This is a genomic window from Pseudomonas sp. HMSC08G10, assembly GCF_001808425.1.
GTDB lineage: Bacteria > Pseudomonadota > Gammaproteobacteria > Pseudomonadales > Pseudomonadaceae > Aquipseudomonas > Aquipseudomonas guariconensis.
In genome coordinates, this window is record NZ_KV793335.1 from 52654 (window position 1) to 109342 (window position 56689).

Consider the following 56689-nt stretch of genomic DNA (forward strand, 5'->3'; position numbering starts at 1 on the left):
TTGGCGTAGTCGGCGCCGAACAGCTGCTTGGCACGGTCAATGGCCAGTTGCTCGACGACGTCGACGTACTCGCAGCCACCGTAGTAGCGCTTGCCTGGATAGCCTTCGGCGTACTTGTTGGTCAGTACCGAGCCCTGGGCTTCCATGACGGCGGGGCTTGTGTAGTTTTCCGAAGCGATCAGCTCGATGTGCTCTTCCTGGCGCAGAGCTTCTTGCTGCATGGCTTCGAAGAGCTCGGCGTCGTACTTGGCAATGGTCAAATCACGGCTGAACATGGCGGTCCTCAAGGATCGGGCTGAATTGGGTGGGCATTCTAACCGATTGATTCGCCACTGGCATATGAAGTGGTGTCACGTAGCAGACCAATGGGGTTCATGTTGCAACCCGCGCCCTGACTGGGCTGCGCACCTGTGCAGGTTGACTCGAAAGTCCGGTTTTGCCTGCGGCTGGCCTGGGGCGGTCAAGCGACGCTTTTGCGGGTAAACCTGCGAACCGCCTCGCTCACTGGAACACGAACAACGTCTCGTGGCTGAACTGCGCCTCGAACTGGTGGGCTGGCATGGGGCGGCCGAACAGGTAGCCCTGCACTTCGTCGCAGTCGTGCTCACGCAGGAACTCCAACTGCTCGTGAGTCTCGACCCCCTCGGCGATGACCGCCAGGTTCAGGCTGTGGGCCATGGCGATGATCGCCCGGGCGATCTGGGCGTCCTGCTCGCCTTCCGGCAGGCCATCGACGAAGGTGCGGTCGATCTTCAGCACGTCGATGGGGAACTGCTTCAGGTAGTTGAGCGACGAATAGCCGGTGCCGAAGTCGTCGACCGCGATACTCAGGCCGAGGTTCTTCAGACTGTCCAGGATCTGCATCGCCTCGTTGACCTCGCGCATCAGGATACTTTCGGTCAGTTCCAGCTCCAGGCATGCCGGGGGCAGTCCGGTTTCCTCGAGGATGGTGGCGATGCGCGTACCCAACTGGCCATCGGAGAACTGCCGCGCCGAGATGTTCACCGACACCTTCGGCACCCGCAGCTTGGCTTTGTGCCAGGCTTTGAGCTGGCGGCTGGCTTCTCGCAGCACCCAGTCGCCGACGTCCACCACCAGGCCCAGCTCCTCGATGACCGGAATGAAGTCGCCCGGTGGAACCAAGCCTCGGCGTGGGTGACGCCAGCGCAGCAAGGCCTCGGCTCCGGTCAGGCGTTTTCCGTCTCCGCTGAACTGCGGCTGGTAGTAGAGGATGAACTCGTTCTGCTCCAGGGCATGGCGCAGATCGCTTTCCAGCTCCAGGCGCTCCAGGGCGCTGGCGTTCATGTCGGCCTGGTAGAACTGGAAATTGTTCTTGCCGCGCTCCTTGGCGTGGTACATCGCGGTGTCGGCGTTCTTCATCAACTGGCTCAACTCACCGCCATCCTGCGGGCTGAGGGCGATGCCGATACTGGCAGTGACGAAGAACTCGCGGTTTTCCAGGACGAACGGGCGCACCAGGCTGCCGAGGATGTTCTCGGCCACGTGAATAGCGCGGTTCAGGGCCATCTCGCGGCTGGCCTTGGGTTGCAGCAGCAGCGTGAACTCATCGCCGCCCATGCGCGCAACGGTATCGTCATCGTCGACGCAAGCCAGCAGGCGCTGGGCCATGTCCTTGAGCATGCGATCGCCCGCGGCGTGGCCGAGGGAGTCGTTGATCGGCTTGAAACGGTCCAGGTCCAGGAACATCAACACCACCCAGGACTTGTGGCGCTCGGCCTGTTGCAACGCGGTGAACAGGCGATCCTGGAACAGGGTCCGGTTGGGCAGGTGGGTCAGGGCATCGTAGTAGGCCAGGCGGTGGATGCGCTGTTCACTGGCCTTGCGCTCGCTGATGTCGGTGAAGAAGCACACATAGCTGGCCAGGTCGCCCTCGTCGTCGAGCACGGCGGTAATGCCGACCCAGGCCGGGTAGTGCTCGCCGTTGCGACGCTTGAGCCAGACTTCGCCTTCCCAGCTACCGCGCTGATGCAGTTGCTTGACCACATAGCGCAGGTGCGCCTCTTGCTGGGCGTCGACCGTGAGCATGCCGGGCAGTTGATCAAGCACCTCGCTGACCGCATAGCCGCTGACTCGGCTGAATGCTTCGTTGGCTTGCACGATGTAGCCGGCCGGGTCGGTGATGAGGATGGCCGAGGTGGAATGCTCGAATACCGTCGCGGCCATGCGCAGGTCTTTTTCGGCGCGGCGCTGCTGGCTGATGTCACGCCCGACGCCGAGCACGCCTTCGAAGTGTTCGTGTTCGTCCCAGACCAGCACCAGGCGCAGCTCGATAGGAATCTTGCGGCCATCGGCGCGCAGACAGTCGAACAGGAACAACTGGGTGGGCAGCTGGCTGCGCAGTTGGGCGAGCTGCTTGCTGTCGTGCAATGCCTTGCTGACCCGCTCGAGCAGGGTGTAGACGCCCGTGAGTTGGGACGGGTTGGCGACGATCGATTGCCAGCCGTGCTCGAAGATCCAGTCGGCCTGATAGCCCAGCACCGCCTGCACCGACGGGCTGACATAGTTCAGTTGCAACTGGCTGTCGGTGGAGAAGATCACATCGCTGATGCTTTCTGCCAGCATGCGGTAGCGCTGCTCGCTGTCGCGCAGCGATTCACTGGCTTCGATCTGCACCGTGACGTCCTTGCCCACCCCGATGATGCGTGTCACCTGGCCATTGGCCTCGCGGGTCAGGACCTGCTCGCGGATTTCGTAGCAGCGCCAGCCGCCATCGCGGTGGCGGAAGCGCAGTTGGCAATGCAGGGTCTGGCCGTGACCGGTCTCACGCTGCTGCTGGCGTAGCGTTTCGTAGTGTTCGGCATCCTCCGGATGCAGCAGCAGTTCCCAGAAGCGGTCCCCCATCTGCGCAAGCTCGGCGCGGTCGTAGCCCAGGGTCTGGCCGAGGTGGCGATTGCTGAAGATGATCCGTTGGCTATGCACATCCTGCACGTACAACTGGTCGGGAACGGTGCGCACCACGTCCGACCAAAAGCTCTCGCGTTCGAGCAGTGACAGCTCGACCTGTTTGCGGCGGGTGATGTCGCTGATGCTCAGGATCACCGCCTGGTAGTCCCGGCGCTGCTGGGGCAGGCGGGCCATCAGCCAAAGGTGCAGCTCGCCGCTGGTGGGCGTGGGCAGGCGCACTTCCAGTTCCAGCAGGCTGCGTTGTTCGATCAGCGCATCGATCAGTTGCATGCCGACGCTTTCACGGCCATCGCCGCTACCGTCGATCAGGCGCTGCCAGGCCCCCTCGTGGCAATGCACGTTGAGCAGCTGGCGTGCGACTTCGTTGATTTCGGTGATCTTCAGCTCTTGCAGCAGCGAGCGGCGCAAATTGGCATCCAGGGCCAGGCTCTGCTTGAGGGCGGCATGGTTGCGCAGGTGGTAACGGTCGAGCTGACCAGGCAGGCTGGACAGATCGAGCACGCACAATGCCACGCCAGTGCCTTCGAAGATTTCCTGGTAGCGACGGCGGTCCTCTTGCAGCGCCCGATGGCGGCGACGCATGTTGATCAGGGCCAGCACCGGCAGCAGGGCGCAGAACAGCACCAGCAAGCACTTTCCGATCAGGGGAGGGAGCAGATCGGCACGTGCCTGCTCGGCGTCGAACAGACCGCGCAGTTGCCAAGCACTATTGTCGATGAAGGCCAGCATCACGCTTTGTAGCGGCTCGCTAGGCGGCGGCACTGCTCCGTGCCGCTCCAGAACCGTGCCGCTGCGGCTGTTTTCCAGCAGCCACAGGAGGTGGCTCGTGCCGTTTAGGTGTTCGGACAGTTGCTGGTAGTAGCGAGGGGCGAGCCGCAACAACCAGTAGCCGCGGTCGTCTGGCTGGCGCAGCAGCAGGTAGATCTGGTTATTGTCTGCAGTGTTGCTGAAGAAGTACGGGCGGCCTTGACTCAATTGCAGCAGCTCGTCAATCGATTGACGGTCCGGGCTGCCGACCAGACTGTCGGCCACCACCCTGCCGCTGTCGTCCAGCCAGGCCAGCTGTTGCAGGTTGGGAAGCCGGTCACGAACCGCGTGCAGCACCGAAGGCAATGCCGAAAGTGTCGGGGCGTTGACGTAAGGTTGCAGAATGTTCCCGGCCTGTTCGGCCTTCAGGGCCATGTTCAGGCTCAAGTGATCGGCCAGCTGGGCGCTCGCTGCCAAGCTCTGGCGGTGCAGGTCGTTTTGGGTATGGCGGTATTGCGAGAACAGTTGCCACAGGAGCAACGCGAGCAGGACCAGGGCCAACAAGGCCAGGGCGCCTTTGAGCGAGCCACGCAGATTGCCAGCCGAGGCAGCTTCAGCAGGGCGCAGGGAGGGCGGTTGAGTGAGATTGGTCAAGCGTTGATCCTGCGATTGGGCTGGCGATGGCAGGGGCTGAACATGCATGGGGCGTGCCTGGGCATATCGCCGGGCGCACTATTATAGAGTGGCGCATCAAGCCGGCTAGCATGCCTTGAATTATGGCAAAGTGCCACTCTTCTGTCCCCTGCCGATGGTCGACATCCTGTTCGGCAAGACCCTTCAAGCTGTGCGAGAATGCGCGCCGCTTCATAGTCAACGCTTCTGGAGATGTACGGTTTTGGTTACTCACTATTCCACCAATGGCCTCGATTCCGCCTGTGGGCGCAGCAGTCAGACCCTGGTCAGCACTGCCGTGACCGACGACGTATCCTGCAAGTCCTGCCAGCGTTCGCTGGCAAAGCCAGATGCTGCCAACGCGGCGGTGCGCAAGAGCCCTTCGCTGGCTGAGCTGCGCAAGTCGGCCAAGGCGACCGTCGAGTCGGTTGCCGTGGCTGTGCCTTCGGCAGGACCTGCCGCCAAACCAGGTGCCCAGCCAGCCGCCAAGCAAGGTGCGAGCAAGCCGGCACGCACCGGTGGTTTCAGCGTCAAGGCCGCCTGGGCTGCGCGCCTGGCCGAGCAGAACGACCGTTGCCGTCTGCCACGCGGCAAGGTCAAACAAGCTCACGTCTAAGCTTGCCTGGCCGCAGGCTGCGCCCTCGGTCGCGGCTTCAAGGCCGCTCCCTCCGGCACAGCCCGTGTGCGGATGGGAACGGCCTCGCCAGAGCACTGGCCCTTCAATGCACCCATTCGACGCCCCGCCATCTGTGAAACGCCACGACTTGGCGTAGAATGGCCCACTTTGTTCAACGACACCCCGTAAACACATCCCCCTGGCCCATGCCGGGGTCGTTGTCTTTACCTTTCTGATAGAGGGCTTGGTTTTGGCTCAATACGTCTACACCATGCATCGGCTGAGCAAGGTCGTGCCGCCGAAGCGGGAAATCCTGAAGAACATTTCCCTGTCGTTCTTCCCCGGCGCGAAGATCGGTGTGCTCGGCCTCAACGGCGCGGGCAAGTCGACCCTGCTGCGCATCATGGCCGGCGTCGACAAGGAGTTCGACGGCGAAGCCCGTCCGATGCCGGACATCAATGTCGGCTACCTGCCCCAGGAGCCGCAGCTGGACGCGAGCAAGACCGTCCGCGAGGTCGTCGAGGAAGCGGTGAGCGTGATCAAGGATGCCCAGGCACGCCTGGACGAGGTCTACGCCGCCTACGCCGAGCCGGATGCCGACTTCGACAAGCTGGCTGCCGAGCAGGCCAAGCTCGAAGCGATCCTGCAGGCCTCCGACGGCCACAACCTGGAGCGCCAGCTGGAAGTCGCCGCCGACGCCCTGCGTCTGCCGCCATGGGACGCCAAGATCGAGCACCTCTCCGGTGGTGAGAAGCGCCGTGTGGCCCTGTGCCGCCTGCTGCTGTCGGCCCCCGACATGCTGCTGCTGGACGAACCGACCAACCACCTGGATGCCGACTCGGTGGCTTGGCTGGAGCACTTCCTGCACGACTTCCCCGGGACCGTGGTGGCGATCACTCACGACCGTTACTTCCTGGACAACGTTGCAGGCTGGATTCTCGAACTGGACCGTGGCGCCGGTATTCCGTACGAAGGCAACTACTCGGGCTGGCTGGAAGCCAAGTCGGCGCGCCTGGAGCAGGAATCCAAGCAGCAGAGCGCCCACGAACGCGCCATGAAGGAAGAACTGGAGTGGGTGCGCAAAGGCGCCAAGGCCCGCCAGTCCAAGTCCAAGGCTCGTCTGGCACGCTTCGAGGAGATGCAGTCCCAAGAGTTCCAGAAGCGCAGCGAGACCAACGAGATCTACATCCCGGCCGGTCCGCGCCTGGGCGACAAAGTCATCGAGTTCAAGAACGTCACCAAGGGCTACGGCGATCGCGTACTGATCGACAACCTGTCGTTCTCCATGCCCAAGGGCGCCATCGTCGGTGTGATCGGTGGTAACGGTGCCGGTAAGTCGACCCTGTTCCGCATGCTGATGGGCAAGGAGCAGCCGGACTCGGGCAGCATCGAGATCGGTGAGACCGTGCAACTGGCCTGCGTCGACCAGAGCCGCGAGGACCTGGACGGCAGCAAGACCGTGTTCCAGCAGATTTCCGACGGCTCGGACGTGATCCGTATCGGCAACTACGAAATCCCGTCGCGTACCTACGTTGGCCGTTTCAACTTCAAAGGCGGCGACCAGCAGAAGTTCGTGAAGGACCTGTCCGGCGGTGAGCGTGGCCGTCTGCACCTGGCCCTGACCTTGAAGGAGGGTGGCAACGTCCTGCTGCTCGACGAACCGTCCAACGACCTCGACGTCGAAACCCTGCGTTCGTTGGAGGAAGCCTTGCTGGACTTCCCGGGCGCCGCGATCGTGATCTCCCACGACCGTTGGTTCCTGGACCGTGTGGCCACTCATATCCTGGCCTATGAGGACGACTCGAACGTGGTGTTCTTCGAGGGCAACTACACCGAGTACGAAGCCGACCGCAAGAAACGCCTGGGCGATGCTGCTGCCCAACCGCACCGGGTACGGCACAAGAAGCTGGCCCAGTAAGCCGGCAAACGCTGCACAAGAATGGGGCCCTCAGGGGCCCCATTTTTGTGCCTGGCGCGTAAGGGCGCTGCGCATGAGCGCGGCAGTTGAAGAGGGCCTTGTATTGAGGTTGGGCGCGATGGCAAACCGATCTTGAACCCACCGATTGGCAACGTGTTGTTTGTATACAGTTATAGAAATTGCACCAGAAAATTTCAAAAAAACGACATTTCGCCCTGTTCCGGTGCGATTGGTTCTTGGTAAAGTCTCGAAAAAAACCAATAAGTCCAATCCTCTTGGTGAGATGTCTACCATGATCGAATCCGTCGACGATTTCCTGGCCCGCCTGAAACAGCGCGACCCGGCCCAGCCTGAATTCCACCAGGCCGTGGAAGAAGTTTTGCGCAGCCTGTGGCCTTTCCTCGAAGCCAACCCCCGCTACCTCAAGGCCGGTATTCTCGAGCGGATGGTCGAGCCCGAGCGTGCAGTACTGTTCCGCGTTTCGTGGGTCGACGACCAAGGCAAGGTGCAAGTCAATCGCGGCTACCGCATCCAGATGAGTAGCGCCATCGGCCCTTACAAAGGCGGCCTGCGTTTCCACCCATCGGTCAACTTGGGGGTGCTCAAGTTCCTGGCCTTCGAGCAGGTGTTCAAGAATTCACTGACCTCGCTGCCCATGGGCGGCGGCAAGGGGGGCTCGGACTTCGATCCGAAAGGCAAGAGCGATGCCGAAGTCATGCGCTTCTGCCAGGCCTTCATGAGCGAGCTGTATCGTCACATCGGCGCCGACCTGGACGTGCCAGCCGGTGACATCGGGGTCGGCGCCCGTGAGATCGGCTACATGTTCGGCCAGTACAAGCGCCTGGCCAACCAGTTCACCTCGGTACTGACCGGCAAGGGCATGACCTACGGTGGCAGCCTGATCCGCCCAGAAGCCACCGGTTACGGGTGTGTGTACTTCGCCGAAGAAATGCTCAAGCGCCGCGATCTGCGTATCGATGGCCGCCGTGTGGCGATCTCCGGTTCGGGCAACGTGGCCCAGTACGCCGCGCGCAAGGTCATGGACCTGGGCGGCAAGGTCATTTCGCTGTCGGACTCCGAAGGCACCTTGTTCTGCGAAGCCGGCCTGACCGACGAGCAGTGGGATGCGCTGATGGAACTCAAGAACGTCAAGCGCGGCCGCATCAGCGAGATGGCCAGCCAGTACGGCCTGGAGTTCCGCAAAGGCCAGACGCCATGGAGCCTGCCATGCGACATCGCGCTGCCATGCGCCACCCAGAACGAACTCAACGCCGAAGATGCCCGCACCCTGCTGCAAAACGGCTGCATCTGCGTGGCCGAGGGCGCCAACATGCCGACCACCCTCGAGGCGGTGGATATCTTCCTGGAAGCGGGCATCCTGTATGCGCCGGGCAAAGCCTCCAACGCAGGTGGCGTGGCGGTTTCGGGCCTGGAAATGTCGCAGAACGCCATGCGCCTGCTATGGACTGCCGGTGAGGTGGACAGCAAGCTGCACAACATCATGCAGTCGATCCATCACGCTTGCGTGCACTACGGCGAAGAGGCCGATGGCACCATCAACTACGTCAAGGGCGCCAACATCGCCGGCTTCGTCAAGGTCGCCGATGCCATGCTGGCCCAGGGTGTGGTTTAAAAGCCATCACCGACCCTTTCGCGGGTACACCTGCTCCGACAAGGATTCAGCTTGTAGGAGCGGGTCGCCCGAGGAAAGGGCGTACGCTGTTTCAGGGCTCGCCTTCGATGCTGACGACCTCGATCGACTGATCCCCCGCCGGTCGTCGCCACAGCACTTCATCCCCGGGCCCCGCACCCAGCAGCGCCCGGCCCAACGGTGAGCCCCAGTTGACCAGGCCACGCGTAGCGTCGGCCTGGTCTTCCCCCACCAGTTGCACGGTGTGTTGCTGGTCATTTTCGTCGACGAAGGTCACCCGGCTGCCAATCTGCACTTTTTCGGTGGAATGGGCAGCGGGCACGACTTGGGCGCTTTGCACCCGCGCAGAGAAATACCGTAAATCCCGTTCGCTGTCGGCCAGGCGCTGCTTGTCGGCGCGCTCGCCCTGGGCCATGAGCTCGTTGCGCAGTGCGTTGAGCTCGGCCACGCGCTGCTGCAGCTGGGCGAGCCCGCTGGCGGTGACGTAGTTGGGCTGGTCGCTGACCCGTCGCTCCACCGGTTGGCTGGCCTGGTCAGCGGCCTGATCCTCGTTGACAAATGCTCGACTCATGAAAGCCTCCTTGTGCAGGAGACCATGGTGGCAGCGTGCGGGTTTCAACGGTTGTCCGTTTGCGACTCATTGGCGGCGATAGGCGCGCGCGGCGTCGCGGTCTTTTTCCTGCTGCCATTGCCGGTCGCGCTCATCCCAATAGCGTTCGCGATACTGGCGTAGATCTTCGTTGGACTGCATTGCATTGCACTGGCGAAAACCGTCGTCCCAACCGGTTTCGTACTGGCGCTCGTGCAGATACCGCGCCACGTTCTTGCGAAAGCCCCCGACCATCAGCCCGGCTGCCTGGCGACCGCTGCTGCAGCCGTCCTCGAAACCATCGGCATAGGCGGGCGGATAGCCCTGGTCGATCATGTGCTGGTGGGCTGACTGGCAGCCGGTGAGCGACAACGTTATCCACAACCCGACCCCACACCAACGCATGACCACATACCCTCTGACCGATACGGGAAAGTCTAGGCGGCGATTTGTCGGTGGGGCGTCAAAACCGTGTCAATGAGTCGCACAGTGTTCCTGTTTGCTGATTTGTTAGCGGGTAAACCCGCTAACACGGACAGGGGCGACTCAGTAGTGGTACCACTTCAACTCCAGCATCACCTCGTTCTGCGCCGTCGCCAGGTGGCTGAACTCGCGGCTGGCGCTTAACCGCAACCCAAGGTTCTGGCTGATTTCCCACTGCTGGTTGAGGCTCAGGGTGCGGCGTACCTCGCCATTGGTGAAGTAGTCGCCTTTGGCCTCCAGGGTCAGGTTGCCCAGGCCGTTGCGCCACAACAGCCCGCCGTTGAAACCTGCCGCCGGGGCGATGAACTGGGCAAAGTCGTTGTGGTGCTCGATACGCGCGGTGCCCAGGGCGAAGCCCAAGAGGCCGTCGGCCAGCTGCCAGGTGGCACCGGCGCCACCGTTGACATGACTGACCAGGACCTCGTCGTCATGCTTGCCCGGCACCCGCTCGAGCCCTCCCGCTACCTGCCAGGACCAGGGCTGGAGCAGTTCGTTGCGTGGTGTCAGGGAACGGATGGTCGCAAGGTCCAGGCGTTGCACTTGCCAGTCGTTGTTTTCGTACTGGCGCAGCTTGAGCTGCAGGATCTCGATCTGCGCGCCCAGCGGGAAACCGTAGGCATTGTCGTTGAGGTCATGGTAGGCCATGCGCAGGCCGTATTCGGCGTAGGCGCGGTCGTCGCGGGTGCCGACGCCCAGTTGCCAGGTGCGTGACTGATGACCGTCCTCCGGCAGGCCCGGCCGCTCGATTGCCAGTGGCGGTGGCGGGTTGCGGTTGATCGCCTGCAACAGTTCGAAGCTGCGCCGGGCCTGGGCCGGGTCACGGACCTGGCCATTGGCGCGGTAACGCTCCAGTCGGTAGGCGGCGTCCTGCACGAGGGCCTGGCGTTCGCGGGGCAGGGCGGTGAAGGCGGGGGCCTTTAGTTCTGCGGTATCGGCACTGACGGCCAGCACCTGCTGCTTTTCGTCGTGATCCAGTGATTCGGCGCGGGCCAGCAGTTCACGCTCGCGGGAGGGGCGGTAATGGACGCTGGCGACCAGGCCGGACTGCTTGACCGCCTTGACCGTGTCGGTGGGGATGGCGGTCAGCGGGAACTGCGAGGTGAGGTCCAGGCTGGGGCGGGCCACCTGCAACAACTCCAGCAGGCGGTAGGAGCAGTTCTCATCGAAGAAGAAGTAATCGAACTGGATCTGCTTGAGTTCCCACACATGCTCGACCATACGCCCGGTCTCTTCGGGGGTCAGGTCCAACTGGTATTCCCACAGGTCGCGGTTTTCCAGGCTGCGGTACTCGGAGAGTTTTTCCTGATAGGGCATCAGGGCGAACAGGCCAGGATAACCGCCCATCAGCCCCTTCCAGGCATAGAGAATGCTGTTGTCGCTGCCTTCGATATAAGCACCGAAGTTGATCGCGTAGCTCAGCAGCGTGGTGTCGTCGCTGCGGGTATTGGACTGGTCGATGCGCAGCAAGGTATGGCCGAACATCGACGAAGGGCTGTTCAGGTAGGCCGCCGGAAACACCAGCACGGCGCTGTGCGGGTCGATGGATTTGTACCAGGTGGCGAATTCCTGGCAGTTCGGTTGAGGCAAGTCCGTGAGCTGCAGTTGCTCACGCAGCCAGCGGGTGCGCGCAGGGAAGACGCATTGGGCATGTTTGTCACCCAGGCTGGCCGGGGCATACAGCGCTTGGACCGTGGCCTCGAGCTCCTGATCGGGATGATGGGCGCCATCGGGGGCCAGGAAGAACGCGTCATCGTCCACATAGCTGCGCCAGCCACCGAGCTTGGCCGTCTCGTAGTGGCCCAGGGCAATCCAGTAAGGGGTCGAGGCCAGTTGTTGGACTCGCGCCTGATCGAGCTGTGGCGCGGCATGAAGTGGAGCACTGGCGACCAGCGCCAGGGAAGCGAGGCGTTTGAGCATATCGGGCAACTACGTCTGGATGATGCCGAAGGTGAAAGTGACCGAACCCGCCCCGAAACCGGGGCGGGAAAGGGCAGGCCTCAAGCCTCGGTGGCGTATTTGGCCAGGCGTGGATCGCTCTTGAGAACAGCGAGCGTGTTGCTGTGCACGGTCTCGGCAGTGACGTCGGCGCTGCTGAAGATTTCACTGAAGTGCTGGTGGGTGACAGCGGCGAAGTGCGCGCGGTCTTCAGGTGCCACACCAAGAACCACGGCATAGGTGGTCAGGGCTTCGCCCTGGCCCTGGGCCATGTCCTCGGAGAGCTCGTTCATCATGCCGTTCATGGCGAACCAGGACTTGCCGCCATAGGTGAGCGCTGCCTTGGTCGAGCAGCCGTTGGTACCAGAGGTCATGCCGAAGGTCGCGTTGCCGGAAGTGCCGTTGGTGGTGGAAGCCAGGAAGTGGGCCGGTGTACCGCGCTGGCCCTCGAACAGCAAGTTGCCCCAGCCGCAGTTCGGGCCGCCCGGCGCTTCCGCCATGGCATTGATCGAAACAGCGGCGAACAGAGTACCCAGAAGAATCCGTTTCATAGCTTTGTTCTCTTTTTCGGTTTCAGTAGACGTACCAATGGTCAGGGTTCTGGCAACGCGGTTGCCAGGTCGGGAAAGCAAATACGCCCACCCGCGCAGGTTGGAGTTTAGGCACGATCCAAAGGTTGCGTTATTTATTGCGAAAAATTGCTTGCGCATTCGCATTGGCTGGGCTGCGACATAAAGTCCCGCCAAGCCTTGCAAGCAGCGCGCGGGCAGCGCCAGAATGCCTTTCATCCGCCCCGCCGAAGTAAGGAAACCCCATGCCCGATTCTGTCGCCTCGCGCCTGCGTCTCGCGCCCGAAGCCCTGACCCGGCGTTTCTCCGCTGAGCAGTTTGCCTTTTCCACCACCGACGATCTGGAGCCGTTTCGAGGGGTCCTGGGCCAAGAGCGTGCCGTAGAGGCCCTGCAGTTCGGCGTGGCCATGCCGCGCCCAGGCTACAACGTGTATGTCATGGGCGAGCCGGGCACCGGCCGCTTCTCGTTCGTCAAGCGTTACCTCAAGGCTGAGGGCAAACGCCAGCAGACGCCGTCTGACTGGGTCTACGTCAACAACTTCGACGACACCCGCGAGCCACGGGCACTGGAGCTGCCGGCTGGCAGCGCCAACGAATTCATCACCGACATGAACGGCCTGATCGACAACCTGCTGGCCACGTTCCCGGCAGTGTTCGAGCATCCGTCCTACCAACAGAAGAAAGGCGCGATCGACCGGGCCTTTAACCAGCGCTATGACCGCGCCCTGGACGTGATCGAGCGGGCGTCTTTGGAAAAGGACGTGGCCCTGTACCGCGACGCCAGCAACGTCGCCTTCACGCCCATGGCCGATGGCAAGGCCCTGGACGAGGCCGAGTTCGCTCAACTGCCCGAGGAGGTGCGCGAGCAGTTCCACGAGGACATCGCCGCACTTGAGGAGCGCCTCAATGAGGAGCTGGCCAGCCTGCCTCAGTGGAAGCGCGAATCGAACAACCAGCTGCGTCAGCTCAACGAAGAAACCATCACCCTGGCCCTTCAGCCGCTGCTGGCGCCGCTGTCTGAAAAATACGCAGAGAATGCGGCCGTCTGCGCTTACCTGCAGTCCATGCAATTGAACCTGCTGCGTACCGTGGTGGAGCAACTGGTCGACGACAGCAAGACCGACGCCGTGGCGCGCAAGATGCTCGAGGAGCAATACGCCCCGAGCCTGGTGGTCGGTCATCATGTCAGCGGCGGAGCACCGATGGTGTTCGAGCCGCACCCGACCTACGACAACCTGTTCGGCCGTATCGAGTACAGCACCGACCAGGGCGCGCTCTATACCTCCTATCGCCAGCTGCGCCCTGGTGCGCTGCACCGGGCCAATGGCGGCTTCCTGATCCTCGAAGCGGAGAAGATGCTCGGCGAGCCGTTCGTCTGGGACGCCCTCAAGCGCGCCCTGCAATCGCGCAAGCTGAAGATGGAGTCGCCGCTGGGCGAACTGGGACGGGTCGCCAGCGTGACCCTCGCGCCGCAGATGATCCCGCTCACCATCAAATTGGTCATCATCGGTTCTCGCCAGCTGTACTACGCGCTGCAGGACCACGACTCGGACTTCCAGGAGATGTTCCGGGTGCTGGTGGACTTCGACGAAGACATGCCGATGGTCGACGAGAACCTCGAGCAGTTCGCCCAGTTGCTGCGCACCCGCACCAATGAGGAAGGCATGGCCCCGCTGACCAGCGATGCCGTGGCAAGGCTGGCCACCTACAGCGCCCGTCTTGCGGAGAACCAGTCGCGCCTGTCGGCGCGTATCGGTGACCTGTTCCAGTTGGTCAGCGAGGCGGACTTCATCCGTCAGCTGGCCAGCGAGGACATGACCGACGCCGGGCACATCGAACGCGCCCTCAAGGCCAAGGCCACGCGCACCGGGCGGGTGTCGCAGCGAGTGCTCGACGACATGCTCGCCGGCATCATCCTGATCGACACCGAGGGCGCGGCCATCGGCAAGTGCAACGGCCTGACCGTGCTCGAGGTCGGGGATTCGGCGTTCGGCATGCCGGCGCGGATCTCCGCCACCGTCTACCCGGGCGGCAGCGGCATTGTCGACATCGAGCGCGAAGTCAACCTGGGCCAGCCGATTCACTCCAAGGGCGTGATGATCCTCACCGGTTACCTGGGTAGCCGCTATGCCCAGGAGTTCCCGCTGGCGATTTCGGCGAGCATCGCGCTGGAGCAGTCCTATGGATATGTCGACGGGGACAGCGCATCGCTCGGCGAAGTCTGCACCTTGATCTCGGCCTTGTCCCGCACTCCGCTCAAGCAGTGCTTCGCCATCACCGGCTCGATCAACCAGTTCGGTGAAGTGCAGGCGGTGGGAGGTGTCAACGAGAAGATCGAAGGCTTCTTCCGGCTCTGTGAAGCACGCGGCCTGACGGGCGAGCAAGGCGTGATCATCCCGCGTGCCAACGTCGCCACGCTGATGCTTGATGAGCGGGTGGTCCAGGCGGTCGAGGCCGGACGGTTCCACGTCTATGCCGTCAGCCAGGCCGACGAGGCCCTGAGCCTGCTGGTGGGCGAGGAGGCTGGAGCACCTGACGAGAAGGGCCAGTTCCCTGAAGGCAGCGTCAATGCGCGGGTGGTCGAGCGCTTGCGGGTGATTGCCGAGATGATCAGCGAGGAAGACATCAAGGAAGCCGAGAAAGAGCGCATGGAGGAGGTCGTGGCCCAAGCGAATCCTGCTTGAGTCAATAAACCGGCGCTGGAGGCAAATGGCTACCGTTCAGCGCCGGTTTTCCATCTTTTTGTGTGGGTCTTCTATGCTGGAACTTAGGACGGCATCAGCGTTCAGGATGGAAACAGCCCGAAGTCTTCGGGCTGAACAAGGCTTCACAGAGGGGACGCCGCCATGCGCAACCTCAGCCTCACCCGCCAGTGCCTGGGCCTGGTGACGCGTATCGAATGCAGTATCCGTCCGCTGGCCGGCGACACCGGGATGTGGACCTTGCTCTTCGCTGCCGGGATGGAGGGAGAGCAACCTTCGGCCATCAAGGCTCAAGGACCATTCCATGGTCCACTGGTCGCCGAGTCGGTGCTCAATGCCATCGTCGACAGCCTGACCTTGCATGGTTATCAGGTCGCTGACGACCCGCAGATTTGGTGCCTGCACCTGCAAGCGCAGTTGCGGCGGATCAATGGCGAGCGCTGTCGCAACCTGGGGGATTACCAGTTCCATCCCGAGACCTGATTGCTCGGCAGTCGTTGCGTTCGGCCGCCTGGAGCATGGGGCGTCGCCTCCACCGGTGGAGGCGGTTAACCCGCGACGCTCTGGGCTCCAGGCTTTTGCTGTCCCGGAGGGGTAGCTATACTCGCGCTCGCTTTTTCGCCATCTGACGAGTCTCTATCTCCCCATGGAACGTATCCTTGAAAATGCGATGTATGCCTCGCGCTGGCTGCTCGCTCCGATCTATTTCGGCCTGTCCCTGGGCCTGCTGGCCCTGGCGCTGAAATTCTTCCAGGAAGTCATCCACGTCCTGCCCAATGTCTTCGCGCTGAGCGAAGCCGACCTGATTCTGGTGATCCTGTCGCTGATCGACATGTCGCTGGTCGGCGGCCTGCTGGTGATGGTGATGATCTCTGGCTACGAAAACTTCGTCTCGCAGTTGGACATCGACGACAACAAAGAGAAGCTCAACTGGCTGGGCAAGATGGATTCTTCTTCGCTGAAGATGAAAGTCGCGGCCTCCATCGTGGCGATCTCCTCGATCCATCTGCTGCGGGTATTCATGGATGCCCAGAACATCTCCACCGACTACCTGATGTGGTATGTGATCATCCACATGACCTTCGTGGTCTCGGCGTTCGTCATGGGTTACCTGGACAAGCTCACCAAGCACTGATCGACGCTGTTGCCGAGCATCTAGCCGCCGCCCGTCCGTTGCCAAACGGACGGGCGGTTGCGCTCATGGCTTGTGATTTTTCAACGAGTGTACAAAAAATGAGCAGTCATGCGTGGTTCCCACTTGTGAGGTGCTCTCATGAACCTGCATCAGCTCAATGTCGAAGCCAGGGCTGGCCATGTCGAGGAACTCAATCTGATCGCCATCGAAGGCGGTGATTATCTGCTCGAGGCCCGGATCCAGGGCCATGCCCACCCACTGGCAGATGGTCGTGGCGAACGGTTGCGGGTGCATTCGGTGGAGGATGCGCGGCAACTGCTCAACGCTCTGCCGATGTTGTCGATGAACCTGGTGCACTGGTCGGTCCAGGACGAAATGTGCGGAATGGGCTCGCATCCGGAAGAGGACTTGAAGGTGCCGATCTCCCAGCGTTCGGCTTGGTAGCCCTGATAGCTGAATCACTGCGCCGCTGTGTGCTAGGCTTCTCGCCCTTTTTCATGCAGGGCGGATTTCCTTCGCCCTCAAGCGGAGAGTGAAATGTCCGAACTGAACCTGAGCACCGACGAAACGCGCGTCAGCTATGGCATTGGCCGTCAGCTGGGCGGTCAACTGCGTGACAACCCGCCACCAGGCGTCAGCCTGGACGCCATCCTGGCCGGCCTGACCGACGCGTTCAACGGTGCCGAGAGCCGTGTCAGCGAAGCCGACCTGTCGGCCAGCTTCAAGGTCATCCGTGAGGTGATGCAAGCCGAAGCGGCTGCCAAGGCCGAAGCTGCTGCTGCCGCTGGCAAGCAGTTCCTGGTCGATAACGCCAAGCGTGACGGCATCGTCACCCTGGCGTCGGGCCTGCAGTACGAAGTCCTGACCGCAGGCGAAGGCGCCAAGCCGACTCGCGAAGACAACGTGCGTACCCACTATCACGGCACCCTGATCGACGGCACTGTGTTCGACAGCTCCTACGATCGTGGCCAGCCGGCCGAATTCCCGGTCGGTGGTGTCATCGCGGGCTGGACCGAGGCGCTGCAACTGATGAATGCCGGCAGCAAATGGCGTCTGTACGTGCCGAGCGAGCTGGCCTATGGCGCCCAGGGCGTCGGCAGCATCCCGCCGCACAGCGTACTGGTGTTCGACGTCGAGCTGCTCGACGTTCTGTAATGCCGTCGGGCCGCATTGCGGCCCAGTCGCGGGCAAGCCCGCTCCCGCAGGTGCCGTGCATTCAGCGCGTGCGGGAGTTGGCCAAGCCTGTGGCATCAGTTCCACTCTGTTCCCCCGGGGCGCAATGCCCGTGCATAACAATACAGAAACAGATTTCGCACCAACTCCTTGAGCACTCCCGGCTCGCTTGAATTCAGGCCATTGAGGTCCAGGTCACCCTGGTCGCGCAGCTCATCGAGCGCGTCTTGCTCGAGCACGGCACAGACTTCGCCTGTTTCGCGATGCAGAATGCGCAGGTAGGGGTGAGGCCGGTCGAGCCAGGCATCGATCAGATAGGTCATGGCTGTTCTCCTTGGAACGGGTTCCAATGAGAATAATTCTTATTATTAGAATAGCAAGGCCCTATTGGAAGTTTTCTTCCGAGCGGGGTAGGGACTTGTCGCAGACCTGAGGGGCCGCCCGGGTGGCGGCCCCGGTGCGGGGTCAGACCTTGCGTACGAACTCGGACTTCAGCTTCATGGCGCCGATGCCGTCGATCTTGCAGTCGATATCGTGGTCGCCATCGCACAGGCGGATATTCTTGACCTTGGTGCCGACCTTCACCACCAGGGAAGATCCTTTGACCTTGAGGTCCTTGATGACCGTGACGGTGTCGCCGTCCTGCAGGACATTGCCGACCGAATCCTTTTTCACCACGTCGTCGCTGGCGGCTTCGGCTTCGCCATTGGCCGACCATTCGTGGGCGCATTCGGGGCAGATCAGCTGAGTGCCATCCTCATAGGTGTATTCGGAGTTGCATTTGGGGCAAGGTGGCAAAGTGCTCACAGGGGTTCCTCAAGACAAGCGGGATTAAGGCCCACATTGTATAAGGTTTTGATCGGGTAGTGTGTTTTGCCTGTGCAAACGCATTCGCGGGTAACCCCGCTCCCACAGACGCGGCACAATCTGTGGGGCGGAGTTACCCGCGAATGAGGGCGATGCGATCTTAGTGGGTACGGGCTACGGCAAACTCGCTCAGTTCGATCAGTGCGTCACGGTATTCGCTGGCTGGCAGCACTTCCAGGCATTCGATGGCGCGCTTGACGTAGTCACGGGCGAGCTGGGCGGTATAGTCCAAGGCGCCGGAGGCTTCCACGGCGATGCGGATCTGCTCCAAGTCCTCGATACCGCCTTTCTGAATCGCCTGGCGTACCAGGGCGGCCTGTTCGGCGGTGCCTTCGCGCATGGTGTAGATCAGCGGCAGGGTTGGCTTGCCCTCGGCCAGGTCGTCGCCGACGTTCTTGCCCAGGGTCTGCGAGTCGCCTTTGTAGTCCAGCAGGTCGTCGACCAGCTGGAAGGCCACGCCCAGATGGTCACCGAAGGTGCGCAGGGCTTCGCGCTGCTCGTCGCTGGCGCCGGCCAGTGCAGCGGCGCTGTGGGTGGAGGCCTCGAACAGCATCGCGGTCTTGCCGCGGATGACATCCATGTAGACCTCTTCGGTGGTGCTGGCATCGCGAACTCGCGACAGTTGCAGCACCTCGCCCTCGGCGATCACCCGGGTGGCCTTGGAGAGGATCTGCATGACCGGCATCGAGCCCAGCTCGACCATCATCTCGAACGAGCGCGAATAGAGGAAGTCGCCGACCAGCACGCTCGGGGCGTTGCCCCACAGGGCGTTGGCGGTGGAGCGGCCACGGCGCATACCGGACATGTCGACCACGTCATCGTGCAGCAAGGTGGCGGTGTGCAGGAACTCGATGGTCGCCGCGAGCAAGCGCAGGTCGTCGCCTTCACGACCCAGGGCCTTGCCGCACAGCAGCACCAGCAATGGGCGCAGGCGCTTGCCGCCAGCGGACGTGATATAGTCGCCGATCTTCGATACCAGCGGCACGCGCGAGGTCAGCTGCTTCTTGATGATCTCGTCGACGGCGCTGAAATCGTCAGCTACCGCGCGGTAGAAGGTTTGGGGTTGCATCGGCTGCTCCATTGAGGTTGCGCGGCATGCTAGGTCGCGGGTCCCGGTGTGTCAAGGCGCGGTGCCCGTGGCCCCTGGCCGCCACTTGCAAGCATTTATTGGGTTGCGTACAATCGCGCACCCTAACTTCCTGGGCAGCACCTGCCTTACGCAATTGCACCGGGCCGTTCCAGCCCAGTGCAGCCATGCCAGCCAATACTCATCATATAAAGCGCTGGGTGAGCAGGATTATCGGAGAAATACCCAATGTCTTACGCAGTAATCGTTACCGGCGGCAAGCAGTACAAAGTCGCTGAAGGTGAATTCCTCAAGATCGAGAAGCTGGAAGTCGCTACTGGCGAATCCGTGACCTTCGATCGCGTTCTGCTGGTCGCCAACGGCGAAGAAGTCACCATCGGCGCTCCAGTCGTCGCAGGTGCCAAGGTTGTGGCCGAAGTCGTTTCGCAAGGCCGTCACGACAAGGTTCGCATCATCAAGTTCCGTCGTCGTAAGCACCACATGAAGCGCATGGGCCACCGCCAGTGGTTCACCGAAATCAAAATCACCGGTATCCAGGCTTAATCGCCCCGATCCCCTGAATTTATTGGAGAATTGAACCATGGCACACAAAAAGGCTGGTGGTAGTACTCGTAACGGTCGCGACTCAGAATCGAAACGCCTTGGCGTGAAGATGTATGGTGGCCAGGTTATCAAGCCAGGCAACATCATCGTCCGCCAGCGCGGCACCGAATTCCACGCCGGCTACGGCGTTGGTATGGGCAAGGATCACACCCTGTTCGCCAAGATCGAAGGCGTGATCAAGTTCGAGAAGAAAGGCGAGTTCGGTCGTCGTTACGTAAGCGTCGTCGCGGCCTAATCGCGCTGTCGCTGGAGAAGCCCCGTCATGCGACGGGGCTTTTTCGTTTGTGGTGAGCCTCTTGCAAAGCTGTTTGTATGGGCTGCCGGCGTGGGTTTCTACGGTCGTACGGGGCCGCCGCGCTCATTTTTGCAAGAGCCTCATGTAATTGAGTCATTCAGCTCGTCGGAAGACGAGAGGCGGTTTTTATGAAGTTTGTTGACGAAGTATCGATCCGGGTCAAGGCCGGTGACGGCGGCAATGGTTGCATGAGCTTCCGCCGCGAGAAGTTCATCGAGAACGGTGGCCCCAACGGTGGTGATGGTGGCGACGGCGGCTCGGTGTACATGGTTGCCGATGAGAACCTCAACACTCTGGTCGACTACCGCTACACCCGCCACCACGAAGCCCAGCGTGGTCAGAACGGTGGCAGCACCGACTGCACCGGCAAGAAAGGTGAAGACCTGTTCCTGCGTGTGCCGGTCGGCACCACCGTGATCGACGCCTCGACCCAGGAGGTGATCGGTGATCTGGTCACGCCGGGGCAGAAGCTGATGGTCGCCCAGGGCGGCTGGCACGGCCTTGGCAACACCCGTTTCAAGTCCAGCACCAACCGCGCGCCGCGTCAGACCACGCCAGGCAAACCGGGTGAGCAGCGCGACCTGAAGATGGAGCTGAAGGTCCTGGCCGACGTCGGTCTGCTGGGCTTGCCGAATGCGGGCAAGAGCACCTTCATCCGTGCGGTTTCCGCAGCCAAGCCGAAGGTTGCCGACTACCCGTTCACCACCCTGGTGCCGAACCTGGGTGTGGTCAGCGTCGACCGCTGGAAGAGTTTCGTCATCGCCGACATCCCGGGCCTGATCGAAGGTGCTTCCGATGGCGCCGGCCTGGGTATCCGCTTCCTCAAGCACCTGGCGCGCACCCGTGTGCTGTTGCACCTGGTCGACCTGGCGCCACTGGACGGCAGCAGCCCGGCCGATGCCGCTGAAATCATCCTCAACGAGCTGGCGCAGTTCAGCCCGGCTTTGGTCGATCGTGAGCGTTGGCTGGTGCTGAACAAGGCCGACATGATCATGGACGATGAGCGCGAAGAGCGCGTCAAGGAAGTCGTCGAGCGCTTGAACTGGGATGGTCCGGTCTATGTGATTTCGGCCATTGCCAAGCAGGGCACCGAGCAGCTCAGCCACGACCTGATGCGTTACCTGGAAGACCGCGCCGACCGCCTGGCCAACGACCCGGCCTACGCCGAAGAGCTGGCCGAGCTCGATCAGCGTATCGAAGATGAAGCCCGTGCCCAGCTGCAGGCGCTGGATGACGCGCGTACTCTGCGCCGCACCGGCGTCAAGAGCGTGCACGACATCGGCGACGACGATGACTGGGATGATTTCGAGGACGACGAAGACGGTCCGGAAATCATTTACGTGCGCGACTGATCGGTTGCAGTACACTAAACGCCGCTCAAACGAGCGGCGTTTTTGTATCTACGGTATCTACAGATTCGACATAGGTTGGAAGAGAAGATGCGAAGCAAGGTGACAGGCGCCAAGCGCTGGGTCGTGAAGATCGGCAGCGCCCTGCTGACGGCGGATGGCAAAGGCCTCGACCGCGGCGCCATGGCTGTCTGGGTCGAGCAGATGGTCGCACTGCGGGAAGCAGGTGTGGAATTGGTGCTGGTCTCCTCCGGGGCCGTGGCAGCGGGCATGAGCCAGCTGGGCTGGACCTCGCGACCGAGCGCGATGAACGAGCTGCAAGCCGCCGCTTCCATTGGCCAGATGCGCCTGGTGCAGGCATGGGAGTCGAGCTTCGGCGAGCACGGCAAGCACACCGCGCAGATTCTTCTGACCCATGATGACCTTTCCGACCGCAAGCGTTACCTCAATGCGCGCAGCACCCTGCGTACTCTCGTCGACCTGGGTGTGGTCCCGGTGATCAACGAGAACGACACCGTGGTCACCGACGAGATCCGTTTCGGTGACAACGACACCCTGGCCGCCTTGGTGGCCAACCTGGTGGAAGCCGACCTGCTGGTGATCCTCACCGACCGCGACGGCATGTTCGACGCCGACCCACGCAACAATCCGCAGGCGCAGCTGATCTATGAGGCTCGCGCCGATGATCCGTCGCTCGATGCCGTTGCCGGCGGTACCGGTGGTGCCCTTGGCCGTGGCGGCATGCAGACCAAACTGCGTGCCGCACGCCTGGCTGCCCGTTCTGGTGCCCATACCATCATCATCGGTGGCCGCATCGAGCGTGTCCTGGACCGCCTGAAGGCCGGCGAGCGCCTGGGGACTCTGCTGTCGCCCGAGCGCGGCATGCTCGCCGCGCGCAAGCAGTGGCTGGCCGGCCATCTACAGACCCGCGGGACCCTGGTGCTGGACGACGGCGCCGTGAAGGCCTTGCGCGAATCGAACAAGAGCCTGCTGCCGGTTGGCGTGAAGACCGTGCAGGGCAGCTTCCGTCGTGGCGAAATGGTGGTCTGCGTAGGGCCTGATGGCCGTGAAGTGGCCCGTGGCCTGGCCAATTACAGCGCCCTGGAGGCGCAGAAGATCATCGGCCAGCCTTCCGATGCCATCGAGAGCCTGCTGGGCTACAGCGCCGAACCGGAGCTGGTGCACCGCGACAACCTGGTGCTGGTTTGAGGAGGCGGGGCATGCTGAAAAAGATGATTGCCCTGGCAGCTTTGGCGCTGCCGGTGCTGGCCCCAGCCGATGAAATCGGCCAGGTATCCACTGTGTTCAAGTTCCTCGGGCCGAACGACCGTATTGTGGTCGAGGCGTTCGACGATCCGAAGGTCGAGGGTGTCACTTGCTACCTGTCGCGGGCCAAGACGGGCGGTGTGAAAGGTGGGCTGGGTCTGGCCGAAGACCGCGCAGAGGCGTCGATCGCCTGCCGTCAGGTCGGTCCGATCAACTTCAAGGGTGAGCTCAAGGACGGCGAGGAAGTATTCAAGGAGCGCACCTCGCTGGTGTTCAAGACCATGCAGGTGGTGCGCTTTCTGGACAAGAAGCGCAACACGCTGGTGTACCTGGTGTACAGCGACCGGATGATCGAAGGCAGCCCGCAGAATGCGGTAACGGCAATTCCCATCCTGCCGTGGGCGCAGTGATACCTGGTTGACCGTCGGGAGGGGGCTTTGGCCCCATCCTACGCTGCAAGGGAGTCACGCCAGGCTCAAAGCATCCAGGCGCTGGCGCTAGCCTGCGAAGGGCCGCATAAGCGGCCCCAGCTCACCGACTCAGGCCAGTTCCTCGGCCACATCCTCACGCACGATCGCCTTCACTTCATCGATACGGCTGATGAACTTCCAGTCCGCTTCGTCGATGTAGATGCCGTTCGGTCCACTACCCCCTTCAAGGTCAATCGCGACCCGCGCCGACACCTGCGGCTTCACGCTCGCCAGAATCGGCACGAAGCCTAGCTGCTGGCTGGTTTCCAGCAGCGCTGCCTGGTTGCGTTCGTCGATATCCGCCGCCTCGTCGAGGTAGTAGGGCAGGCGGATGCGTCCGGCCAGATCGCGATCCATCAAGTGCAGCAACAGGTACATGTTGGTCAGCGCCTTGATGGTCATGGTGGTGCCGTTGGACGCGGCGCCATCGATGTCGGCGTGGATCACTGGCTGGCTGTTGATCTTGGTGATCTCGAAGGCCAGCTCGAACAGGTCCTTCAGGCCCAGCTGGTTGTGGTTGGCCGCCACCAGCCGCGCCAGGTACTCCTTGGCCTCTTCGTTCTTGTGATCCTGCTCGGCGCTCTGGGTCAGGTCGAACACCGACAGGGTCTCGCCTTCTTCGTACTGGCCGGCGCTGTGGATGATCTGGTCGATGTGCTTGAGCGCTTCCTTGTTCGGTGCCAGGACCACGCGGAAGCTCTCCAGGTTGGACACCTGGCGCCGGTTGATCTCGCGGTTGAACAGCGCCAGTTGGTGCTCGAGGCTGTCGTAGTCACTGCGAATGTTGCGCAGGGTTCGGGCGATGTCGGTGACCGCCGCGCGACGGGCCTTGGCCAGGGTCAGGGCCTCTTCGGTGCGGTGCGAGTAGGCATTGATCAGCAGCTGCAGGCGGCGTTCCATGTCGTCTTCGCTGTCGAACTTGGCCACGCCCTTGAGGCGCACCTGGGCATATAGCGCCTCGATTTGGTTGTCCACCCGCTGCAGCGCCTGCCAGCTGTCCTGGTAGTCGTTGAGCAGTGGCAGCAGGTTGTCCATGGAGTCGTCGACCGCTTCCATGAACGGCGTGCCGAACGGCAGGTCGGCCGGTAGCAGCTGGCGGCGGCGCAGGGCGTCGTCGAGGGTGCGTTGTTTGGCTTCGAGGTCGGCGATCTGCCGGCCGACCAGTTGCAGCTTGGCCGACAATTGCTGGACGCGTTCGGTAAAGGCGTCGCTGGAGCGCTTGAGCTCGTCCTGGGCGGCTTCCAGTTGCGCCAGTTGCTCCATCTTCTCGGGCTCTTCGGCGCTCAGGGTTTCGCTGCGGCGGAAGTCTTCCAGGGCCTTCTGGGCGTCGAGCACCTGTTGGTACAGGGCCTCGGTCTGGGCCTTGCTCGCGTTGCGGTCGGCGGCGACTGCCTGCTGGGTCTTGAGCTGCTTGAGTTCTTTTTCCAGGCGCTCCTTCTGGTCGCGCAAGGCGGCGCGGTCGGCCAGGGCCTGCAGGGCCGGCGGGTCGATGTGCGAAAGGTCGATGGACAGGCCAGGCGCCTCGAAGCGCTCGCCCTTGAAGCTGTCGAGCACTGCTTCGAGGGTCTTGACCCAGACATCGCTGTCGTCCAGCTCGATGCCGCGATCGCCCAGCGGCAGGCTGAACAGCGCACCGTTGAACAGGCGCATCAGGCGGTCGACATCCTGCTGGGAAAACTCCTCGCGTAGGCGGGCGTAGCTGTTGTTGTCGGCGTGATCGAGCTGCTGCTTGACCTGTTTTAGGCGTTTTTCCAGATCGCGCACGCGCTCGTCGAGGTCCTCGGCGGAGAACTGACGCGACTGGGCCAGGGCGCCGGCCAGTTCGTCGTGGGCGTCCTTGGCGGCCAGCAGTTGCTGCTCCAGGACCTTGGCATCTTCGACCAAGGCGAAGCGGTGCTTGAGTACCGATAGCTCGCCAAGCCAGCGCTGGATGCCGGTGATCTCGCGCTCCAGTCGCATCAGCTCCTGGGTACCGCCGCGTTGGTCGTTCTGCAGGCGGTCCTGTTCGCTGCGGTAGTGCTCGGCCTGGATGACCAGTTCTTCCTTGCGCGCCATGGCGTATTCCTGCCAGGTGCCCAGCAGGTTGTCGAGCAGGGGCGAGAGGCGGTGCAGCTTGCCGCGCAGGATGTCGCGCTGGGCCACGCCGCCGGCCAGGGCCTCGACCAGCGGGCCTGCGGCGACCAGGGCATTGTAGTCCTGCTCCATGCGGCGCACGTCGCGGAAGGCTTCCTCGCAGGCGGCGATGTAGTCGACGCTGCCCGAGCGCAGGCTGTGCTCGAAGGCATCGAGGAACAGCTGCTTGAGCTTGGCTGCGGTGATCTCGCGCATGTGCAGTAGGTTGATGAACAGCGAGCGGAAGGTCTTCAGGCTCTGTTCGCTGGTCGAGCGCAGCGGGATCAGGGTCAGGTCCAGCGGCACCGACGTATGACCGCCGACCAGCAGTCGGCGCAGTTCGTCGGGCTTGAGTTCGTAGGCCTTCAGGCCGTGCTGCTCGAGGTTGGTGAACAGCTCCTTCTGGCGCAGGCAGGTGTCGTTCTTCTGGTAGTGCGCCAGGTCCAGCTGCCCCTGATAGGCGAAGAACTGGTGGCCGAAGCCGCCCCCTGGGCCGCGGCCGACCACACCGATCACGTGGGGGCCGTGGGGCAGGTTCAGCTCGCAGAGGATATAGCTGGTGTCGCTGGCGAAGTAGAACCGGCGCGACTGCTCCAGGCTGTACTTGCCGAAGCTCATGTCGGACATGCGCGCCAGGATCGGGAACTGCAGGGCGTTGATCGAGGCGGATTTACCGAGGTTGTTGGCACCATAGACCGACAGCGGCTGCTCCAGAGGGAACAGCCCCAGGCTGTAGCCGGCGGTGTTGAGCAGTGCGAAGCGGCGAATACCGTAGCGTTCCTGGCTCATGCGTCAATCTCCTGTTGCTCTTCGCGGATGGCTCGGGCGAGGGCTTCTTCCTCGCTCTCCTCGCTGTCGAACGGCGACAGGTCGAGCGGATCGTCGGTGCGGTTGAGTTCTTCCGGGCTTTCTTCTTCGACCAGTACCGGCGTTGGCAACGGCAGGTCGCTGTGCAGACTGGCAGCCAGATCCCGGTCCTGCTGGACCGACAGGCACACATCCAGGAAGCGGTGCATCGGCGGCAGGAAGCGGTAGATGCCGCCTTCCTCGTGGGCAAAACCCAGCTGGGTCATACGGCGCAGGATCTTTTCTTCCAGCTCGTCGACGGTCTGTACTTCGGCCTGGATGAACAGGTCGCGGTACTTTTCCAGCAGCGAAGGCAGCTCATCGCGGCCAATGCTGCCGCCGTCGAGCACGGCCATCGGATCGCGGCCCTGGTCGGCCAGGTGCTCGACCAGGATGAAGGTGAACAGCGACAGGCGCTGGGCGGTCTTGTTGACCTGCGCGGCGGCCTGCTCGGGCACGAAGTAGTAGAACCCGCGGGTATCGCACACCAGTTCGAAGCCCAGGGCCTTGAACAGGGTGCGGTACTGGTCCTGGAAGTTCGACAACTGGGCATACAGCTCAGGGTCGCGGCGGCTGATGTGAAAACCTTTGAACAACTCGCGGAAGATGGGGGCGAGCTGGGACAGTTCGGAAAGATCAAGATGCATTGGCTGGGCTCGCGTTGGATTCGGGCGTGGTTTCGCGGCTGGAGGTCAGGGCGAAGGAGCGCAGGCTGACCAGGTGCTCGCGGGTGGTGTACTCGCGGCGGTCCAGGCGTTCGCGGCTAAAGCGCTTCTCCCGCGACAGGCGCGAGAACCAGTACAGCAATTCGTCGGTGGCACCTTCGGGCTCCTGCTCGAGCAGCCAGACCATCAGATCCGGCAGGGGCAAGGCGTCCTCGCAGCGCTCGAGCATTTCCTTGACCGTGCGCGGAGCGCGGGGCAGCGGGCCCTTCTGGCTCTTGTGCGCCTTAGGGAAGCGCGCCGGCTTGGGCTCGAAGCGGGCCAGGGCATACACATAGGCCTCGACCTGGCTGGCGCTGCCGAGGAACGTGCTCTGCGGGCGGGTGAACATCGGCATGGCCGCATGCGGCACCGCATCGATGCCTTTGCGGCGGATCACCGACAGGGCAAGGGCCGCGCCACGGGTGACCGCGTTGTGCCGGCGCGCCTCTTCGCGCAGCGGCAGCAGCAACTCGCGGGCATGGCGCAGGGTGAGCTGGGCACTGGTCTGCATCTCGAGGATGCGCGCATGGGTGCGCAGCAACATGTCGTCGTCGACCAGATGGCCCAGGCGCGCCTGCTCTCCCAGCAGGCGCAGCAGCACGGTCTCGACCTTGCGCACGCCTTGTTCGAAGGCGCCGTCGGCATTGACCAGTTGGATCATCGGCTCGACGTATTCGTCCCAGGTCGCCAGGACTTCGGCGTAACGTTGGCGCAGGGGGATCTGGCGGTTGCTGGTCTTGGCCCGTTCAGCCACGGCGACCAGCGCCTGCTCGTCGTTGTCGAGTTTCTTCAGGACATCGCGCACGCGCATGTCGAGCAGGCGCAGCTGGCGCGCCAGGTCGTCGCTGTCGCGGTTGTCGAAGGCGTCCTGGATGTGCCCGGCCAGGCGCTCCAGGTGGCGCAGGTAGGCCTCGATCTCCAGGCACAGGCCCAGGCGGTGCTCGCGGCGCAGGTAGGCGAGGAAGTCGTGGATCTGGGCGTTGAGCTCGAAGCGGTTCGGGCTTTTGGCCACCGGCACCAGGATATCCAGGCGTATCCATACGTCCAGCAGCTGGGTGATGTCCTGCGGCGTACTTTCCACCTGCTGCCGGGCAAGCTGCTGGCGCAGTTCGACCAGGCTCAGGGTGCCCTGGTCGAAACGCTCGCACAGCGGCTCGATCAGGGCCCAGTGTTCGGCTAGGGCGCGCAGGACGCGCTTGGGTTCGATCATTGGCGGGTCGACTCGTTGCCAAATAAAAGGGGCGATTGTACTGCATCCGGGGGGGAGGATTTCACCCCTTGGTCTGTAATCGGGATGGCCCGAAGCCTTGCAGGGAATTGCCTGGCCTCTTCGCGGGCAAGCCCGCTCTCGCCTGGTTCTGCGGTGCGCTCAGCAACGCCGCTGTATCCGTGGGCGCGGGTTTGCCTGCGGATGGGGAAGCAAACAACAAATTTCCGCCGACCAGTTGCGGCGCTTGCTGGGCAACGGCGTTAGAATGGCCGACTGTTTTCGTTCCCCGGATGCCTGTGCCTTGCTGACCGAGCCCCGCCGCCGCGCCTACCTATCCGCCATGCAAGTGGTGCATTGGCTGCCGCGCGCCGAACTGCCGTTCGCCGCACCGTCGCGTCCGGAGCTGTTGGCGCCTTTGGCGCCGGTCGAGGACTTCGAGAGGGACGTGCGGCCCACGGTGCCATCGTCCGAGCAGGCGCCAGCCGCGCCGCAGGCCCGCTCGGCGGAGCGACCGAAGATCGAGATCCCCCGACCCGGCAGCGCCCCCAAGCCTGCCAGCAAACCGGTCGAAGTCGAGGAGCAGGCGCCGGCACCCCGGCCAGTGCCTGTGCCGCCGCCGCGTTTCGCCCTGCAATTGCTGCGTGCCGGCAGTTGTCTGCTGTTGGTGGAGCTGGCCACCGGCCAGCCCTTCCAGAGCCGCGACCCGTCTTACTTGCTGCTCAAGGACATGCTGCGCGCCGCCGGCCTGCCCGATGCGCCGCAGATCATCGGCGAGCCGGTGCGCTGGCCGCTGCTGGTACGCGGCAACATGGACCAAGGCCCAGAGGCTGCGCGCGACTTCGTCCAAGGGTTCATTCAGGCTCGCCTGGAAGAGGCGCCCTGCACCTGCCTGTGGCTGGTCGGCCTGCCAGCCGTGCGCTTTGCCGGCCAAGCCGACGGCGAGGCCTACTACCAAGAACTGAAGGTCGAGGGCCTGGGCGATGCCTGGGCCTTGCCGGGCCTTGAACTGTTGATGGACGAGCCGCAACGCAAGGCGGACGTCTGGCAAGCGATGCGCCGGCTGATGGCGCGCTGGAAGAGCGTTGAATGAGTGACTCGATCAGTTTCCGCCGAATGACCGAGGCGGATCTGGATGCCGTGCTTAAGATCGAATATGCCGCGTTCAGTCATCCCTGGACCCGCGGGATCTTTCAGGATGCGCTCAAATCCTACGAAGTGTGGCTGATGTTCGACGGGCAGCAGCAGGTGGGGCATGGCGTGATCAACGTGATCATCGACGAAGCGCACTTGCTCAACATCACCGTCAAGCCCGAGAACCAGGGGCGCGGCCTGGGCCTGCGCTTGCTCGAGCACTTGATGGCGCGGGCCTATCAGCTCAATGGTCGCGAATGCTTCCTGGAGGTGCGCGCCAGCAACCAGTCGGCCTATCGTTTGTACGAGCGCTACGGATTCAACGAAATCGGCCGGCGCCGGGACTACTATCCGGTCGCCGGCGGCCGCGAAGACGCCTTGGTGATGGCCTGCACCCTGCTCGAAGAGTGACCTTGCAGGAGCAGGTCGTGTCACACAGCCATACCCTGATGAGGCAACGACCATGCATGACCTGCAGGAACTGATCGACAACAACGAGCGCTGGGCCGATGCGATCAAGCAGCGCGACCCGGATTTCTTCGCCAAGCTGGCCCGCCAGCAAACCCCCGAATTCCTCTGGATCGGCTGCTCCGATGCCCGCGTGCCGGCCAACGAGATTGTTGGCATGCTGCCGGGCGATCTGTTCGTGCATCGCAATGTCGCCAACGTGGTGCTGCACACCGACCTGAACTGCCTGTCGGTGATCCAGTACGCGGTCGAGGTGCTCAAGGTCAAGCACATCCTGGTCACCGGCCACTACGGCTGCGGTGGGGTACGGGCGGCCATGCAGGACCGTCAGCTGGGCCTGATCGATGGCTGGCTGCGCTCGATCCGCGACCTGTATTACGAAAAGCGCGGCGAGCTGGCCAAGCTGGAGAGCGAAGAGGCCAGGGTCGATCGGCTGTGCGAGCTCAATGTCATCCAGCAGGTCGCCAACGTGGCTCATACCAGCATCGTGCAGAACGCCTGGCATCGCGGACAGGAGCTGTCGATTCATGGCTGTATCTATGGCATCAAGGATGGTCGCTGGAAGAGCCTGGACACCACCATCAGCGGCTTTGCCCAGCTGCCGCCTCAATATCGCCTGCGGCCTCTTGAGTAGCCTTTACCTCAATAGCGCGGGGCCCATGCTTTACTCGGTGTAGGGACGAGCACAGGAGTGGCAGATGAAAGGCATGACGCTGCTGGCATTGGCGGCAAGTCTGGTGATGGGCGCCCACGCTCGCGCCGATGATCGAGACCTGTGGATGTTCGCCCAATGGGCGGGTGACCACGAGACGCGTGCCTTCCGCCAGATGCTGGTGGATGCACGCCTTTATGGTGTAGTGCCGATCCATCAACTGCTGCGCTCGGCCTCGGACTGGCGCCTGTGCCAGGCCTCGCCCTTCGCCGTGCCGCCGGCCGCCCAATGGCCCCAGGTGCGATCCACCTTGGCGCTGCTCAAGACCCTCGACGAACAAGGCATCCTGCGTCAGTTCGAAGTGGTCTCGGCCTATCGCGATCCGCGCCTGAATGCTTGTGCGGGCGGCGCGCCGGGTAGCGCTCACACGCGGGCTTTCGCGGTCGACGTGCTGCTGCCTGCGTGGTCAGATCCCAATCCGCTTTGCCGCTTCTGGCAACAGTACGGCCAGGCCTGGAACATGGGGCTGGGGCGCTACCCGACTGGGCGCATTCATCTGGATACCGCAGGATTTCGGACTTGGGGGGGCGACGGTCACTCGGGCTCGTCGTTCTGTATCAAACCCAAGTGAGCCAGGCAGCTGTGGCACTCCTGAACCACCCACGTCGCGAAGCGCTGGCGCTTGTCACCGGTCTCCAAGGGTCGGGGGCTGAGCAGGTGGTAGGCAGAGCCATCACGCAGGAAGCCAAACGGCGCCTGAAGCTGTCCGCTGTCGAGCTCGTCGCGAACCATCAAGGCTGATGCGATCGCCAGGCCCAGGCCCGCGCTGGCGGCCTGTATCGACAGATAGAAATGCTCGAAGTCGCTACGCTCGGTCTCTCGGGCCTGCCTACCGTCCAGGCGCAGCCAAGTGCTCCAGGCGTTGGGGCGGGTGGCGCTGTGCAGCAGGCGTTGGCCGTCGAGGCTGCGCCCCAGGTTGGGTTGGCAGACGGGGCCGATCCATTCGTCGCAGATCTTCAGGCTGTGCAGTTGTCGGTCCCAATGGAAGTCATCACGCCGCAGGGCCAGGTCGACACCCGCCCGTGCGAAATCCAGCGGGCCGCCGGCGGCCACCAGGTGCAGTTGCAGGTCAGGGTGGGCGGCGTGGAAGCGGGGCAGGCGTGGAATCAGCCAGCGCATGGCGATGGTCGGCTCGCACGACAACACCAAGACGCTATCGCGCTCCTGGGTTTGCAGGCGCTGCACCGTACCTTCCAGTTGTTCGAAGATCGATTGGGTGGTGCTGTGCAGTGTCCGGCCAGCAACGGTGAGGAAGATCGCCCGGTTGCGCCGTTCGAACAGTTCGATGCCAAGGCTCTCCTCCAGCAGCCGCACCTGGCGACTGACCGCACCGTGGGTCACATGCAGGCGCTCGGCGGCGCGCACGAAGCTTTCGGTTTCGGCGGCGATGTCGAAGTAACGAAAAGCGGTAAGTGGCGGCAGTTTCATGATCGTGTCGGCGCGACAGCCCTGTGGGAGTGGGTTTGCCCGCGAAGGGAGTCCCGTGTTTTCAAGAGCGACTTCGCTCTCGAATCTGTGAAATAAACTAGCGGATTTTTCGCACTATAAATCGATTTTTGCCTGTGGATAAGCCCTCGATAATTGGCGCCTCTGTGTATTTTCATCGCCTATCGAGGAGCTTTTTTGTGAATGAACTGATCGCTGTCGCCCTGTTCACTGTGCTGGCTGTCATCAGCCCGGGTGCTGACTTCGCCATGGTCACCCGCAGCAGTTATGCGCAAGGGCGCAAGGCAGGGCTCGCCGCTGCCATCGGCATCGCCCTGGGGGTGCAGGTGCATGTGCTGTATACGGTCCTGGGTATTGCCGTGATCATCAGCCAGAGCCCGGTGTTGTTCATGGCGATGAAGGTGGTGGGGGCGGGCTACCTGATCTACCTGGGCTACAAGTCACTGACCAACACATCGCGCATCCACCTCGATGGCCTTGCGCAGGGCGGCCAAGCGAGCGTGCTGCAGGCGTTGCGCACGGGCTTTCTGACCAATGCCCTGAACCCCAAGACCATGCTGTTCGTCGTCAGTGCCTATACCCAGGTCGTGCAGCCGGGCAGCCCGCTGGCCCTGGACTTTGCCTATGGTGCGTTCATGTCCTTTGCCCATTGGCTGTGGTTCAGCCTGGTGGCGGTGTTCTTTTCCAGTGCGGTGTTGCGCAAGGCAATGATCGAGCGGCAGGTGATGGTCGATCGGGTGATCGGAGTAGCCTTGATCGGGCTGGGCGTCGCGGTGGTGGCGGCGGGGGTGCGATGAGTGAGAGAGCTGACGCGACTTTTCGCGGGCAAAGAAAAAGGGCTTATCTTTCGATAAGCCCTTTTCAATATGGTGGCTACACAGGGACTTGAACCCCGGACACCGGCATTATGAATGCCGTGCTCTAACCGACTGAGCTATGTAGCCAAGTGGCGCGCATTATTCGCCTGAAACGCGATTGTGTCAACACTCATTTCAAAAAAAATTTACGCGCTTTCAATCGCTTAGCCAGAAAGCCCTGAATCCGCGCACCACCACCCAATGGCCAAGCACCTTGGGCAGGTGCGAATGCTGCTCGCCAGCGAAGCGTTCTGCGCGCTGTGTGGGGTGTCGAAGGTGAAGTCATCACTGACACGCCGCTGGAGAGGCTGTGGCGACAATATAAAAAGGTAGCTATCTATCTACTTATTTCCGGATAATCGGATCCCAAATTCGCGGACGGAATACCTGCCATGGCCATCAGCAGCGCCCAGACTTCCACTGCCGCCAGCGCGACGGCCCAAGCCAACCCGCTGGTGATGCGCATCATCGCCTTCTGCGCTTTGGCGCATCTGATCAATGACTTGATCCAGTCGGTGTTGCCAGCCATCTACCCCATGCTCAAGGCGAACTATGACCTGAGCTTTGCCCAGATCGGCCTGATCACCCTGACCTTCCAGGTCACTGCCTCGCTACTGCAACCTTGGGTGGGCTTTTTCACCGACCGACGACCGACGCCGAACCTGTTGCCCCTGGGCACGGTGTGCACGTTGGTGGGGATCGTGATGCTGGCGTTCGTCGGTAGCTTCCCGATGATTCTCCTGGCCTCGGCGTTGGTAGGCATTGGCTCGTCGACCTTCCATCCGGAGACCTCCCGGATCGCCCGTCTGGCCTCGGGCGGACGGTTTGGCCTGGCCCAGTCGACGTTCCAGGTTGGCGGCAATGCCGGCTCTGCCTTCGGCCCGTTGCTGGCGGCGGCGATCGTCATTCCCTTTGGCCAGACCCACGTGGCCTGGTTCGGACTGGCCGGGCTGTTCTTCTTCGCCGTGACCTTGCTGCTGCGCCGCTGGTACACCGGGCACCTCAACCAGTTCAAGGCGCGCAAGGCCGTACAGGCCAGCCATGGCATCTCCCGTCAGCGAGTGATCCTGGCGCTGGTGGTACTGGGCCTGTTGGTGTTCTCCAAGTACTTCTACATGGCCAGCTTCACCAGTTACTTCACTTTCTACCTGATCGAGAAGTTCGACCTGTCGGTGGCCAGCTCCCAGTTGCACCTGTTCCTGTTCCTCGGCGCAGTGGCTGCCGGGACCTTCTTTGGCGGGCCGATCGGTGATCGCATCGGGCGCAAAGCGGTGATTTGGTTCTCGATCCTGGGCGTGGCGCCATTCACCCTGGTGCTGCCCTATGCCGATCTGTTCTGGACCACCGTACTCAGTGTCGTGATCGGCTTCATCCTTGCGTCGGCCTTCTCCGCGATCGTGGTGTACGCCCAGGAACTGGTACCTGGGAGTGTCGGCATGATTGCCGGGATCTTCTTCGGCCTGATGTTCGGGTTCGGGGGCATTGGGGCTGCGTTGCTCGGGTATCTGGCCGACCTGCGGGGGATCGAGTACGTGTACGGGCTGTGCTCGTACCTGCCGTTGTTCGGCCTGCTGGCGGTGTTCTTGCCGTCCACCGGCAAGCGCTGATGTCGTCGGGACCGCCTGGCGGTCCCGAGATTGACGAGTCGGCGGCCGTTGGCCTAGAGTGCCGGCTCTTTTCTTTCCACGTAGTCGATGCAATGCGCTGTTCCCTGAGTTCTCGCCTTGTTCGCCAGCCTGCTTTCCAGGCTGCACGTCGCACGTGGCCGAGCGACACGGTGCTCAAGCGTCGACGCAGCGTGCTGTTCGCCTTCACTTTCTCGCCACACCTTGCCCTGATCTGATCCGCGCTTACCTGCGCCGCGCCTTTGCGGTGCGCGTCTGCGCTTGCATCTGTTTTCAGTGATTTTTCCAGCCGACCGGGCCCCATGGGGGCTGCCTAGCGGCGCGCAAGGAGTGGTACATGAACATGCGTTTACTGGCGGGCCTGTTGTTCGCCGTGTCAGTGGTGGGCTTCAGCCTCGGAGCGAGCCTGCCGCTGGTGTCGTTACGCCTTCACGAGGCGGGGGCCAGCACCCTTGAAATTGGCATCATCTCGGCCATTCCGGCGGCAGGAATGATGCTCTCGGCGTTCATGGTCGATGCCTGCTGCCGGCACCTGACCCGGCGCACCATCTACCTGTTGTGCTTCAGCCTGTGCACCCTGAGCATCGCCTTGCTGGAGTGGTCGTTCGCCTCGATCTGGTACCTGGCGCTGCTGCGCCTGGCGTTGGGGGTTGGCATGGGAATCGCGATCATCCTGGGTGAATCTTGGGTCAACGAGCTGTGCCCGGATCACAACCGCGGCAAGATCATGGCGCTGTACGCCACCAGCTTCACCGGCTTCCAGGTGCTGGGCCCGGCGATGCTGGCGCTGGTCGGTGCCAATAGCCCCTGGGTCACCGGCGTGGTGACGGCCTGTTACGGCCTGGCCCTGTTGTGCATCCTGCTGACGGTGCCCAACGATCATGTGGAACATGGCGAGGAGGGCGAAAAGAGCTTCACCCTCGCCGGCTTCTTCCGCGTGGCACCAGCGCTGTGCGTGGCGGTGTTGTTCTTTTCCTTCTTCGATGCCGTGGTACTGTCGTTGCTGCCGGTGTACGCCAGCAGTCATGGCTTTGCGGTGGGCGTGGCGGCGCTGATGGTGACGGTGGTGTTCGCCGGCGACATGATCTTCCAGTTGCCCCTGGGCTGGCTGGCCGACCGGGTCGAGCGCACCGGGTTGCACTTGGTGTGCGGGGTGGTGGCGATGTCGATCGGCATAGGCCTGCCGTGGCTGTTGCAGGCAACCTGGTTGCTCTGGCCGATGCTGGTGCTACTGGGGGCAGTGGCCGGTGGCATCTACACCCTGGCGCTGGTGCTGATCGGCCAGCGCTTCAAGGGCCAGGACCTGGTCACCGCAAACGCCAGCGTCGGCTTGCTGTGGGGTGTCGGCAGCCTGGTCGGGCCGCTGGTCAGCGGCGCGGCGATGGATGTGGCGCCCCATGGGTTGCCGATGGCGCTGGCGCTGATGGCGGGTCTGTTCGTGTGCTTTGCCCGGCAGTCGTATCGGCGGGCGGTCAGGCTGCGGGCTGTGACAGACTGACGCCAAGGCGCTGCCAATGTCGGTCTGTTCGCAGGCATTTCGCGAAGAAGGCGCCACGGAGCAAGACCATTGAAAGCGGAATTACCCGCGCAAGATCCGTCGTTTAGCCGCTGAGCGATTGGTCTAAGCTGGGTGTTTTCCGCTCCCTGGAGGGCACTGCGCATGATCCACGCCGACCTCTCGCCCGCGGCCTACCGTGAAGCCACGGATTATCTGGCCGCTCTGGACCCGGACTGGGCCCGGCATATCGACACCATCGGCCCTTGCCTGCACAGCGCTGCGCCCGAGCGTGAACCCTTCGAAGCGCTGGTGCGGGCGGTGGCCTATCAGCAACTGCATGCCAGGGCAGCCGAGGCGATCTTGGCGCGGATGCTGGCCTTGTTTCCCGATGCCGCATTCCCCGAACCTGAGCAGCTGTTGGCGACACCGCCTGAGGTGCTGCGCGGCTGTGGTTTTTCTGCGAGCAAGCTGGCGACCGTGCAGGGTATCGCCCAGGCGCGCCTGGACGGTATCGTGCCCAGCCGCGAGCAGGCCATGACCTTGACCGATGACGCACTGATCGAACGGTTGGTCAGCCTGCGCGGTGTTGGCCGTTGGACGGTGGAGATGCTCCTGATCTTTTGCCTGGAGCGCTCTGACATCCTGCCGGTGGACGACTTCGGCGTACGGGAGGGTTACCGGCGGCTCAAGGGCATGGACAAGGCCCCGACCCCCGCGCAGTTGCGTTCGTTGGGTGGGGTATGGAGCCCGTATCGGACGGTGGCGTCCTGGTATCTGTGGCGGGCTTGAACTGATGACACACAGATTGCTCGGCAAGAATCGGAGTGCCACGCTCCAAGCACCCTGTCAGGCTTGAACCATCCGCAGCCAGGAGATGCCCATGAAGCCTGCCTCGACTTACCTCACCGATACCGACCGCTGGAACGCTGTGCAGGCGCGCGACGCTGCGGCCTGCGGTCATTTCGTCTATGCAGTGCGCACCACGGGGGTCTATTGCCAACCGGGTTGCAAGTCGCGACTGGCCAAGCGCGAGAACGTCGAGTTCTTCGCCGATGGCGGGGCTGCCGAGGCGGCCGGTTATCGTGCTTGCCGACGCTGCACCGAGGCCAAGGCCGAGCAGGTTGCGCGACGCACTGAGCTGGTTGCTCGTGCCTGTCGCTTGATCGAGGCCAGCGACACCGCACCCAACCTCGAGCAACTGGGCGAGCAACTGGCACTGAGCCCGTTCCACCTGCATCGCCTGTTCAAGGCTGAAACCGGCCTTACGCCCAAGGCCTACGCCTCGGCCTTCCGCGCCCGGCGCCTGCGCGAGCGGCTCGATGATCAAGGCAGTTCCGTGACCGACGCGATCTATGACGCCGGTTACAACTCCAACAGCCGATTCTATGAAAGCGCAGGCCAACGCCTGGGCATGCGTCCGCGCGAGTACCGCGCCGGCGGGGCGGGGGCGAGGATCCGATTCGCCATTGGCCAATGTTCCCTGGGGGCGATCCTGGTGGCCCAGAGCGAGCGCGGCATTTGCGCCATTCTGTTGGGTGACGACCCGGAGCAGCTGTTGCGCGAGTTGCAGGATCAATTTCGCAATGCGCAGTTGATCGGCGGTGATGCCGGCTTCGAGCAATTGGTTGCGGTGGTGGTGGGCTTTGTCGAGCAGCCGGCACTGGGGCTGGCCTTGCCGCTGGATGTGCAGGGCACGGCCTTCCAGGAGCGGGTCTGGCAGGCGCTGCGTGAGGTGCCGTTGGGCAGCCGGGTCAGCTATACCGACATCGCCCAGCGCATCGGCGCGCCCAAGGCCGTACGTGCGGTGGCCCAGGCCTGCGCGGCCAACCACCTGGCCGTGGCGATCCCCTGCCATCGGGTGGTGCGCCGCGATGGCGACCTCAGTGGCTACCGCTGGGGTGTCGAGCGTAAGCGGCAATTGCTGGCGCGAGAAACGGCACTCACGTGATCATCAGGAGCAGCGTAGAATTCCCGCCCAATCGAGCTTGTAAATAGGGGAATTCGATGAGGCGACTCAGCCATTGCCGTTTTTACGTGGGAATCCTCGCCTTGTTGCTGTGGGTGGCGACACCGGCCTGGTCGGCATCCGTCGGGCCGCTGAGCCTGGACGAACTGCCGGTGCTGGATGAAAACGCCAACCTTAAGCAACTGACTGATCGGCTTGATCAGGTTCGTCAGGAACTGACCAGCGAAGCCAACGACGACCTGCTGTCACAGTTGCGTCAGGCCGCCTTGCAGGTGCAGCGCCAAGCTGACGCCTTGAGCGCCCAGCGTACGACCGATGTCGAGCGTCTGGACGACCAGCTCAAGGTCCTTGGCCCAGTATTGCCGGATGAAGCCGAGAGCATCACGCGTCAGCGCAAGCAGCTCAGTGACGAGCAAAAGCAGGTGCTGGCCGAGCAACAGCAGGCCATCAAGCTGACCCAGTCGGCGCGCGACCTGGCCACGCAGATCGTCAACCTGCGCCGCAGCCAGTTCAACTCCCAGGTCACCACCCGTGCTGCCAGCCCCCTGAGCCCGGCGTTCTGGTCGAGCCTGATCCGGCCGACCGACGAAGATGTCGCCCGCCTGCGCGATCTGCGTGGCGAGGCGACTGACGCTGTGGCCAGCGCCTTCAGTGCCGATCACCGCTGGTTATTCATTGGCAGCCTGGCGGCCGCGCTGTTGGTCTGGACCTGGGTACGCCGCTTGCTCGAGCGCTTGCTGGCCAATGCTATGGTCCGCTGGTTGCCCGAGGGCCGCCTGCGTCGCAGCGCCTTGGCCTTGAGTGTCAGTCTGGCGACCTTGAGCACCATCGGCGGCTCGGTGTCGCTGGTGCGTTGGGGCCTGGAGAACAGCGCCGAGCTGGGCAATGACATTGCCAGCTTGACCAACCACATTCTGGCGCTGGTGGTGTTCAGTGCCTTCATTGCTGGCCTTGGCCGCGCCATGCTGATGCTCCAGCGTCCGTCCTGGCGACTGCCGCCGATTCCGGATGAAGTGGCCAGCGCCCTTGGCTGGTTCCCCAAGCTCCTGGCGCTGGCGTTGATGGTGCTGCTGACCCAGGAGCGTATCAACAGCGTGATCGGTACCAGCCTCGCGCTCACCGTGGCCACCAATGGCCTGACCGCGCTGGTGGTGTCGCTGATCTTCGTCGCAGCGCTGGTGCGCTATCGCCGTGCCCGCAAGCAGCATCAGCTGGAACGGGCACCTGGGCTTGCGGGGCTGATCCCGTTCGTGATCGTGGTGTGGGTCGCGTTGGTCCTGCTGGCGCTGCTCACCGGTTACCTGACCCTGGCTTATTTCCTCACCGCCAAGCTACTTTGGGTCAGCGTGGTGGGCACCTGCGCCTACTTGCTGGTCACGGTGTTTGGCGATCTGTGCGAAACCTTGCTCTCGCCACGCCAGCCCGGAGGCCTGGCCCTGGCCTCTGCGCTGGGGCTGCAGCAGCGCCACCAGGCCCAGGCCAGCACGATCCTGGCAGGGATCGGCCGCACCTTCTTGTTGTTTGTCGCCGGCCTGCTGGTGCTCATGCCGTCGGGCACCAGCCCGGGCGAGCTGCTGCAGAGCCTGGCGGACTGGGATGACACCGGCGGCAAGCTGCTGGGCAACCTGAACATCGTGCCCCAGGACATCCTGCTGGCCGTGGCCATGTTCCTGGGCGGTCTGTTCGCCATTCGTGTGGTCAAGCGCTGGCTGAGCGAGCGCCTGCTGCCGGAGACGGACATGGATGCCGGCATGCGTGCCTCACTGGTGACCCTGGTCGGCTACCTGGGCTTCCTGTTCCTGGCCATGCTGGTGATGACGACCCTGCGCATCAACCTCACCAGCCTCACCTGGGTGGTCAGTGCCCTGTCGGTGGGTATCGGTTTTGGCTTGCAGCAGATCGTGCAGAACTTCATCTCCGGCTTGATCCTGCTCACTGAGCGTCCGGTCAAGGTAGGTGACTGGGTGAGCCTGGCCGGGGTGGAAGGGGATATCCGCCGGATCAACGTGCGTGCCACGGAAATCCAGATGTCCGACCGTTCCACGGTGATCGTGCCCAACTCCCAGTTCATTTCGCAGAACGTGCGCAACGTCACCATGGGCAATGCCTTGGGGGTGGTCGGCATCACCCTGACCTTGCCGCTGGAAACCGATGCGAACAAAGTGCGCGAACTGCTGTTGACGGCCTTCCGCGAACATGAGTCGATCCTCGATGCGCCGGCCTCGTCGGTGACCTTCAAGGACCTCACCACCAGCGGTATGGTGCTCAGCGTCAGTGGCTATGTGGCCAGCCCCCGCCAAGTGTCGGGCGCGCGCAGCGACCTGTTGTTCACGGTGCTGGGGCGTCTGCGCGACGAGGGCATCGCACTGTCGTCGCCGCAGAGCATGGTGCTGTTGCAGGACAATGCACGGCCAGCGGAGGGAGCTGTGTGAGGCCCTTCGCGGGCACCCCGGTGCTTTTGAGCGAAGCGTAAATCCTAGAGTTGCCCGCGAAGCCGACGGCTCGGTCGTTCAGACCGGCGTTGTCGGTGTTCGTGGGATCGAGGCGTAAGCACCTTCAGGGTCAATGCTGCTTCGCCCGCCGGATCCGCAACAGGATCATCCCCAGCAGCAGAATCACCGGCACCGCCATTCCCAGCAACGCCTCGCGCGCCGTCAACCCAGCCCCCAGCACGTTCAGCCCGCCATACAGCAGCTTGAACAGGTTCAACAGGTAGTAGGTGATGGCGATGATCGACAGCCCTTCCACGGCCCGCTGGATCTTCACCTGGGCGTCGGCGCGGGCATTGAGGCTGCGCAGAATCTCGGCGTTCTGTTCCTCCATCTCCACCTGCACCCGAGCCTGCAGTAGGTCGCCCAGGTTGGCCACGTTCTTGGCCAATTGTTCCAGGCGTTGCTCGGTGGCCGCGCAGTAACGCACGGTCGGCTTGAAACGCCGCTCGATGAACACCCCTAGACGCTGGCAGTCGCCCACATGGCTTTCGCGCAGCTCGCCCAAGCGCTCGAACACCAGCTGTGCATAGGCCTGGGTCGCGCCGAAGCGGTGACGGGTCTTGACCGTGCGGCTGACCACCTGGCGCGAGAGGTGGGCAATGGCTTCGAGCAGGGCTTTGGAGTCCTGGCCGTCGACGCTGGCGCTGCGTTCGGAGAGGCTCACCAGGGTCCGGTCGAAGGCATCGAGCTCCTGGCTCAAGGTCTTGGCCGTGGTGAGTGTCAGCGAAGCCATCATGCGGTAGGTCTCGATCTCCAGCAGGCGCCGGATCATGCGACCTTGGCGGTAGGCATTGAGCCGCCGGTTGACGAACAGCAGGCGGTTGGTGCCGTCTTCGGTCAGGCGAAAATCGCTCCACACCACCGCATCACCGCCCCCGACGCAGGAGCCGCAGGGGTCTTTGAAACCGTACCGTGTCAGGTCCAGGTCCTGCTCGCCACGCACCAGCACCTGCACGGCATTGATCACTTGCGCCGCCTGCGGCGCGACGGCCTCGGCCAGGACCTGGGGCAGCCCCTGCCAGCCGGCATCGTGGGCGGCGCAGGGCACCACCAGCGTCAGGGTGAAGAACTCGGCGTGGCGCTCCCATTTGAACGGATGGCCCTCCAGCCGGGTGATGCCTTGGGCTGCATCGGTGTCCAGCGCATCCGGACAGCAGCGTTGCAGCAAAGCCTGGCAGTCGGCCTCATCGCCCAGCAGTGCCAGGTGATGGACATGGGCAGGCTCGTTGAAATACAGCGAAGGTCGGGCGTGCAGTTCGTTGTGCAGGGCGGTGCGTTGCGGGTGCATGGGAGGTCTGGCCTGGTGTTGTGATTGTTGGGCTACCAGGGGTGGGACTCTTTCATTTTAGATAAAAGTCACCAGAGGCACAGAAATGTGCCGGCGGGTTGTGGGACCCGCTCGCTGCGTAACGTCATTGTGGCGACCGATCGCTTGCAGGATGCAATCGAACGAGCTCTGGTCGCGTCTGAAAGAGTGGGTTGCGTTGCGTCTGTTGTTCATCCGCGTACCGAGCGGCTTGAGCAGTTCTACGCACAATATGCGGGGTTCAGACACTGCCCTTATCTGTCACCCAAGACGATGATGCTGGCGCTTCGGTAGCCAGTGCCTTATTTGTGAAAGCCCCTTGTGACAGGCGTCAGCAAGGGGCTTTTCGTGTCCGGCTATCAGCCCAGGCAACGCGTCACATGCTTGACCGACTGATACGCCGACAAGCCCCACGGCCCGAGTTCACGGCCGATGCCGCTGCCCTTGGTTCCGCCCCAGGACGTCTCGACGAATACCGCCTGGACCGAGTTGATCCACACGTGCCCGACCTCCAGCGCATCGGCCACGCGCTCGGCGCGCTCGAGGTCGGCGCTGCAGACCGTGGCGACCAGACCGAAGCGGCTGTCGTTGGCCTCGGCAATGGCTTGGTCTTCGGTGGCGAAGCGACGGGCGCAGAGCACCGGGCCGAAGATTTCCTCGCTCCACAGGCGGCTGGATTCGGGCACGTCCACGTACAGGGTGGGGCTGACGAACCAGCCGTCACGGTCCAGTACCTGGCCGCCGGTCAGGCAGCGCAGGCCTTCTTCGCGCGCGGTAGCGAAGTAGCCGGCGACCTTCAGCCATTGCGCCTGGCTGGTCAGTGGGCCCATGGCCACCTCCTCGGTCAGCGGATTGCCCACCTGCATCTGCTCCAAGGCTGCCTGCAGACGTGGCAGCAGGGCGTCGGCGATGCCCTCCTGCACAAGCAGGCGGGAGGTGGCCGAGCACATCTGGCCGGCGTTCCAGGTGATGCCTGCGACGATCCACTCCACCGCTTGGTCCACGTCACAGTCATCGAACACCACGATCGCCGACTTGCCGCCAAGCTCCAGGGTCACCGGCCGGCATTGGGCCGCGGCGGCGCGCATCACTTGGCTGCCGACGCCATTGCTGCCAGTGAACGACAGCTTGTCCAGGCCGTTGTGGCCACTCAGGGCGGCGCCGGTCTCGGCTTTGCCGTTGACGATGTTCAGCACACCGGCAGGCAGGTTCAGAGCGTCGGCGATCTGGCCGTAGGCCTGTTCGATCAGTGGGGTGACTTCCGAGGGTTTGAGCACCACGGTGCAGCCTGCGGCCAGCGCTGGGGCGAGCTTCCAGGCGCTGGTCACCAGGGGGAAGTTCCACGGCACGATCAGGCCGACCACGCCCACCGGCTCCAGGCGGGTGCGGGCGGTAAAGCCCGGGGCGGCCAGGGGCACGTCGCGGTTCTTTTCCGGCAGTTGCTCGGCAAGGTCTGCGTAGTAGCCGAAGGTGGCGATGGCATCGTCCAGGTCGATCTCGGCTTCGTGGCGTGGCTTGCCGTTGTTGCGCATCTGCAGGGTGATCAACGCGTCGCGGCGCTGGCCGAGTTGTTCGGCGAAACCACGCAACAGTGCGGCGCGGGTGGCCGGGCTGGTGGTTTTCCAGGCAGGCAGGGCGCGGCGGGCGGCGGCGACGGCCTGGTCGACTTGGGCAGCGCTGGCCGACATCAGTTCGGCGAACGGCTGGCCCAGCGAGGGGTCATGCACGACGATGCAGTCGTTGCCTTGGCCTTCGACCCAGCGGCCATCGATGTAGTGAGGAGTGGTCATGATCGGATTCCAGTCAGGCGATTTCGGCGGAGGTTACCGGCGTGTGCGGCGCGCTTTTGCAGCGCACCCAGCGCGGGCCGTTCGGGCCATAGACGCCGGCAGGTTCAGGGAACAGATTGAGCAGGATCAGGTACAGCACGCCTGCCAGGCCCAGGGTGACCGGCAGGCTCAGGTCGATACCGCCGGCCAGTTCGCCCAGGGGGCCGACGAACTGCCCGGGCAGGTTGACGAAGCACAGGCCCACCGCCGCGCTGGGGATCCAGGCGCCCATGCCGCGCCAGTTCCAGCCATGCAGGAACCAGTAATGGCCGCCGCGTTGGCCCCGGGTGAACACTTGCAGGTCATCGGCGTGGTAGAAGCCGCGGCGCGTGATCAGGCCGAGGATCATGATCACCATCCAGGGGCTGGTGCAGGTAATGATCAGCACGGCGAAGGTCGACACGCTCTGCACCAGGTTGAAGGTGAAGCGGCCAATGAAGATGAAGGCGATGGCAGCGACGCCGATCAGCAGGGTGGCGCCGGCGCGGCTGAGCAGGCGCGGGAAGACGCTGGACATGTCCAGGCCGGTGCCGTACAGCGCTGTGGTGCCGGTGGACATGCCGCCGATCACTGCGATCAGGCATACCGGCAGGAAGAACCAGCTCGGCGAGATCGCCAGCAGGCCGCCGACATAGTTGTTGGCCGTGATGTAGTCCGGTGCCTGGGTGGCGACCAGGGTCGCGGTGCACAGGCCGAACAGGAACGGGATCAGCGTCGCCACTTGGGCAGCGATCACCGCCAGCATGATGCGCGCCTTGGGCGTCTGGCGTGGGATGTAGCGCGACCAGTCGCCAAGGAAAGCGCCGAACGAGACCGGATTGCTCATCGCCAGGATCGCCGCGCCCACGAATGCCGCCCAGAAGCCTGGCTGACCGAGATTGACGCTGCCGGCGAAGTTGAGGTCGAAGGGGCCAGCGAAGGCGAGGATGCCCAGCAGGAACAGCAGGCTCGAAGCCCACACCGCGATCTTGTTGACCCACAGCATGAAGCGGAAACCAAAGATGCACACCACCAATACCAGCACCGCGAACAGGCCGTAGGCCAGGCCCATGGTCAAGTCGGTTTCCGGCAACCCGGCCAGGCGCTTGGCGCCGCCGACCAGGGCGTCGCCCGAGCTCCATACCGACAGGGAAAAGAACGCTACAGCGGTGAGCAGCGACAGGAACGAGCCGACGATGCGCCCATGCACGCCGAAGTGCGCACCTGACGACACCGCGTTGTTGGTACCGTTGAGCGCGCCGAACAGGCCCATGGGGGCGAGGATCAGGGCGCCGACCCCGACGCCGAGCAGGATCGCCCAGACCCCAGCCTGGAACGACAGGCCGAACAGTACTGGGAAGCTGCCCAGCACCGCGGTGGCAAAGGTATTGGCACCGCCGAAAATCAGGCGGAACAGGTCTAGCGGTGAGGCGTCGCGTTGATCGTCGGGGATCTGTTCGACGCCGTTGGTCTCGATACCGGTCGATTGACTCATGGCAAGGCTCCAGCGCGCATGTTGTAGGTCGTCGCAGGGCGCGACCCTATTGTGGTTGCGTTGGCAGTGCGGCAAGGCCGCGGGAAAGGTCAGGCGTCGGAGACGACCGACAGGTGCTCGTGGCAGGCCAGCCAGCCGTCGTCCTGGCGACGGAAGACGATGGTTTCGCGCTCGGCGAGCGAGTGCTCCTGGCCTGCGATGCGGATGCGGGTGGCCACATCGTGCATGAAGATCGCCACGTCGCCCTGCAGGCTCACGTGTTGATTGCTGGACTGACACGCCAGCACGGCGAAACCTTCGGCTTGCCACTGGGCCCACAGTTGTTCATAGGCGCGGCGCGACAGCAGCGGCTGCGCGAGGGTATGGAAGAGGAAGGTGGCGTCTTCGCTGAAACAGGCGAAATAGCGGGCGGTATCGTTGCTGGCGAAAGCGGCGACGAGGTCGGCGGCGGCCTGGCGTACCTGGAGGGTCTGGTCCACAGCAGTGGCCTCACGGTTATTGTGATTGTGGTGAAGCGATTCTGGTGAGCCTTGGCGGGGGGAAAAATCGCTGGGGATAAATAATCAGTTCAGGAATTTGTGAACCAAGTCATCCCTGACTACAGCAGCGGTTGTGTCACAGCGTCTTGGCCTTGGGGTCGCCTTGCGGGCAATCGCAGGCTCCGCCAGCGCCCAGAAGGTCAGCGGCGGCCTTTGCAACGCTGCTGAAACAGTGATCATTTTTTAGCCACAGAATGGTTGTCGAAATTTTGACGAGGCAGGGCGGGGGCCATTGAGATTTATCATGGTGGCGGTCTATTGACGTAGTGTCATGGTGCCCCATACTCAACCCATATAAAAAGAAAGCTGTTTCTCAATTAAACAGTTTCAATCCTCTTTCAGGGAGGGGATCATGCGCTCGACACTGATCATCAAGTCGATTTTCTTGTTGGTGTTGATGAGTGGCGCAGCTGGTGCTGCGGATTCTTACATCAGCAAGGCGAGTGTAGTGCCTGCCGCGACGGCGGGATGGCTGTTTTCCTTTGCGGTGATTGGGTTTATCGCCCTCGCCAACCGATCGAAAATATAGTGAAAGTTATTCGCTTTTCTGTGCATTAACACCTTTGTTTTAATGCGTACGTTTTAAAAATTGGCGTGCGGTGTATTGCCCTGCGCCGATAAGTGAAAACGATGTGAAAGTTCCTGGAAGAACCGCGTTTTATCAGGACGGAGCAACGGCTTGTGGAATCCCATGTCGTTGCTATATTCCACTTGTCGGCGCCCCCCAGCGGACGCTGCGGGAGCAGGAAGCTTCGTCGATGTGTTTCATCGCGGAAACATCCTCCAGGACGGTCGAGGCGATTGCGGTCGGTACTTGTTTTACGGCAAAGGCGAGCGTTTTCGCCCCGTTCTATTGTGTAGCGCTGGGCATGGCTACTTGACCGGAGGGATCCCGATGTTCCGTTTCCTGATCTCCACACTCTGCGCACTGATGTTCCTGCCGTCGGCGGCCAATGCCGCCGAGCCGAATGCGGCCTACCTGCTGAGCCCTGGCGATGTAATCCTGGTCTCGGTCTGGCAGGAAGAAAACCTTCGCCAGGAGGTGAAGGTGCTTCCCGATGGCAGCATCACCTTCCCGCTTGCCGGGCGCGTTGACGTCGCCGGCCTCGATGCCAGCACGGTCGCCCAGAAGATTGCCAAGAAACTCGAGCAGTACCTGCCCGAGCCGAATGTCAGCGTGGTCGTCACCAGCATCGCCGGTAACCTCGTTTATGTGCAGGGCAAGGTGCTCAAGCCCGGCCCGGTGCTGATGGAAGGCCCCATGGCGGTGTTGCAGGCCCTGAGCATGTCCGGTGGCCTGGACAAGTTCGCCGATGAAGGCTCCATCAAAGTGATCCGGCGCAAGGGTGAGAGCCAGCAAGTGCTGCCCGTGCGCTACCGGGACCTGGTTTCCGGACGTGACATGACCACTAATTTCCAACTGCAGGCCGGCGATACGCTGGTCGTTCCTTGATCCTGCTCTGAGCCTATCGTGTCTGTATTGAAAACTTCCCGGGTCGCCGCGGCGATCCTGATTCTTCCTTGCCCGGCCGTGGTCCAGGCAGCGCTCTGGCACACGTCGGTCGCCGTACCCATGACCGTCGAACATGACAGCAACCCGTTGCTGCTGACCTCTCAGGAGAAGGCAGTGACCAGCACCTACCTCGATCCGGAAGTCGGCCTGCTGGGCACTTTCGATCGCGATCAGTTCGACTTCGGTCTGGGGGCTCATGTGTTGCGCTCATCCGATCGCAACATCCTCGACAACCGCGAGGACCCTCGCGTGCGGCTGGGGTGGCAACGCGATTACGACAAAGGCCGTTATGGCCTGGTGGGGACCTACGTCGAGAGCTCGACGCTGTCCAGTGCGGTACTTGAAACCGGCGTGGTCACCACCGACGGCACGCAGAAGCTCTACACCCTGACCGGCAACTGGAGCCGGCAGCTCAGCGAGCGAGGCCTTCTGGAAAACGAGACCTCGTACGACGACGCCAGCTACGACGTGTCCACGCTGATCGGCTACAAGGAATACGCCAACCGGTTGAGCTACACCTATGCCTGGACCGAGCGCACCGACCTGTTCACCCGGTTCATCTACCGGCGTTACGAACCGGATGATCGCGATGCGGCGATCGCCTCGAACAGCTACACGCCTGTGATCGGCATGACGCACCAGTTCACCGAACGCCTGGAGGGGAGCGTGAACGTCGGCGTCAACGAAGTCTCCGGTGACGGCGGTGGACGCAAGGGGCAGGGCGGCGTGTCGTTGCGCTATCGGGGCGAGCGCATGGACGCCAACGTCGCCGCCGACCGCAGTTCGGTGGCCAGCGGTCAGGGTGGGTTTTCCGAGATCGACACGTTGCGCGGCTCCTGGAGCTACCTGGTCGCCGACACCGATCGGGTCGGGTTCGATGCCAGCTGGCAGGACAGCAAAGGGCAAACGCCCAACAAATTATGGTCGGTTGGCGCCTGGGCCAGTCGAGAGCTCTCGCCATTTTGGGTAGCGCGCCTATCCTTGGTGTACAGAGAGCGCCAGCAAGACAACCTGCCAGATGCCACCGGCACCATTATCGGACTGAGCTTGACCTATAGATTTCCCGACTACTGATTTTTCAGCGGTGTGGTGACTATGAAATCTGAATACGAGCTGTCGATCAGGGACTACATCTCCATCATCAAGGATCGTGCACTGGTGCTGGCGATTGTCATCGTGGTGATCCTCGCGGCGACCGTGGCGGTCGCCGTGGCGGTCCCGCCGGTCTACCAGTCGACCGGGACTATCCTGGTGGAGTCCCAGCAGATATCTCCGGATCTGGTCGCCAACAACAACAACAGCTTTGCCGACGAACGCATCGAGGTGATCCGCCAGCGGGTGATGACCCGCGAAAACCTGCTGCGGATCATCGACAAGTACGGGCTGTTTTCCAGCAAGGCCCGCCAGCTCAGTGACGCCGACAAGGTCGAGCTGATGCGCACCGCGATCTTGGTCGAGACCTTGAGTACCTTCATAAAAGGGCGTGGCGAGGCCACGGTCGCCTTCAACGTGTCCTTCGAACACAAGCAGCCGGAGGTGGCCAGGGAGGTCGCCAACGAGCTGGTGACCTTGTTCCTCAACGAGAACATCAAGCAGCGTACCGAGCGCGCCAGTGAGACCACCGAGTTCCTCAGCCAGGAAGCGGACAAGCTGGGCGCCGAACTGCAGAGCCTCGAGAACCAGTTGGCCGACTTCAAGCAAGCGCATGCCAACGCACTGCCGGAACACCAGACCCTGCGCATGAACATGCTGTCGCGCTCGGAGATGGAGTTCAGGGAAATCGATCGTGACTACAAGGCCGCCCAAGAGGAGTTGCGCTACCTGGACCTGGAACTGGCCGGGGCCAAGGCCGGTGTGCCCAGCACACTCGATGGCGGCAGGCCTCGTACGGCGGAGCCGCCGCAGGATCTGGCCAGCCTGCAGGCCGAGTACACCCAGTTGCTCTCCCGCTACAAGGAAGCGCACCCCGACGTACGTGCGGTCAAGCGCAAGATCGACGCCTTGAAAGCCGGCGGCGGCGCCGGTGGCATTGGCGTCGAGGGTAACCTGGACGTGGCCAAGGTACGCACCCGCATGGCCGCGGCGCAGGAGCGCGTGGCCTCGCTGGCCCAGCAAAAGCGCGACATGTCGCAGAAGATCAACGCCTACGAGGCCGAGATCCTCGAGGCACCCCAGGTCGAGCGTGGGCTGGTCAACCTGATGCGCGACCACGACAACGCCCGCAAGAAGTACGAAGAGATTCGTGCCAAGCAAATGGCGGCGAAGATTTCCGAAAGCCTGGAGCAGGAGAACAAGGCCGAGCGCTTCGTGCTCCTGGAGCCGCCGATGTTGCCGGAAAAACCGGTGAAGCCTAATCGCAAGAAGATCGTCGCGCTGGGCTTCGTCCTGGCCCCGGCCGGCGGTGGCGCACTGGTGATGGTGCTGGAAATGCTCAACCAGCGCGTGCGCGGTGTGGGGGCCCTGGAAAGCATCGTGGGCAAGCGGGTCCTGGTCAGCATTCCGCATATCTCGACCCAGGCCGAGCTTGCGCAGCGGCGGCGTTGGCGCGTGTGGCTGGTGGTCTCGATCCTGGCACTGGCGGTGCTAGGGGTGGTGTTGCTGCACTTCTTCTATATGCCGTTTGACCTCTTGCTGATGAAGGCCATGAGTCGGTTCGGATAGGGACAGCTGCGATGAACAAGATCACGCCGATAGACGAAACGAAAAAGACCGGCGCATCAGCGCCTTCCTCCATCGTGCCGGTCAAGCATCCGGAAGTGCCAGGCCTGTTCGACTATGTGCGCACCAAGGTCGTGCCCTTGCGCCCTGACCATCTGGAGCGTCACCGCATCGTGGCCTACAAGAAGAACTCGGCGATCAGCTCGGCCTTCGACCTGCTGCGCACCCAGGTGCTGCAAGCCATGGAAGAGAACGGCTGGCGCACGCTGGCCATCACCTCGCCGACGCCTGAGGCGGGCAAGACGGTGCTGGCGATCAACCTGGCGATGAGTATCGCCCACCACACCACCAAGACCGCGTTGCTGGTGGACTTCGACCTGCGCAGGCCACGGGTCGGCGCCTGCCTGGGGTTGCCGATGGAGAAGTCGCTCAACGACTACCTGGCCAACGAAGCTGAGTTGTGCGATGCCATGGTCAACCCGACCTTGCCACGCTTTGTGGTGTTGCCGACCCGCGAGCCCATTCCGCTGTCGACCGAATTGTTGTCCTCGCCGCTGGTGAGCAACCTGATCCACGAGTTGCGCGAGCGTTACGAGTCGCGCATCACCATCTTCGACCTGCCGCCGCTGCTGAGCTCCGATGACGCCATCACCCTGCTGCCGAAATTCGATTGCGTGTTGCTGGTGGTGGCCAATGGCATGAACAGCAAGAAGGACATCGAGGACAGCCTGTATCACCTGGGTACCAGTAACCTGATCGGGACGGTGCTGAACAAGGCCGAGGAACAGCCGCGCACCTATTACTGAAATGCTGGCCACTGGGCAAGGGCTGCCGATCAGTTTGGGGAGTACCAAGGGTACTTTTGCTCCCAATGCCAGGCATGCGAGACGATCTGCTCCAGCGCCGCGAAGGCCGGTCGCCAGCCCAGCACGGTCCTGGCCCGGCTGGCATCGGCCACCAGGCGGGGCGGGTCGCCGGCGCGGCGGGGCGCGTCGCTGGTGGCGATCTTGCGCCCGGTCACGCCGCAGGCGGTGTCGATCACTTCCTGCACCGAGAAGCCCAGCCCGTTGCCCAGGTTGAATGCCGTGCTCGCACCGCCGGCGAGCAGGTAGTCCACCGCCAGTGAATGCGCCGCAGCCAGGTCTGCCACATGAATGTAGTCGCGGATACAGGTGCCATCCGGCGTGTCGTAGTCCCGGCCGTACACCGTGATCGTCTCACGCCGTCCGGAGGCCGCCTGCAGAATCAACGGCAGCAGGTGGGTCTCCGGCTCATGGCATTCACCCAGTTCGCCCTCCGGGTCCGCGCCAGCGGCGTTGAAGTAGCGTAGGCACACTGAGCGCAAGCCATAGGCACGGTCGAAATCCTCGAGGATCTGCTCGACCATCCACTTGCTGCGTCCATAAGGGTTGATCGGCTGCTTGGGATGCGCTTCGTCGATGGGCACATGCTGCGGGTCGCCGTATACGGCGGCGGTCGAGGAGAAGATCAGGTGACGGACATTGGCGCGCACCATGGCCTGCAACAGGATCAGGGTCGCGACGACATTGTTCTGGTAGTACTTGGAGGGTTCGACCACCGACTCGCCCACCTGGATGAACGAGGCGAAATGAAACACCGCGCTGAATCGATGCTGGGCGAACAAGGCATCCAAGGCATGGGCGTCGGCGATGTCCAGCCTGACCCAGTTCGGACGTGGCCCGCAGGCGCAATTGTCCGCCACGATGACGTCGTGCCCTGCGCAACGCAGGTGTTTGACCATGTGCGAGCCTATGTAGCCCGCGCCGCCGACAACCAAGAACTTCATCCAAGCCTCCTGGAATCTGTTTGATGTGCAAGCGCGCTCCGGAGGGGCCGGGCGGTCATCCTTAGCAAGCGGATCAGGTGGTCAGCGGGTTGGCCATCTGCATGGGCACGCCCCTGGTTTCTTGGAGCCTAGATGCCTATTTCAAGAACAGCCAATTCGTCATCTGCCTGCCGTCGAAATGGATCAGATAGCGCCCGTCCTGATAGCTGACGGGGTATTCCTGAAGCTGTCCCTGGGCGTTTCGACTGAACAGTTTCAAGCCGTCGACGGCCTGGATCGACAAGGTGCCGTCCAGCGGCTCGACACGAAACGGGGTCCGCTTGTTCGGCTGGGGCTCGGCCCGGGTGCCCAGGGAGATCAACAGGTTTCGCGACTGTTTCAGCGGTTTGCCGTCCAGGCTCTGCACCGCCACGCTCGCGCTGGCGGTCTTGAGCTTGAGCTGGATGTCACCGAGCGCGAGCGTCTTGCCGCCGAGCCAGCCGATGGCCGCCTGGGTCAGCGGTGTGTCGATGGTGTAGAGCCCTTGTTGCCAGTTGCGTCTGAGCTCGCCGGTGTCGCTGCGGGCCTCGCTGGCGTTGGCCGGCAGCAGGGACTGGTTGGGATCCTGGATAACCTTGGCGCCGGCGGGCAGTGCGCTCGCCTGCAGCCACGGCAGCGCCGGTGTCTTTGGCAGGGCAATCTGCAATTTGCCTTTTTCCATGGCTGTGCGCAGCAGCACCGAATCGGCTGGCGAGATGGACTGGTTGAACAAGGTGTCCGAGGTGGGGGCGAAGACGTAGCTTTGGTCGGCTTCGCGTACATCGCCGCGGCGATAGACCAGGGCAGCGGCCGGGAGTGTGGCCAGCTGGCTGGGGTCGTTGTAGGCGTGCCAGTTGCTCGCCGAACGATCCTGATCGCGGAACGGCTCCTGGCTGTAGGCGTAGTGCATCAAGGCGTCCCAGCCCTGATAGCGGGCCGTGGCGGCGACATACAGCGCCAGTGTGTAGCGATCGGCCACAGGCTGGGTGTCGCTTTGCCATTCGTTGTTCCACTCGGTCACGCTCAACGGCCGGCCCACGACCTGGGCCGCGGCGAGCCAATTGACCAGGTTGTCGCTGGTCAGCGGGTTCTTTTCCAGCTGGCCTGCGCCGCCATAGCTGTGGACGTCGATCAGGTCGCCACTGGTCAAGGCCGGCAAGGCGCTCAGGCCATTGCGTCCCCAGGTGCTGGTGGTGACGATGGGCACCTTCACGCCCAAGGCACGCAGGTGATCGATCATCTGCTGGTCGAAGCGTTGCTCCAGATCGTTGAGGAACAGCTTGGATGGGCCATGTTCCCAGGCGCGCCAGGTCTGCTCCTTCGCGAGCCCATGCTGCTTGGCGAAGGCTTCGGCCAATTCCATGTAGCGCTTGATGTGCTGGGTGGGTGTCTTGTCTGGAAGCAGGGCATTGCCGTAATGCCCGGTGAGGTCGTTTTCATTGGTGATCAGTACGGCGGCGATGGCCGGGTCATCCTTGTAGGCAAGGCCGGTGTAGGCGTTGACGTGCTCTAGGTACTGCTCGGCGAAGCGCTTCATCGTCTGGGCGATGGTGTCGTTGACATAGTTGAAGCCCTTGAGGTCGGCGATGGGCTGTTTGTCGCGGTCGGTCAGGCCTTCGCGCTTGGGCAATTCATCGAAGCCGCGGATCTTGTCCCTGGCCATGAGGGCGCGCTGGACGTGCAGGTCCAGCCACACATAGATCCCTTCGTCCTTGAGGCACTTGATCCACCAGTCGATCTTTTGCAAAGACTCTGGGCTCAGGTTCTGGGTGTCCCGCACTTGGTCGTGCTGGCCGAAGATGCTCGGTGTCACCCAATATGAATCGTGGTGATGCAGGCGCACGAGGTTGAATCCCAGGGCCGACAGGCGCTTGGCCTGGGCACGGATTTCGTCATCCGAGGTTTTGAACAGGGCATAGGCCGAGACGTTGGTGCCCCAGAAGCGCGCCGGGGTGCCATCGGCGAATTGCAACCGATCGCCCACTGCCTTGACGAAGCCACGCTTGCCGGCCGGTTTTTCCCCAGCGTTGAGGAACGACAGGTCCACCGGCGAGGTGCGCCAGTCGGTCTGGTCCAGCGGCCAGCGGCTGGTGTCGCCCAGGCCGAAGCGCTCATCGGAGGTCTGGGCCAGCTCGATGCCCTGCGAGACCGTGAGCACACCTTTGATCTGCTGGGTGCCGGGAACGATCTGGTCTTTGTAGAAGAACGCCCGTACTTCGGCGTCGTCAATGGGCTCGATGTACACGCTCGTCAGGGGCGGGTCGAAGCGCATCTCGATGTACGGCCCCTTGGCGCGGTCGCCCCAGCTCCAGCCGCGGTTGCCCGGCAGCAGGTTTGGCTTGCCCATTTCAGTGAACAGGGCGCGGTCGAACTGGAACGAGATGCCGCCGCCCATCACATTGGTTTTGCGGCTGTGGGCCTGCAAGTCGAAAGCCCAGGTCAGGCTCTGCTCCGTGGTCTTGGCTATCTGGGCCTTGAGGTCGAACCCCAGCGTGGAGTTCCTGGCCTGCAGGCTGTAGGTGAAGGGGGCCTCTACCTTGAAGGCGCCGCTGTCGAAGTTTGCCCATTTCCAGTCGGCAGCGAAGAACTTGAACTTGGCCTGCATCGCCAGGTTACCGCCACGGGTCAACTGTGGCAGGCCCTGGCTTTCGTCGATACTGGCGACCCAGTCCTCGGCGTGAGTGACGGGGGGCAATGCCAACAGCAGGGTGAGCAGCAGGGATGAAACCAGGCAGCGTCGTGTCATGCGGGTCACCGGGCGGGCAGGCCGACACCAACGATGCCGGCAGCGTGGGCGAGTTTGAACCGGCGCACCATCTGCACATAGGCAACGGCTACACCGGCGAGGGACCAGTACACCACGGGGATGAACGTGATGCTGCTGACGGTGAAGATCGTGACCAGGATGCCAAGCAGGGTGGCCAGCAAACTGCGCCCGAGTCGGCACAGGTGCTCGTCCTTGTCGGAAAACGTACGCAGTGTCTTGCGCAGGCTCAGCAGCGCGGAGGCGAAGAAGGCGACGAACAGGGCCAGGCCGACCACGCCAAAGCGCAGGGCCAAGTTCAGGTAGGTATTGACGATGTCGATGATGCCTTGGCCCTGGACCATCGACTGCATTTCCGGCGTCTTGCGAAAATCGAACGAGCCGAACCACAGGTTGCGCTCGATGACGATCAGTGAGTTGTCCAGCAGCCGCTCCCGATAGGTGATGTTGTCTTTTTCCAGAGTGCCGATGTACGGCAGCATGTCGATCACCTTCTCGCCCCCCGGCACCACGGCCAGCAACGGCAAGCAGAGCAGGCCGGCGACCGCCAGCATTCCCAGGCGCTTGACCGCGCCACGCCCGGTGGCGATGAACACCACGATGATCACGCCCGTGCCGACCCAGGGCCCGCGCGACAACGGCACGAACAGTCCGGCTGCCAGTAGCAGGGCGCCCAGGGTGCGTTGCAGTGTGCTGCGTACATAGCCTTGGACGAACAGGTACAAGCCGATGCCGACCATCATCAGATAGCCCAGAACGATCGCCTGGCCTGTGGTGGCGCTCGCGCGCAACGCACCGCCCCGGCTCAGGTAGCTGGTCATGTCCATGTGAATGCCCAGCACGTAGGTCAAGGCGTTGTACAACAGCCAGTGGCGCACCGACTCGAAGGTCCCGATCAGTGCCAGCAACATCGTGGCAATCACGAAGCTGAGCAATGCGTCCTTGAAATGGCTGAGTTCCTTGAGTGCCCGGCTGGCCACGTAGTACGGCAGGAAGATATCCAGGAACAGGTACAACGTCTGGCGCAGGGTGTCGGTCAGGCTGGTCTCGCGCAGGTAGAGCAGGTTCATCAGTACCAGGCTGGCGAGCAGGAAGCGGTCAGGCCAGGTGCGCCCGAACGGCAAGGTGTCCGACTCTTGGCGCAGGGCCAGGGCCGCGGGCAGCAGCACGCTCAGGCTGAGCAGGCGGATATGGTCCAGGTCGACCAGGTAGTTGATCACGCCAAAGCCAGGCACCGGTATCGCCGCCGCCGGCATCAGGAACAGCAGCATGAGGAACAGCGCCATCGGGTTGTGCTCGCGCCGTCCGGCAACCAGCAGCACCAGGACGGCAATGACGGCATACACCCAGAAGTTGCCGGACACGAACACCAGCAAGGTGAGCACGAACCAGAGGTTGCGCCGACGCTTGAAGTCGGCTGAACGGATCAGGTCCAGCGCCGGCCGTCGTGCCATGGTGAACACCACGGTGGCCAGGAACAGGATGACGATCAATGCGCGAAGGTGTTCTGGCATAGGCGGTGATGACCTGTCCCTTTGTGATGGACGACGGCTAGCGACATGGCAGATTGAGACTATAGTGACTTTAGCCAATAGGTCAGGGAATGTAGTCATGCCGTCAGTCGACTTATCGCCGCCGACCAGCCTGCGCAAACGCGCATTGGGAGCGGGTGCGTGGAACATGGTCTCCCTGGTCGGTACGCAGGCCCTGCGCCTTGGCGGCAACCTGATCATGGCACGGCTGCTGGTACCGGACATGTTCGGCATCATGGCCATCTCCACTACCTTGTCGGTGGTCCTGCACCTGCTGTCGGATGTCGGCCTGCGCCAGAACATCATCCAGAGTCCGCGCGGCGACGATCCGCTGTTTCTCAATACCGCCTGGACCGTGCAACTGCTGCGCGGCATCCTGCTGTTCGCCGTGACGCTGCTCATCGCCTTTGGCTCCTGGGCGACCCAGCAGATCAACCTGTGGCCAGCCGGATCCTCCTATGCCGCTCCGGAGCTGCCGTTGGTGCTGGCGGTCACCGGCATTTCCGCAGTGATCTACGGCTTGCAGTCCAACACCATCGACTTGGCCGTGCGGGCGTTCCAGCAAAAGCGCGTGGTGATTCTCGAGCTCACGGCGCAGTTCGTCGGATTGCTGGTCATGCTGGTGTTCGGCTACCTCACCCGCTCGATCTGGTCGCTAGTGGCTGCCGGGATCGTCTCCACCCTCGTCTCCACCGTGATGAGCCACGTGCTATTCGAAGGACCACGCAGCCGCTTGTGCTGGGACAAGTCTGCGCTGACCGAGCTGATCAACTATGGCCGCTGGATCCTGTTGTCCTCAATGGTGGGCGTGCTGGCGATGAACGGCGACCGCATCTGGTTTGGCGGGGTGATGTCCACTTTCGACATGGGTGTCTATTCCATCGCCGTGCTGATTCTCTCGGCCGTGCAGGTCGGCTTGCTGAAACTGGGCGGGGCGGTGGTGCTGCCGGCCTTCAGCGAGGCCACTCGCGCTGGCGACAAACCCCGGCTGCTCAAGCTGTACAACCACTTCAGGCTGTACTTCGACACCGCCTGCCTGTTCGCCTGCGGCCTGTTCCTCACGGTCAGCCCGCTGATCATCAGCTGGTTGTACGACGACCGTTACCAGGATGCGGGCCGGATCTTGGCTA

48 protein-coding genes, 1 tRNA gene and 1 pseudogene (1 of these 50 cut by a window edge) are annotated in these 56689 nt (G+C 63.0%); 29 read left to right on the plus strand and 21 right to left on the minus strand.

Annotated elements, in window-relative coordinates:
• A pseudogene (glyA, locus tag HMPREF3173_RS25170) lies at positions 1-275 on the minus strand (serine hydroxymethyltransferase); the annotation flags it as partial.
• Between the two features lie 226 nt (positions 276-501).
• Complete coding sequence (locus tag HMPREF3173_RS22290; protein ID WP_070577123.1) at positions 502-4326, minus strand: sensor domain-containing protein; 3825 nt, start codon at positions 4324-4326, stop codon at positions 502-504.
• A 241-nt stretch (positions 4327-4567) separates the two neighbouring features.
• Here HMPREF3173_RS22290 and HMPREF3173_RS22295 point away from each other — a divergent pair, with 241 nt between their 5' ends.
• The 3 genes from HMPREF3173_RS22295 (at position 4568) to gdhA (ending at position 8511) form a co-directional block, all read left to right on the plus strand.
• A complete protein-coding gene (locus HMPREF3173_RS22295) occupies positions 4568-4960 on the plus strand; it encodes a hypothetical protein (RefSeq protein WP_070576835.1) in 393 nt (130 codons plus the stop codon).
• 250 nt (positions 4961-5210) lie between these two features.
• Positions 5211-6878, plus strand: coding sequence for an energy-dependent translational throttle protein EttA (gene ettA, locus HMPREF3173_RS22300; protein WP_043208442.1), 1668 nt, complete (start codon positions 5211-5213; stop codon positions 6876-6878).
• Between the two features lie 292 nt (positions 6879-7170).
• Complete coding sequence (gdhA, locus tag HMPREF3173_RS22305; protein ID WP_070576838.1) at positions 7171-8511, plus strand: NADP-specific glutamate dehydrogenase; 1341 nt, start codon at positions 7171-7173, stop codon at positions 8509-8511.
• Between the two features lie 91 nt (positions 8512-8602).
• Here gdhA and HMPREF3173_RS22310 read toward each other — a convergent pair whose 3' ends face one another.
• The 4 genes from HMPREF3173_RS22310 to HMPREF3173_RS22325 all read right to left on the minus strand — a co-directional run bounded on the left by HMPREF3173_RS22310 (position 8603) and on the right by HMPREF3173_RS22325 (position 12087).
• Positions 8603-9100 carry a GreA/GreB family elongation factor gene (locus tag HMPREF3173_RS22310; protein WP_070576841.1) on the minus strand — a complete coding sequence of 166 codons (498 nt, stop codon included), beginning with the start codon at positions 9098-9100 and terminating at the stop codon, positions 8603-8605.
• Between the two features lie 66 nt (positions 9101-9166).
• Complete coding sequence (locus HMPREF3173_RS22315; protein ID WP_043208447.1) at positions 9167-9523, minus strand: hypothetical protein; 357 nt, start codon at positions 9521-9523, stop codon at positions 9167-9169.
• Positions 9524-9664: 141 nt separating this feature from the next.
• A complete protein-coding gene (locus tag HMPREF3173_RS22320; protein WP_070576844.1) occupies positions 9665-11518 on the minus strand; it encodes an Lnb N-terminal periplasmic domain-containing protein in 1854 nt (617 codons plus the stop codon).
• An 80-nt stretch (positions 11519-11598) separates the two neighbouring features.
• Positions 11599-12087, minus strand: coding sequence for a DUF3015 domain-containing protein (locus HMPREF3173_RS22325; protein WP_043208451.1), 489 nt, complete (start codon positions 12085-12087; stop codon positions 11599-11601).
• A gap of 263 nt (positions 12088-12350) precedes the next feature.
• Between HMPREF3173_RS22325 and HMPREF3173_RS22330 the strand changes: the two genes are divergently transcribed.
• The 5 genes from HMPREF3173_RS22330 to HMPREF3173_RS22350 all read left to right on the plus strand — a co-directional run bounded on the left by HMPREF3173_RS22330 (position 12351) and on the right by HMPREF3173_RS22350 (position 17097).
• Positions 12351-14789 (plus strand): Lon protease family protein, encoded by a 2439-nt coding sequence (locus tag HMPREF3173_RS22330; RefSeq protein ID WP_070576847.1) that lies wholly within the window; start codon positions 12351-12353, stop codon positions 14787-14789.
• A 162-nt stretch (positions 14790-14951) separates the two neighbouring features.
• Positions 14952-15290: a PA4575 family protein gene (locus tag HMPREF3173_RS22335; RefSeq protein WP_043208458.1), complete on the plus strand. Its 339-nt coding sequence runs from the start codon at positions 14952-14954 to the stop codon at positions 15288-15290.
• A gap of 163 nt (positions 15291-15453) precedes the next feature.
• Positions 15454-15942 (plus strand): TIGR00645 family protein, encoded by a 489-nt coding sequence (locus HMPREF3173_RS22340; RefSeq protein ID WP_043208460.1) that lies wholly within the window; start codon positions 15454-15456, stop codon positions 15940-15942.
• A gap of 138 nt (positions 15943-16080) precedes the next feature.
• Complete coding sequence (locus HMPREF3173_RS22345; protein ID WP_043208462.1) at positions 16081-16386, plus strand: DUF6482 family protein; 306 nt, start codon at positions 16081-16083, stop codon at positions 16384-16386.
• Positions 16387-16479: 93 nt separating this feature from the next.
• Positions 16480-17097 (plus strand): BamJ family beta-barrel-assembly machinery protein, encoded by a 618-nt coding sequence (locus tag HMPREF3173_RS22350; protein WP_070576849.1) that lies wholly within the window; start codon positions 16480-16482, stop codon positions 17095-17097.
• Between the two features lie 95 nt (positions 17098-17192).
• Here the strand turns inward: HMPREF3173_RS22350 and HMPREF3173_RS22355 are convergent, their stop codons facing one another.
• The 3 genes from HMPREF3173_RS22355 to HMPREF3173_RS22365 all read right to left on the minus strand — a co-directional run bounded on the left by HMPREF3173_RS22355 (position 17193) and on the right by HMPREF3173_RS22365 (position 19051).
• Positions 17193-17438: a PA4570 family protein gene (locus HMPREF3173_RS22355; protein WP_043208467.1), complete on the minus strand. Its 246-nt coding sequence runs from the start codon at positions 17436-17438 to the stop codon at positions 17193-17195.
• 142 nt (positions 17439-17580) lie between these two features.
• Positions 17581-17922 (minus strand): zinc ribbon domain-containing protein YjdM, encoded by a 342-nt coding sequence (locus HMPREF3173_RS22360; RefSeq protein WP_043208469.1) that lies wholly within the window; start codon positions 17920-17922, stop codon positions 17581-17583.
• 160 nt (positions 17923-18082) lie between these two features.
• Positions 18083-19051: a polyprenyl synthetase family protein gene (locus tag HMPREF3173_RS22365; protein WP_043208470.1), complete on the minus strand. Its 969-nt coding sequence runs from the start codon at positions 19049-19051 to the stop codon at positions 18083-18085.
• A 246-nt stretch (positions 19052-19297) separates the two neighbouring features.
• Between HMPREF3173_RS22365 and rplU the strand changes: the two genes are divergently transcribed.
• The 5 genes from rplU (at position 19298) to HMPREF3173_RS22390 (ending at position 22992) form a co-directional block, all read left to right on the plus strand.
• Positions 19298-19612: a 50S ribosomal protein L21 gene (gene rplU / locus HMPREF3173_RS22370; RefSeq protein WP_003247466.1), complete on the plus strand. Its 315-nt coding sequence runs from the start codon at positions 19298-19300 to the stop codon at positions 19610-19612.
• Positions 19613-19649: 37 nt separating this feature from the next.
• Positions 19650-19907 (plus strand): 50S ribosomal protein L27, encoded by a 258-nt coding sequence (gene rpmA, locus HMPREF3173_RS22375; RefSeq protein WP_043208473.1) that lies wholly within the window; start codon positions 19650-19652, stop codon positions 19905-19907.
• A 188-nt stretch (positions 19908-20095) separates the two neighbouring features.
• Positions 20096-21319 (plus strand): Obg family GTPase CgtA, encoded by a 1224-nt coding sequence (cgtA, locus tag HMPREF3173_RS22380; protein ID WP_043208475.1) that lies wholly within the window; start codon positions 20096-20098, stop codon positions 21317-21319.
• 87 nt (positions 21320-21406) lie between these two features.
• Entirely contained in the window at positions 21407-22525 is a 1119-nt protein-coding gene (proB, locus tag HMPREF3173_RS22385; RefSeq protein ID WP_043208477.1) for a glutamate 5-kinase, read from the plus strand.
• Between the two features lie 11 nt (positions 22526-22536).
• A complete protein-coding gene (locus tag HMPREF3173_RS22390) occupies positions 22537-22992 on the plus strand; it encodes a CreA family protein (protein WP_043208479.1) in 456 nt (151 codons plus the stop codon).
• Positions 22993-23121: 129 nt separating this feature from the next.
• Here the strand turns inward: HMPREF3173_RS22390 and mksF are convergent, their stop codons facing one another.
• Genes mksF through mksB form a run of 3 tightly spaced genes read right to left on the minus strand, consistent with a single transcriptional unit; the run spans position 23122 to position 27924 of the window.
• Positions 23122-25953, minus strand: coding sequence for an Mks condensin complex protein MksF (mksF, locus tag HMPREF3173_RS22395; RefSeq protein ID WP_043208481.1), 2832 nt, complete (start codon positions 25951-25953; stop codon positions 23122-23124).
• On the minus strand, positions 25950-26657 hold the full coding sequence (mksE, locus tag HMPREF3173_RS22400; RefSeq protein ID WP_043208483.1) for an Mks condensin complex protein MksE: 708 nt from the start codon (positions 26655-26657) through the stop codon (positions 25950-25952). Before mksE ends, mksF begins: the two co-directional genes overlap by 4 nt.
• Positions 26647-27924 (minus strand): Mks condensin complex protein MksB, encoded by a 1278-nt coding sequence (mksB, locus tag HMPREF3173_RS22405; protein ID WP_043208486.1) that lies wholly within the window; start codon positions 27922-27924, stop codon positions 26647-26649. The genes mksE and mksB overlap by 11 nt, the downstream gene beginning before the upstream one ends.
• Before the next feature lie 301 nt (positions 27925-28225).
• On the opposite strand from mksB, the gene HMPREF3173_RS22410 reads away from it, so the two are divergent.
• The 4 genes from HMPREF3173_RS22410 to HMPREF3173_RS22425 all read left to right on the plus strand — a co-directional run bounded on the left by HMPREF3173_RS22410 (position 28226) and on the right by HMPREF3173_RS22425 (position 30806).
• Positions 28226-29014 (plus strand): energy transducer TonB, encoded by a 789-nt coding sequence (locus HMPREF3173_RS22410; RefSeq protein WP_070577124.1) that lies wholly within the window; start codon positions 28226-28228, stop codon positions 29012-29014.
• Positions 29011-29466 carry a ribosomal protein S18-alanine N-acetyltransferase gene (gene rimI, locus HMPREF3173_RS22415; RefSeq protein ID WP_043208488.1) on the plus strand — a complete coding sequence of 152 codons (456 nt, stop codon included), beginning with the start codon at positions 29011-29013 and terminating at the stop codon, positions 29464-29466. The genes HMPREF3173_RS22410 and rimI overlap by 4 nt, the downstream gene beginning before the upstream one ends.
• 52 nt (positions 29467-29518) lie before the next feature.
• Positions 29519-30157, plus strand: a complete 639-nt coding sequence (gene can, locus HMPREF3173_RS22420) for a carbonate dehydratase (RefSeq protein ID WP_070576852.1) — start codon at positions 29519-29521, stop codon at positions 30155-30157.
• A gap of 73 nt (positions 30158-30230) precedes the next feature.
• Complete coding sequence (locus tag HMPREF3173_RS22425) at positions 30231-30806, plus strand: D-Ala-D-Ala carboxypeptidase family metallohydrolase (RefSeq protein WP_070577126.1); 576 nt, start codon at positions 30231-30233, stop codon at positions 30804-30806.
• Here HMPREF3173_RS22425 and HMPREF3173_RS22430 read toward each other — a convergent pair.
• Entirely contained in the window at positions 30770-31663 is an 894-nt protein-coding gene (locus tag HMPREF3173_RS22430; protein WP_070576854.1) for a LysR substrate-binding domain-containing protein, read from the minus strand. The genes HMPREF3173_RS22425 and HMPREF3173_RS22430 overlap by 37 nt on opposite strands.
• Positions 31664-31860: 197 nt before the next feature.
• On the opposite strand from HMPREF3173_RS22430, the gene HMPREF3173_RS22435 reads away from it, so the two are divergent.
• Positions 31861-32478, plus strand: a complete 618-nt coding sequence (locus HMPREF3173_RS22435) for a LysE family translocator (protein WP_070576857.1) — start codon at positions 31861-31863, stop codon at positions 32476-32478.
• Between the two features lie 70 nt (positions 32479-32548).
• On the opposite strand, the gene HMPREF3173_RS22440 is transcribed toward HMPREF3173_RS22435, so the two are convergent.
• Positions 32549-32625: transfer RNA gene (locus HMPREF3173_RS22440), tRNA-Met, on the minus strand.
• Between the two features lie 305 nt (positions 32626-32930).
• Between HMPREF3173_RS22440 and HMPREF3173_RS22445 the strand changes: the two genes are divergently transcribed.
• The 5 genes from HMPREF3173_RS22445 to HMPREF3173_RS22465 all read left to right on the plus strand — a co-directional run bounded on the left by HMPREF3173_RS22445 (position 32931) and on the right by HMPREF3173_RS22465 (position 40059).
• Positions 32931-34145, plus strand: coding sequence for an MFS transporter (locus tag HMPREF3173_RS22445; protein WP_070576860.1), 1215 nt, complete (start codon positions 32931-32933; stop codon positions 34143-34145).
• Between the two features lie 355 nt (positions 34146-34500).
• Positions 34501-35661 carry an MFS transporter gene (locus HMPREF3173_RS22450; RefSeq protein WP_070576863.1) on the plus strand — a complete coding sequence of 387 codons (1161 nt, stop codon included), beginning with the start codon at positions 34501-34503 and terminating at the stop codon, positions 35659-35661.
• Between the two features lie 162 nt (positions 35662-35823).
• A complete protein-coding gene (locus tag HMPREF3173_RS22455) occupies positions 35824-36450 on the plus strand; it encodes a DNA-3-methyladenine glycosylase family protein (RefSeq protein ID WP_070576867.1) in 627 nt (208 codons plus the stop codon).
• 91 nt (positions 36451-36541) lie between these two features.
• Positions 36542-37609 carry a bifunctional DNA-binding transcriptional regulator/O6-methylguanine-DNA methyltransferase Ada gene (ada, locus tag HMPREF3173_RS22460; protein ID WP_070576870.1) on the plus strand — a complete coding sequence of 356 codons (1068 nt, stop codon included), beginning with the start codon at positions 36542-36544 and terminating at the stop codon, positions 37607-37609.
• 56 nt (positions 37610-37665) lie between these two features.
• Positions 37666-40059 carry a DUF3772 domain-containing protein gene (locus HMPREF3173_RS22465; RefSeq protein ID WP_070576873.1) on the plus strand — a complete coding sequence of 798 codons (2394 nt, stop codon included), beginning with the start codon at positions 37666-37668 and terminating at the stop codon, positions 40057-40059.
• A 130-nt stretch (positions 40060-40189) separates the two neighbouring features.
• On the opposite strand, the gene HMPREF3173_RS22470 is transcribed toward HMPREF3173_RS22465, so the two are convergent.
• From HMPREF3173_RS22470 to HMPREF3173_RS22485, 4 genes are all read right to left on the minus strand, one after another.
• Positions 40190-41407 (minus strand): DUF3422 domain-containing protein, encoded by a 1218-nt coding sequence (locus tag HMPREF3173_RS22470; protein ID WP_070576876.1) that lies wholly within the window; start codon positions 41405-41407, stop codon positions 40190-40192.
• A gap of 377 nt (positions 41408-41784) precedes the next feature.
• Positions 41785-43215: an aldehyde dehydrogenase family protein gene (locus tag HMPREF3173_RS22475; RefSeq protein ID WP_070576880.1), complete on the minus strand. Its 1431-nt coding sequence runs from the start codon at positions 43213-43215 to the stop codon at positions 41785-41787.
• A gap of 13 nt (positions 43216-43228) precedes the next feature.
• On the minus strand, positions 43229-44728 hold the full coding sequence (locus HMPREF3173_RS22480; protein WP_070576882.1) for a purine-cytosine permease family protein: 1500 nt from the start codon (positions 44726-44728) through the stop codon (positions 43229-43231).
• Positions 44729-44817: 89 nt separating this feature from the next.
• Complete coding sequence (locus tag HMPREF3173_RS22485; RefSeq protein ID WP_070576886.1) at positions 44818-45207, minus strand: YybH family protein; 390 nt, start codon at positions 45205-45207, stop codon at positions 44818-44820.
• 412 nt (positions 45208-45619) lie between these two features.
• Here HMPREF3173_RS22485 and eppA point away from each other — a divergent pair, with 412 nt between their 5' ends.
• The 5 genes from eppA to HMPREF3173_RS22505 all read left to right on the plus strand — a co-directional run bounded on the left by eppA (position 45620) and on the right by HMPREF3173_RS22505 (position 50244).
• Complete coding sequence (gene eppA, locus HMPREF3173_RS24660; RefSeq protein ID WP_167358099.1) at positions 45620-45796, plus strand: EPS-associated small membrane protein EppA; 177 nt, start codon at positions 45620-45622, stop codon at positions 45794-45796.
• A gap of 366 nt (positions 45797-46162) precedes the next feature.
• Positions 46163-46720 (plus strand): polysaccharide biosynthesis/export family protein, encoded by a 558-nt coding sequence (locus HMPREF3173_RS22490; protein WP_070576889.1) that lies wholly within the window; start codon positions 46163-46165, stop codon positions 46718-46720.
• Between the two features lie 18 nt (positions 46721-46738).
• Positions 46739-47854: a hypothetical protein gene (locus HMPREF3173_RS22495; protein WP_043208514.1), complete on the plus strand. Its 1116-nt coding sequence runs from the start codon at positions 46739-46741 to the stop codon at positions 47852-47854.
• A 21-nt stretch (positions 47855-47875) separates the two neighbouring features.
• Entirely contained in the window at positions 47876-49441 is a 1566-nt protein-coding gene (locus HMPREF3173_RS22500; protein WP_070576893.1) for a GumC family protein, read from the plus strand.
• Positions 49442-49452: 11 nt separating this feature from the next.
• A complete protein-coding gene (locus HMPREF3173_RS22505; RefSeq protein WP_043208519.1) occupies positions 49453-50244 on the plus strand; it encodes a CpsD/CapB family tyrosine-protein kinase in 792 nt (263 codons plus the stop codon).
• 29 nt (positions 50245-50273) lie between these two features.
• Here HMPREF3173_RS22505 and galE read toward each other — a convergent pair whose 3' ends face one another.
• The 3 genes from galE to HMPREF3173_RS22520 all read right to left on the minus strand — a co-directional run bounded on the left by galE (position 50274) and on the right by HMPREF3173_RS22520 (position 55541).
• On the minus strand, positions 50274-51245 hold the full coding sequence (gene galE, locus HMPREF3173_RS22510; protein WP_070576895.1) for a UDP-glucose 4-epimerase GalE: 972 nt from the start codon (positions 51243-51245) through the stop codon (positions 50274-50276).
• Between the two features lie 136 nt (positions 51246-51381).
• Positions 51382-54018, minus strand: a complete 2637-nt coding sequence (locus HMPREF3173_RS22515) for a glycoside hydrolase 5 family protein (protein ID WP_070576897.1) — start codon at positions 54016-54018, stop codon at positions 51382-51384.
• On the minus strand, positions 54015-55541 hold the full coding sequence (locus HMPREF3173_RS22520) for an O-antigen ligase family protein (protein ID WP_070576901.1): 1527 nt from the start codon (positions 55539-55541) through the stop codon (positions 54015-54017). Before HMPREF3173_RS22520 ends, HMPREF3173_RS22515 begins: the two co-directional genes overlap by 4 nt.
• 97 nt (positions 55542-55638) lie before the next feature.
• On the opposite strand from HMPREF3173_RS22520, the gene HMPREF3173_RS22525 reads away from it, so the two are divergent.
• Positions 55639-56689: the 5' portion of an oligosaccharide flippase family protein gene (locus HMPREF3173_RS22525; RefSeq protein WP_070576904.1), read on the plus strand. The gene runs 326 nt beyond the window's last position; the window shows 1051 of its 1377 coding nt (coding positions 1-1051); its start codon is at positions 55639-55641; its stop codon lies off the right edge, out of view.

Excerpts from the sequence above, each read along its gene's own strand:
- gdhA (WP_070576838.1), top strand. The coding sequence starts at position 7,171 with ATGATCGAATCCGTCGACGATTTCCTGGCCCGCCTGAAACAGCGCGAC.
- HMPREF3173_RS22310 (WP_070576841.1), bottom strand. The coding sequence starts at position 9,100 with ATGAGTCGAGCATTTGTCAACGAGGATCAGGCCGCTGACCAGGCCAGC.
- HMPREF3173_RS22315 (WP_043208447.1), bottom strand. The coding sequence starts at position 9,523 with ATGCGTTGGTGTGGGGTCGGGTTGTGGATAACGTTGTCGCTCACCGGC.
- HMPREF3173_RS22320 (WP_070576844.1), bottom strand. The coding sequence starts at position 11,518 with ATGCTCAAACGCCTCGCTTCCCTGGCGCTGGTCGCCAGTGCTCCACTT.
- HMPREF3173_RS22325 (WP_043208451.1), bottom strand. The coding sequence starts at position 12,087 with ATGAAACGGATTCTTCTGGGTACTCTGTTCGCCGCTGTTTCGATCAAT.
- HMPREF3173_RS22330 (WP_070576847.1), top strand. The coding sequence starts at position 12,351 with ATGCCCGATTCTGTCGCCTCGCGCCTGCGTCTCGCGCCCGAAGCCCTG.
- HMPREF3173_RS22335 (WP_043208458.1), top strand. The coding sequence starts at position 14,952 with ATGCGCAACCTCAGCCTCACCCGCCAGTGCCTGGGCCTGGTGACGCGT.
- HMPREF3173_RS22340 (WP_043208460.1), top strand. The coding sequence starts at position 15,454 with ATGGAACGTATCCTTGAAAATGCGATGTATGCCTCGCGCTGGCTGCTC.
- HMPREF3173_RS22345 (WP_043208462.1), top strand. The coding sequence starts at position 16,081 with ATGAACCTGCATCAGCTCAATGTCGAAGCCAGGGCTGGCCATGTCGAG.
- HMPREF3173_RS22350 (WP_070576849.1), top strand. The coding sequence starts at position 16,480 with ATGTCCGAACTGAACCTGAGCACCGACGAAACGCGCGTCAGCTATGGC.
- HMPREF3173_RS22355 (WP_043208467.1), bottom strand. The coding sequence starts at position 17,438 with ATGACCTATCTGATCGATGCCTGGCTCGACCGGCCTCACCCCTACCTG.
- HMPREF3173_RS22365 (WP_043208470.1), bottom strand. The coding sequence starts at position 19,051 with ATGCAACCCCAAACCTTCTACCGCGCGGTAGCTGACGATTTCAGCGCC.
- rplU (WP_003247466.1), top strand. The coding sequence starts at position 19,298 with ATGTCTTACGCAGTAATCGTTACCGGCGGCAAGCAGTACAAAGTCGCT.
- rpmA (WP_043208473.1), top strand. The coding sequence starts at position 19,650 with ATGGCACACAAAAAGGCTGGTGGTAGTACTCGTAACGGTCGCGACTCA.
- cgtA (WP_043208475.1), top strand. The coding sequence starts at position 20,096 with ATGAAGTTTGTTGACGAAGTATCGATCCGGGTCAAGGCCGGTGACGGC.
- proB (WP_043208477.1), top strand. The coding sequence starts at position 21,407 with ATGCGAAGCAAGGTGACAGGCGCCAAGCGCTGGGTCGTGAAGATCGGC.
- HMPREF3173_RS22390 (WP_043208479.1), top strand. The coding sequence starts at position 22,537 with ATGCTGAAAAAGATGATTGCCCTGGCAGCTTTGGCGCTGCCGGTGCTG.
- mksF (WP_043208481.1), bottom strand. The coding sequence starts at position 25,953 with ATGAGCCAGGAACGCTACGGTATTCGCCGCTTCGCACTGCTCAACACC.
- mksE (WP_043208483.1), bottom strand. The coding sequence starts at position 26,657 with ATGCATCTTGATCTTTCCGAACTGTCCCAGCTCGCCCCCATCTTCCGC.
- mksB (WP_043208486.1), bottom strand. The coding sequence starts at position 27,924 with ATGATCGAACCCAAGCGCGTCCTGCGCGCCCTAGCCGAACACTGGGCC.
- rimI (WP_043208488.1), top strand. The coding sequence starts at position 29,011 with ATGAGTGACTCGATCAGTTTCCGCCGAATGACCGAGGCGGATCTGGAT.
- can (WP_070576852.1), top strand. The coding sequence starts at position 29,519 with ATGCATGACCTGCAGGAACTGATCGACAACAACGAGCGCTGGGCCGAT.
- HMPREF3173_RS22425 (WP_070577126.1), top strand. The coding sequence starts at position 30,231 with ATGACGCTGCTGGCATTGGCGGCAAGTCTGGTGATGGGCGCCCACGCT.
- HMPREF3173_RS22430 (WP_070576854.1), bottom strand. The coding sequence starts at position 31,663 with ATGAAACTGCCGCCACTTACCGCTTTTCGTTACTTCGACATCGCCGCC.
- HMPREF3173_RS22445 (WP_070576860.1), top strand. The coding sequence starts at position 32,931 with ATGGCCATCAGCAGCGCCCAGACTTCCACTGCCGCCAGCGCGACGGCC.
- HMPREF3173_RS22450 (WP_070576863.1), top strand. The coding sequence starts at position 34,501 with ATGAACATGCGTTTACTGGCGGGCCTGTTGTTCGCCGTGTCAGTGGTG.
- HMPREF3173_RS22455 (WP_070576867.1), top strand. The coding sequence starts at position 35,824 with ATGATCCACGCCGACCTCTCGCCCGCGGCCTACCGTGAAGCCACGGAT.
- ada (WP_070576870.1), top strand. The coding sequence starts at position 36,542 with ATGAAGCCTGCCTCGACTTACCTCACCGATACCGACCGCTGGAACGCT.
- HMPREF3173_RS22465 (WP_070576873.1), top strand. The coding sequence starts at position 37,666 with ATGAGGCGACTCAGCCATTGCCGTTTTTACGTGGGAATCCTCGCCTTG.
- HMPREF3173_RS22470 (WP_070576876.1), bottom strand. The coding sequence starts at position 41,407 with ATGCACCCGCAACGCACCGCCCTGCACAACGAACTGCACGCCCGACCT.
- HMPREF3173_RS22475 (WP_070576880.1), bottom strand. The coding sequence starts at position 43,215 with ATGACCACTCCTCACTACATCGATGGCCGCTGGGTCGAAGGCCAAGGC.
- HMPREF3173_RS22480 (WP_070576882.1), bottom strand. The coding sequence starts at position 44,728 with ATGAGTCAATCGACCGGTATCGAGACCAACGGCGTCGAACAGATCCCC.
- eppA (WP_167358099.1), top strand. The coding sequence starts at position 45,620 with ATGCGCTCGACACTGATCATCAAGTCGATTTTCTTGTTGGTGTTGATG.
- HMPREF3173_RS22490 (WP_070576889.1), top strand. The coding sequence starts at position 46,163 with ATGTTCCGTTTCCTGATCTCCACACTCTGCGCACTGATGTTCCTGCCG.
- HMPREF3173_RS22500 (WP_070576893.1), top strand. The coding sequence starts at position 47,876 with ATGAAATCTGAATACGAGCTGTCGATCAGGGACTACATCTCCATCATC.
- HMPREF3173_RS22505 (WP_043208519.1), top strand. The coding sequence starts at position 49,453 with ATGAACAAGATCACGCCGATAGACGAAACGAAAAAGACCGGCGCATCA.
- galE (WP_070576895.1), bottom strand. The coding sequence starts at position 51,245 with ATGAAGTTCTTGGTTGTCGGCGGCGCGGGCTACATAGGCTCGCACATG.
- HMPREF3173_RS22520 (WP_070576901.1), bottom strand. The coding sequence starts at position 55,541 with ATGCCAGAACACCTTCGCGCATTGATCGTCATCCTGTTCCTGGCCACC.